Source organism: Luteolibacter arcticus, from assembly GCF_025950235.1.
Taxonomy (GTDB): domain Bacteria; phylum Verrucomicrobiota; class Verrucomicrobiia; order Verrucomicrobiales; family Akkermansiaceae; genus Haloferula; species Haloferula arctica.
This window is the reverse complement of record NZ_JAPDDT010000015.1, coordinates 115,343-164,689: the sequence shown is the minus strand read 5'-3', so window position 1 is coordinate 164,689 and position 49,347 is coordinate 115,343. Positions and strand designations below refer to the sequence as shown.

Below are 49,347 nucleotides of genomic sequence, written 5' to 3'. Positions count from 1 at the left end.
GAAATGGTCGAAATCCATCATCGGACGAGGTATGTGAAACAGCCCAAATCCGCCTTAAGTTAGCGCCATTCGGGACTGACCCCATTCCTGACCTTTCAGCATTCTGGAAGGAGCTGCAGCGCGGGCTTGGCGACCAACAAACTTCTTGGCATACACAAAGATCCGTCGATCTTCTCCGGGGCGGATTCGTTCGCTAGGCAAAGCCAGTGAAATACACCTTCACAACCGACGATCAAAGTACAGCGTTCTTCGATGAGATTTCAGGAGAAATGATTGCTTTGTTCAATATTAGCCAAGACGACGCCGTTGGCAGGATCAACAGGCAGTGGAAGGGGCAGTCTTTTGTCGGCCCAGACGATCTGATCTACCACGAAACCGCTGTTTTTTGGGCAAAAACCCTATATTACGGAGTAAGAGTTAAGTGGTGGCTTAATCCGCCGGGACTAGCGCCACGACCTTATCCGTGAATGGGGTCAGCGAATTAGGTCAGTTCTCGCACTGTAACATTTCTCTGTTTCGTTGCGACTTTCAGCGCTGTTGCCTTGCTACAATACAATCGGCCTTCCCCTCTCTGCCGCCAACCGCTCGATCTCGCGGACGATGTGTGGCGCAAGATGATGCTTCTCATCCTCGGGCAACGCCTCGACGTGTTCCGGAAAGACCAGCAGCACCTCGTTGCGGTCGGAGTCGAAGCCGATGCCGGGCTTGGAGACGTCGTTGGCGATGACGAGGTCGCAGCCCTTGCGTTCGAGCTTGATTCGGGCGTTGGCTAACAGGTTCTCCGTCTCCGCGGCAAAGCCGACAAGCGTGCCGGTGAAACCGAACTCCCCTCTAACAGACCCGAGGATGTCCGGCGTGCGGACGAGCTCGAGCGTCAGCGTCTCGCCGGTCTTCTTGATCTTCTGCTCCGAAACCGCGGCCGGGCGGTAGTCGGCGACCGCCGCGGCGAAGACGGCGGCATCCATGCGGCCGATGTGTCGCTTCACCGCCTCGAACATCTCCGCCGCCGACTCCACCGGCAGGAAATCGACGCCCTCCGGCACCACCAGCACCGTGGGGCCGGAAACCAGAAGCACCTGATGCCCCGCGCGGGCAAAGGCATCCGCCATGGCGTAGCCCATCTTGCCCGACGAGCGATTGGTCAGGTACCGCACCGGATCCAACGCCTCGCGGGTCGGACCGGCAGTGACGAGGACGCGCATGAGATCAGTTGAGAGTAAGTAGTTGAGGGTTGAGAGGAAGAAAGAGACGTCGAGACCGGGACTTTGCCTTTCACTCTCAACCAAGACTCTCAACTATTCCCCCTTCTTCTCTTCCTTCGGCGCGTCAGGAGCGGGCACCTCGATCGCGGGCGTGACAGCCGTCGCCTTCTCGCCAGCAGGCTTCTTCTCTCCGGCAGGCTTGTCGCCGGCGGGCTTTTCCTCCGCCGGCTTCTCCTCCGCCGGCTTCTTGAGCAATTCCAGCTCCTTCTTCGCCTCGTTGAGCTGGTCGCCCTGCAACTTGCTGGTCAGGTCGCCGAGCAAGGTCTTGGCCTCGTTGTCACCGCGCTCGATCGCGAGCGAGGCAAGCGCCCAGGCTTTCGGCAGATTCTTCTCGGTGCCGAGACCCCCGGCGTGCAGGCGGGCGAGACCGGTGGTCGCCGCCGCGTGGCCTTGGTTGGCAGCCAGCGAGTAAAGCTGGCCCGCATTATTATAGTCCACGGCGGTGCCCATGCCGCGTTCGTAGAGGGTGCCTAGATTGTTCTGCGCCGCAGCGTGGCCCGACTTGGCGGCAGCGGTGAACCACGCGATGGCAGCGGTAGGGTCGCTCAGGCCGAGATTCCCCGAGACGTAAAGCAGGCCGATCTCGTTCTGCGCGACCGGCAGGCCGGTGTTCGCCGCGGAAAGCAGATACTTGTAGACGGAGAGCATTTCCGGCTTCTCCACCTTGGAAAGACGCGACGCCATTTCGAGCGCGGCGAGCGCATTGCCGGCCTCGGCGGCCTTCACCAGCCACTCGCGGCCCTTTTCCTCGCTCTTTTCCAGACCGCCCTTGCCCTCGAGGTGGAAGCCCGCCACGCGAAGCATGCAATCGCCCTGCTCCTTGTCAGCGCCCTTCTGGTAGTTGGCCAGCGCTTCCTTCTCGTTCTTTTTAACGTTTTCCTCGAAGTCGCCGAGCGCCAGGTAGGCCGCCCACTGCTCCTTCTCGATCGCCTTGGCGAGCCACTCGCGGCCCTCCTTTTCGTTCCGCAGCGACTCCTCGCCATTCAGCAGGCGCGAACCGAGAGGGATGAAGGCACTGGCGTCGCCGAGTCCGGCGGCCTTGCGGTAGAGATCGAGCGAGCGCTTGGCATCGACCTTCTCCTTGAAGCCGAAAGCTCCTTCGTAAAGCCGGGCAAGCAGCAGGATCGACGGCGTGTCACCGGCCTCGGACGCCTTGTTCCACCACTCGGCGGCCTTGGCGGAGTCCGGCTTTTCACTGAGCAGGCCGCGCAACCAAGCCTCGCCGAGGATCCGGCCGGCATTGGCCGGGTCGGTCTTGGCGGCGGACTCGAGCGCCTCGCGGCCGTCCTGGCGATCCTTCTCCTCCTTCGAGTTCAGCAAAATCAACGCGCGGCGGTAGGTCGCATCCTTGTGGCCGGCGGCGGCGGCCTTCTTGTAATTCTCCAGCGCGGCATCCCGCGAGGCAGGCGTGCCCTGGCCGGTCTCCGCGGCGAAGCCCAGCAGGAACAAGGCATCGGCGTCCCCCTTCTCCGCCAATGGCTTGGCAAGATCCACGCCGATGGTGTGGCGGCCTTCGCGGAAGGCATCGAGCGCGGCTTTGGCCGGGCCCTCGACACTTGGTAGGGCGGCAGGAGCATCGGTGCCGAGGCTGACCGCCGCAGGGGCGGAGGTGGAAACGACAGTCGCGAGGGCGAGGGCGAGCAGGAGGGCTTTAGCGGTCACGCCCAGCATTTAATGACGGGATCGCCCGGAGCAAAGGGGAAAGACGAAGAAATCGCACTCTCGCCCGCTTGCTGCGGCAGCCTGATTTTGGTGTTTCCGGCCGGAGATCCATTCCCTACACAAGCGTCCCCGCGCGGGCGGGCCGGATTTCCATGCGACTTTTGTTCATCATGCTCCGCAAGGAGCTGAAGGGGTACTTCCTCAATCCCTTCGGCTGGGTGGTGCTCGTCTTCGTGACGGCCATGCAAGGCGCGGCACTCTCGACGGCGATGAAGGGCTTCCGCGACTCGCCCAGCCAAAACAGTCTCGTCTACTCGGCCTACAATACGACCCTGTTCTGGTTCTGGTTCCTGTTCATCTTCCCGCTGATCACCATGCGCTCCTTCGCCGAGGAGGAACGCAGCGGCACCTTGGAAGGCCTGCTGACCGCCCCGGTCCGCACCTGGCAGGTGGTGCTTTCGAAATACGGCGCGGCGATGGTCTTCTACACCCTGCTGTGGATCCCCAGCTACCTGCAGTTCCGGATGTACGAGTGGGTGACCGATGTCCCGCCGGCCTACTCACCGGGCTCGATGCTCGGGGCCTACTCGATCCTGCTGCTGATGGGCGCGGCCTTCACCGCGATCGGCTGCCTGGCCTCGGCCCTGACCTCCAGCCAGATCATCGCCGGTCTGCTCACCATCGGCATGCTGGTGATCCACTATTTCCTCGGCTACGTGACCGCGATCTGGGGCGAGAATTTCAGGGCCGCGCCGATGTTCCACTACATCTCCAGCCAGGAGCACCTGCACTACTTCACCAAGGGCCTGCTGGATACCCGGCCGGTGGTCTATTACCTGAGCCTCGCGGCCTTCGTCCTCTTCCTCACCTATCAGGTGATCGATTACCGCCGCTGGCGCCGCTAATTCCCCATGAGCAACGAATCCGATCCCACGACGCAAAAGCCGGCGAAACCCGTGCGGCGCTTCGGCACCGGCGTGCTCTCGCTGCTCCAGGTCGCCTGTGTGACGGTGCTGTTCGCCGCGGTGAATTACCTGGGCTCGCAGCACTACGTGCCAAAGGACCTTAGCGCCGACTCGGCCTACACGCTCTCGCCCGCCACCCAGCGCTACCTCCAATCGGCCGCGGTGAAGGACCGCGCCGAGCCGGTGCGCCTGCTGCTCGCCTTCCGCCGCAGCAGCCCGATTTACGACCGGGTCCGCGCCCTCGGTGAGGAATATTACCGCCTCTCCGGCGGCAAGGTGAAGCTGGAGCTGCTCGATCCCGTCCGCTCGCCCGACCGCACCCAGCAGGTGGCCAAGGAGTACGGCGAGGTCTTCTCCACCTCCTTCGGCAAGTCGATGTTCACCACCGACCTCGCCATCATCGATGCGCGGACAACGGACCAGAAGCAGACCAGCCTGACCGCGGAGGCGGCCGGCAATGCCAGCTCGCACGTCCATTTCATCGAGGCCGAGCGGATGATCCGCTACGAGACCGAGTTCAAGGGCGACAACAGCCAGCGCAAGATCACCGGCTTCCTCGGCGAGGACGCCATCACCACCGGCATCCTCTCCGCGATCGAAGGCAAGCCGCGCAAGATCTACCTGCTCGCCGACAAGAGCGGCTTCAGCAACGAGGGCGCGGACTCGCCGCTCACGAACTTCGAAGCCACCCTTCTCAGCCAGAATGCCCTTACCCTGCGCGCCCGCATCTCCGGCATCGAGCGCATCCCGGACGACGTGTCCGCCGTCGCGATCGTCAATCCCACCTACGACTTCACCCCGCAGGAACTGGAGGTCCTCACGGAATACTGGGAGCGGCCGAAGTCATCCTTGCTCATCACGCTCGGCGGCGTCGATACCCCGCCGCGCTTGCGGGCCTTCCTGCGGAACGTGGGCATCACCCCGCGCAAGGACCGCATCATCTCCAAGAATGGCGATCAGGTCGTGACGAATGTCCGCGCCGGCTTCACGGCGGGCATGGAGTTCACCCGCGACTTTGCCAACAAGACCACCATCTTCGAAGGTGCCACCTCCAGCCTCGAAGTCCGCGAAAAGGACAACGAAGACCTCACCTCAAAGGGCATCCGCCCCTACGTGCTGATCGAGACCGGCAATGACTTCTGGGGAGAAACGAAATTCTCCACCGCCAAGCCGAGCTTCGACCCGCGCGAGGACAATCCCGGCCCGATCAGCCTCGCTGGCGCGGTGATCCGCGGCGCGGCGACCCGCGACGATCTCGGCGAACGCATTTCCCGCATGGTCGTGGTGTCCAACTCCGACTTCCTCGCGCCAAAGTACTTCTCGGACATCAACAAGGACTTCCTCGCCAGCAGCGTGAACTGGCTGATCGGCCGCGAGGAACTCACCGGCAGCGGCCCCCGCACGCTGGGCAGCTACAAGCTCCCGCTGCTCGATAGCCAGGTCTCGTTCATCAACCGCGTGAACCTGTTCTTCCTTCCCGCCTTCGGAGCCCTGATCGCAGGCCTCGTCTGGTCCTCGCGCCGCGCCTGACATCCATGCGTTCGATTTCCTTCACGCTGTTGCTGATCGTGGTGACCGTCGCGGCCGCCCTGACCGCCTCGCTGCGTTTTTCCGAAGGAAGCCTCGATCGCCTGCTCGGGCCGAAGACCACCGTCACCGGCGACCGCCTCTACGACTTCGACCCGCAGAAGATCCACCGTATCCTGCTCTCCGGCAACGGGGTGAAGGCCGAGTGCATCTTCGAGAAAGGCATCTGGCGCGTGGCCAAGCCGTGGGCCGATCGCATGGACCCGTCCGCCGCGGATGGCATCCTCAATTTCACCCTCGGCACCCGCGTCGAGGACATCATCCCGGAAGGCAAGATCGACACCGTCAAGGCCGGCCTCATCGAGGGCACCATCGGCGTGCGCATCGAGGACAAGGACGGCAACTCGCTCGCCACCTACCTGCTCGGCCGCAAGACCGAGTGGCTGCACCGCGACCCGAAGACCAAGGAAGAGATCCCCACCGTCTTTCTCCAGCCGCAGGACGGCGAGCACGGCGGCTACATCTACGCCACCACCGGCGACATCCACTTCCTCTTCCGCGACGGTCTCCGTCACCTGCGCGACCATCACCCGCTCTTCTTCAATCCCGTCGCCCTGCAATCCGTCCGCATTCAGAGCGCGGAGTCGGAGGTCGTGCTCTCCCGCACCGGCGCCAAGGCCCCATGGCTCATCACCAAGCCGCTCGAGCTGCTGACCGACGAGACCGCGGTGAACAAGCTCCTCGCCGACCTCTACCTGCTGCGCGCCGTGAAGATCGCCGAGCGCTCCGAGGTCACCTTGCCCGCCGACGACGTGAACGGCCGCCAGCGCATCGCTATCAAGCATTTCGGCCAGCCCGAGGAGGTCGTGATGGAAATCATGCCGCCGGCGACACCCGAGGCCGACACCGTCTTCGCCACCGTCAGTGACCGGCCCGGTACCGTCTTCGAGCTGCGGCTCAAGCCGCTCGCCCCCACCCTCGCCACCGATGGCACCCCGGCGACCAAGATCCCCGTCGAAGACCTCGTCTCCATCGCCGGCCTGCCGGACACGGTCAACGAGTTGCGCGACCCACGCCTGACCGATCTCAAGGTCGTGGACATCCAGGGGATTCTCATTTCCCCCGCCACCTCCGAGGAAATCGCGCTCGCCTGCCCGAAGGGCGGCCGCTGGCAGGTCCAGAATCCCGCCGGCCGCATGGAGCCGCTCAATGAGATGTCGCTCTATCGGCTGCTGAAGGCCGTGACCGAAACCAAGGTCATCGGCTTCCCCAGCGACGCCGCGGTCGATCTTACCCCCTACGGTCTCGACCGCCCCGCCCTCAAGCTGCGCATCGTGACCAACGCCGAAAAGGTCGTCGACCTGCACTTCGGCCAGGGCCGCGATGGCACATGGCACGCGATGCATGCCGGTGTGCCCCGGGTGATGAAGCTGGACGACGCCTTCATCAACGAGATCTCCACCAAGATCTGGCAATGGCGGCAGCCGGATGTCCTGAACATCGCCTCCTTCGACCTCGCTTTCATCGAGCGGCAGATGGAAGGTAGCCCCGACCTCAAGCTCGGCTACCGCTGGAATGACGAGTCATGGACCGCCCACGAGGGCGACACCGACCGCTCCGCCGAGCTGATCACCGAGCGCGCCAACCGGCTGCTCGACCCGCTGCTCAAGCTCCGTGGCGATAGCTGGCTCGCAGCCGACGACGCCAACGCCCGCGCCGCCCTGGCCAAGCCGGCCATGCGCTTCACCCTCGGCATCAAGCTCCGCGATGCGGACAACGAGGAGGCCGGCATCCAGCGCCGCGAGATCCTGCTCGCTCCCGCCAGCGATAGCCGGCAGAACCGCTTCTTCTTCGGCCGCATCAGCAGCGAGCCACAGCCCTTCATCATCAGCTCCGACACCGTCGCCCGCCTCGCCGTCGATCTTTTCGGCGACGATTGAATGGGCATTGTAAATCCGGGGCTACACGTCGTTAGACGACCGGAAATCCGGCTTTCCCCCTTATTTCCAATTTCCCATTCCCAAGCCCGCGATTCTTGTGTTTTCTGCGGGCCGCAACCGATTCCCTATGGAACTCGACCTCATCGACGTCCACTTCGACCTGAAGTCCATCAAGCCCCGCGAACTCGAGGAGGCCCTTGAGGACCCGTTCGGTTTGCGCCTGCTTCCCGACCAGGAGTCGGGCGAAAGCCGCTTTTACGCCCTCGGCCGCACCGTCGCGGACCGCCTCCTCTTCGTGTGCTTCTGGACCGACGGCAAACGCACCCGCGTCATCGCCGCACGGCCGATGAGCGACGGGGAACAACGATTCTACGAGCGCAAATACGCCGAGTTCAAATAATGAGCCAGCCCATGCAGCCCATCGCCCGCTGGTCGGACATCCCGATCTTTGACGACGAAGAAGCCGAAGCCCGCTTCTGGGAAACCCATGAACTGGAGGCCCGGCTCATGTCCGGCTCCATCCATGAGCCCGACTCGCGTGAATCCACGACCATCACGCTGCGCTTCGACCCGCGCATGCTGTCCCGCATCAAGCGCATCGCCCGCTCACGCTTCCTCAATTACCAGTCGATGATGAAGCAGTGGCTGGCCGAGCGGCTCGAGGACGAGCTGCGCAAGCAGTAAGCAAGGGAGCGGATCTTCAGGGGAGAAAACAGAGACCGCGGAGAAATCCATGATCCCTCTCTGTTCCCTCCCTTTCCTCCTGCTCCATCTCCATCGGACCCTCTGATTCGATGCGCCGCCTGACTCGCCAGCCTTGGTTCTGGCTCGCCGCGTTCGCGATCTGGTTCGGCACGCTGTGGTGGCTCTCCTCACGGGTGCAGCACTTCCCGCCGGGCCTCGATTTCCGGGCCAGCGACAAGCTCCTCCACTTCGGCTACTTCTTCGGCGGCGCGGGCCTGTTCTCCGCCTTCCTGTTTCGGCGTCGTCCGGAGAATCCGAACTGGGGCCTCATCTTTGCCCTCACCTTCCTCGTCTGCTTCATGACTGGCGTGTCGGACGAGTGGCACCAGACGAAAGTCCCCGGCCGCAGCGGCAACGATCCCGCCGATCTTGCGGCCGATATGTTAGGCGCCATGTGCGGCGCGCTGGTCTTCCGCAAGGTCCACCGGGTCCTGAAGTGACGATCGGGCACAGAAGAATCCCGCTTCCCCCATCGACCTTGCTCAGGCCAGAGGAGAAGCGGGTGATCTTAAATGATTTCGGAATCAGGAAAAAATCGGGGCGCACCGATCAGCGCGTCGCGTCCTTCACGTCGTCCTTGAGGTCCTTCGCGGCGTCCTTCACCTCGCCACCAGCATCCTTGGCCGCGTCCTTGACGTCTTCCGCGGCATCCTTGATTCCCTCGTTCGGACGGCGGTCCAGAGCGTCATCGATCTTTTCCTTCACTTCCGGCGTCTCTTTCTTTTCGCAAGCGCTGAAGCAAGCAAGGGACGCGGCGGCAATCAAGTAGGTAAGCTTCATATTCAATTCGGGTTCCGTCGGATTTGATCGCCGACTTCTAACAAGTGCCACCGTTCCGCCAGCGGTCAAACGACTTTATTCCCCGAATCTTGAAAAGAGGGCATCCACTGTCACCTTAATCGCTCCCGCATCATCCGCAACTCGCGTTCTGCGGATTCCAAGCGGTCATGCCGCTTTCCTCGCAAAGGCGAACTTGGCAGCGAGAATCAATGCCATCACTGCCAGCGAAAGCGCGATCCACACCGAAAGGTTCGATGAGCCGGGCGAGACACTGGCAGAGTCGGGTCCCGGTTGAGGAGAGCCGGGCCGAGCTTCGCTTGGATCAAGCGCCGTGGAAACCGGTCCGGCGAGCGAATAAATCGTCTTGTCGCCCTTGAAGGAGAAAGTCCGTGTCCCGGCCCGTACCTGCTCGAACCATAGCTGCCAGGAGCGAACGTCGTTGCGGTGGTCGGGATTCTTCGACTTCACGGGCGGGTTCTCCAAGCCGAGGTTGTGAAGGGAAATCACGGCGAAACAGGAACTTGGCATCCACTCCGCTTCGTTGATGGGCCCCTCAAACGGAGAGCGTTCGTCGAAGAGTTGCGCGCCAAGCACCTTGACGGTTTCGGGACTTTGCAAGTGGGACAATGTTTGGAAATACCAGCCTCTTCCGCCTTCGAATTGGAGTCCGGTGCGGTTGATTTCGTTGTCCGTCATCGCCTTGATTTCCTTACCGAACCATTCGGCATGGCCGGGAATTGAAAGAAGCAAATCGCGAGCACTGCTGTAGACCACCCGGTCTCCTTTCTCGACATGAGTGTTGAGCGAATACTTGCGAACCCACTTTCCTAGATTCGGGATAGCCTGCTCCGGCGGAAGGGCTTTCCGCTCCTCGATTGCCGCAAGTTGCCGCGCCTCCCATTCCGCGTAGTCAGCAGGATCTTCAGGCAACGCGATGCAGGCCCCTTGGAGCAGGTACGCAAATATCACCAGGATCAAGATCGGTTTCATTCCTATTAGTCGACGTTTCCTTCTAACCAATCTTCCGCTTCATCCCACTCCGCCTTGACGATGAGCTTCGGGGGAGCGCCGCCGCCTTGGTAGGTATACATGAGTCGAAGGGTCAGGTCAGTGCCGGGCAGGGCTGTCATGCCGGGATTGCTTTTGTCGTTCGGATGGCCTCTCCCCCAGAAAACGTGACCGGTTTCGTGGGCCAAGCGGTCACGCCGGTTTCTTTGCAAAAGCGAACTTGGCAGCGAGAATCAATGCCACCACTGCAAACGAAAGCGCGATCCACACCGAAAGGTTCGACGAGCCGGGCGAAGCACCCGCTAGGTCCGGTACCGGTTGAGGAGATTCAGACTGGCCGTTGGCGGGATCGAGCGCCGCGGCAACGGGACCGGCGAGAGAATAGATCGTCTTGTCACCCTTGAAGGAGAAGGTGCGTGTCCCAGCCCGGACCTGCTCGAACCACAATTGCCAAGTTCGGAGATCGTTGCGGTAGTCGGCGTAACTCGTCTTCACCGGCGGATTTTCCAGCCCGAGGTTATGGAGCGCAGCGGCGGCGAAATAACAGCTCGGCTTCCACTCCGCTTCGTTGAGAGGGCCCTCGAAGGGAGAGCGCTCGTCGAAGAGCTGTTCGCCAAGCACTTTGACGGTTTCGGGAGAAGGTAGCTGGGACAATGTTTGGAAATACCAGCCCCTCCCGCCTTCAAATTGGAGGCCGGTACGGTTGATTTTGTTGTCCGTCATCGCCTTGATTTCCTTCCCGAACCATTCTGCGTGGCCGGGAATTTCAGTTATGTAAATTCGAAGTTTTTTCATAACTTCTTCTTTCTCTTCGCAGTCTCGATAATCAAGCACCCCTAGTTGCCGGATCATTTCTCCCAATTTTGGCAATGCTTCATGATTTGGTTTGGTCGAGATTTGCTCAATTTCTAAGATCCGTCGATTTAGCCACCGTTGCGCGCCCTGCTGATCATCGGGAACATCCGGCAACGCGGCCGACAACCGAACCATGAACCAGAGAAAGAAAATTCCTATCGGACAGAGAGCTTTCATTAGTCTTCCTCGTCCCTCACGTTCCTCTCCAACCAACCCTCCGCCTCATCCCATTCCGCTTTGACAATCAGCTTCGGTGGAGCGCCGCTGCCTTGGTAGGTGTACATCAGTCGAAGGGTCAGATCGGTGCCGGGCAGGGCTGCCATGCCGGGATTGCTTTTATCGTTCGGGTGACCTTCCCCCCAGAACACATGCCCGGTTTCATGGGCCAAGCTATTCAGCCATCGTTCCTTACCGGCGGCATCTCCGCCGACCAGAGCCCTCACGGGGAGCCAGATTTTGGTTCCTCCGCCGTCGCCGCCGTCGGGAGTCCAGCCCCCCAAGGACGGGTTGGTTTGGGAGGGAGTTCCCAAGCTGGCATAGCCTCCGGTGACGAAGATCTGTATGTGGCCCTCCGTTTTCCCTGCGACGATAGCGTCTAACGTGGTTTGGGGAACGGTTACTGGATCGAGAGACTGCCCGGGGTCAGCAGCCATTTCGCTCTCGTCCTTCGGGATGACATTGAAAGTCACCCCGACCTGAGACTGGAAGACGCCATTCAAATAGGTTTCCATCTCCAGTTCGGTCGGAAGCGGCGGCAGGTTGCTCGGCGGATTCGTCTCCGTGAAATTGGGTCGCTTCAAGGGCCTGACGGAAACATTTACCACGCGGGGCTTCATCACCTTGACGCGGATGGGAACGGAGGCGGAGGGGACCGCACCGATCTTCAAGGAGAGGGCGAACTCCTGCCCATGCGCCGAGGCCGGGGCCGAGAGCGCGATCGTTTGATCGGCGCTCGTGAGCGAGGCGGGATCGGTGGTCACAGCACCGGTCTGGTCGATCACAATGGGAACGGCGGCGCTGGCAGTACTTTTGACGCGTACGGTGGTGGAGCCGCCGGCGGGCACCATGATCCAGAACTCATCCTTGTTCCCGGCACGGAGCACGGCGGAATATGGGCTCCCGTCGCTGGCAGCGGCCGACTGGCTGTCCAGGCCGCTGGCAGGAGTGTCGGTGGAGAGGCGGAGCGGCACGCCAAGCATGGCCTCGAGAGGCGCGTTTTCGTCGCTCTTCAGGGTCAAGGTCCACCCGTGGCGGGTGGTATCGGCAAACCGGACCCCCATTCCCCGCCAAGCCCCGGGCAAACCGGGAGCCATCTCATGTCCCGGGCGGATATCGAAGTCGCTGAGCCAGACATTCCAGGAAGGCTGGAGGGCAAACCGCCCTTCCGACGAGAAGTCCACAGCCGACTTGAGGGTGCCGTTTTCTTTCCAAGTGGAGTCGGACGAATCGAGGAAAAAGGGCTTTAGAGCACTATCGGCGAACGCGCCAAGCCCCCCGCCCGGAAGCTTGGCGACGCGGCTGTAAGGACCGTTGAAAACATGATCGCCCGCTTTGAATCTCCCCAGATCGTCCGTCCCGCATTCAAGCCCGTTGGAAGCGATCCAGACGGTTTGCTCCCCGGCGGCCGCGACTTGGGTCACGGTGGGGCTGCCGGCGGTTCCCTGCCAGATCTGGCGGGGAGCTTCGGCCTCGCGATCCACCTGCACTGTGAAGTAAGTGCCGCCGGATCCAGGACCGGAGACCAGCGCCCCCAGATTAGCGACAAACTTCCCGTCGGGGTTGACGTTCATGTCGGAGGGAGCCGGGAAACCGACATGCGCCTCTCCGCCGGGCAACGCATGCGCCACCGGGACCAGATAGTTTTCTCCGATTTTCAGGGGCATCGGGTCACCTCCCGCCACCGGCCAAGTCACCATGCAATGGGTTTTCGACACGCCGGCATCCCCCGGAGGATCGATATCGCCGATGCCCAGAATGAAACCGTTGTCGCCAATGCCGATGGCGTAGCAATCCGAAAGCAGGGCTCCACTCGCGGGATTGAGAGCGAGCGGAGCGCCATTGTGCCAAACCGATTCCCGATAGAGCACGTCGCCCTGGTCATTCACATGGGCGATGGCACCGGTGCCGGTGACCGGAAAGAGCGCGAAGAGGAGATGATCACCTTTCTGCCATTGGACAGCATTGTCGCCAGGAGCGGCATCGACAGTATCAACGATCCCGTCCTCGTCGGCATCCTTCTCCTGACCGTCCGGTGTGCCGTTGCCATCGGCGTCGGCATTGAAGGGATCGCCGAAAGCAGCATCCTCCCCACCCGCAGCGGCCACGGCAAGCTCCAGCCAGTCCGGCGTGCCGTCCCCATCGGCATCGCCCCCAGCATCTCCTTTGACCCGGAAGAAGCGTCTGCTTCCGGGGGCAGACGGAGGCGGAGGCGGCTGATTTCGAGATCTCGCAACGCTCTGCTGAACCTCCAGATCCATGTCCGCGAAGTGAGCTTCAAAGATCTCAAGCGCGGTCTGATCCTTCGGGCCAAGTGCCGGAAGCGGCGTGGCCGGTGGAGGGAGTGCTGCACCAGGACGCCAAATGGCGAAGGTGTGGCCGGAAAAGTAAGAGGAGACGAAAAGGGGCACTTGCTGCCATTCCTGCGATAGCTCGAGTTCCGGAAAATGACGGACTACCGTCCCCTCAGAGTCCAGTGAATGGAAGGAAGCAATCAAGCCGCCGGTAGTTGCCGGGCGCAGGAGGAGGGAGACGAACCGCTCAGGAGGTCCGGAGGGCGATGGATCCGGATCCGGTTCTTCCGGAGGAGTCACCACGACGCGCTCAATTATTGGTGTCACAATCTCATGCCCGAGGCCGAAATGGGGATCCCCGAGTCTTTCCCACTGGAGCAGGTCATCAGAAGCTTCGATCGCATACGAGACACCCGGAATGGTTTCCACCACCAGACAGTCGAAGGGACGTCCGGGCTCCAGTTCGATCCGTTCCAGTCGAGTTTTCGGAGTCGGATCAGGTGGAACGAAAACCCCTACCTCGGCACGAAGAACTGGAAAGAGCAAAAGAAGCGCAACGAGGCTAAGACGCAAGATGATCATCATCACAAGGGGATTCGGAAAAGTCTTTGATATAGAATCCTGATGCAATCTTGGAGTCAAAATATGGCGATTTTAAAGTGCGGGAGAACACCAACTCACAGACAGATCAGTCAAGCCCTCTAAAGTGAAAGAACCTCTCCACTGCGGGCGCTCCAAGACATCATTATCGGGGTGCGCCGCGCCGACTCTCTCTTTCCCATTCAGTTGAACAAATATCGCTTTCATCGCAAGCGCTCGCGCATCATCCGCAACTCCCGCTCTGCAGATTCCAAGCGGTCGAGCAGATCCATGACGAAGTGGATCGACTTCGGGGTCATGCTCAAATCGTGATGCAGAGCTTCAATTTTCCGCAGCCGATGAAGACAGACAGAGTCGAAGGCGAGACTTTCCGGCTCACCGCCACGGACCACGGAAATGACCTTGGTCCGGGTGAATTCGACGATCATTTCAGAAGGAAGGCCACAAAGACGGGAGGCCGCTTCAAGGTCTAGCAATTCGCCATCAGCTGGTTCGGAGTCGGAATTCATGGCCTAGCGCGGGTTGAATTTCGAGGCAGCGGCAAGCGCCTGCCAGTGGCGCTTTTCGTCTTCGGTCACGGTCGCGGGCATCACCACCTGGGCAACCGCAAAGAGATGGCCGAACTCCCCGGTCTTGCCCTTGGGCAATCCCTTGCCGGAAAGGCGGAATTCGGTGCCCTGCTCGGTTCCCGCCGGCACCTTGATGCGCGTCTCGCCGTGCGGCGTGCGCACCGGCACGGTGGCACCGAGCACCGCTTCCCACGGCGCAAGGCGAAGGTCCAGATAGAGGTCGTGCTCCACCGCCCGGTAGTCGGGGTGTCGTTCCAAGCGGACGTGGAGGAAGAGGTCACCCGGCTCACCACCGGAGCTTCCCGGCTCGCCCAAGCCGGCGGCACGGATCAACTGGCCTTCGGTCACGCCCTTCGGGATGCGGATCGTGACCGTCCGCCGCCCCTCCGGATGGCCGTGATGTTGCGGTTGGATCACCAGCGTCCGCTCGGCCCCGGACATCACCTCCTCCAGCGTGACCAGGATCTCCGACTCGATGTCGCGACCGCGCCGCGGCCGCGAGCTGCCAGCGGTGGAACCGCCTCGCGTAAATCCACCACGACCCGCGCGGCTGCCGAAGAAGTTCTCGAAGAAGTCGCTGAAGCCCGTGCCTTCGAAGTGATAGCTGTCCCCCGCGTCGCCGCCCTCCCAGCCACCATAGCCGCCGCTGTCCGGTGGCGGCGTGAAGCCTTCCCCGTGCTTCCATTGTTGACCGAAGGCGTCGTACTTCTTGCGCTTCTCCTCATCGCCGAGCACCTCGTAGGCCTCGTTGATCTCCTTGAAGCGTTCTTCCGCGCCCTCCTTTGAAGTCGCCACGTCGGGATGGTGCGTCCGCGCCAACTTGCGGAAGGCCTTGCGAATGTCGTCCTTGCTCGCATCGCGCGGGACTCCCAGCACCTCGTAATAGTCTCGGAATTTCACGGCCATCTTCGGTGATCTTTCCTCGCATCCGATCCACTCGAACGCAACTCCTCCCGTGATAGAGGGGATCGAAAAGGAGCGATCAAACTCAAGCGGACTCCAGCGACCGCGTAGCGGTCAGGGACGGTAGCCGCGGGCTTCAGCCCGCGGATTGGATGGCACCCGCATGGTGTCGCAGAGCGACACAGGAATCGCACGGGAGCGGACTGCATTGCCGAAAGCCGGATCCGCCGCTGCCGCGCTTCTAGCAACTCTCAAGCCGAGCCAAAAAAGCCCCGCACAGCCAAGGGCCGGGCGGGGCGATGATGCGCGAGGAAATCCTAGAACTCCTTGCCGGCGGTCAGACCGCCGTAGTGGGCTTCGGTCTCGCTTCCGAAGCGGCCTTCATACTCGACACCGAGGTGCCAACCGCTGTCCCACCAGTAGCCGATGCCGGCACCGACCACGCCGATGTCTTCATCAGCAGCGGCGTAGGGGATGCCAAAGGCGGTGGCATTGCCATCTTCAAACTCATGCTCCCAAGCCACGCGCAGTTGCGGCACCCAGTAACCGCTGCCACCGCGCATCTTCCAGGACACCTGGTAGCCGAGGATGGAAACCAGCGAGTCCACATCCTGCTCGCCGAAGAACGTCGCGCCGGGACCGACCTCGGTGTAGGAGTCCACCGATCCGGTGATGTAGCGCATGCCCGCGTACGGGCCGTGGACGAAGTCGTCCTCGCCGAAGTTCAAGCCGACATTGAACTCGATCGTGTGGGTATCCGCGTCCGGTTCGCCGGTCGCGATACCCGCGCCGGTGTAGCGGCGGGTCTCGTAGGAATGCATGCCGTAGGCATACATCAGGCCGGCCCACAGGTCGGCGGAGCCGACCGTGTCGGGGCGGTAGTAGGAAACGTAAGGAATGAGCGAAACTGAGTCGATGTCGGCGCTGCCGGCAGATCCCATGTCGAGATCGCCCTGTGCAGCGGAGAGACCGAGGCCGATGCTCCAGTTGCGGTTGATATGGTATTCGACGCCGATGCTGCCGCCGAAGACATCCAGCGAGCTATCCGTGGCAGAGGCAAAGCCGGGAACCCCGCCGATTCCACCAACGCCGCCGACACCACCACCATTACCGCCGACCTGATAGACACCGTATCTGTCGTACTTGTCGTCCTTCTTCTTTTTCTTCCCGCCGTAGCCGTAGCTGTCGCCGTCGCTGTCGTTGGTTTGGTAAAAGACCGAACCGAAAATCTCCCAACGGTTGGGAACGGGCACGGAAATCGCGGCCATCTTCGCGCCACCCTTGGCGGACATCCCGCCCTTCGCGCTTGGCGAAACGGGTACCGCCTCCTCGACCAAGCGGCTGCCCGGACGGATCCCGGCGCGATTCCGATAGAGGTGGCTGCCAACATCGCGAGTGGATGCCCAAGCCATGCCGAGCGTCCCTCTGCCAAGCGCCGTTGAAGTGGCGTTGCGATTGTCGGGATAGCAGGGATCAGGAACTTCTTCGCCTGCGCGAACGTGGGAAGTCGTGACTGCCGAAATGGCGAGCACAGCGACACCAAGGAGCCTTCCGGCTTGCGTCTTCATGGGGGGAATAGGGGGTGAGCGGGGGTGAACCGCTCCGAGGGTTGCGGAGCGTAGGGGTGATACGTTTAGCAGCATTCTCCCGCGATCCGCAAGGAAAGAATGGATAGCTAACTCTTTGAGAAATCTAAGTTTACTTTACTTTTAGGCCTATTTAACAATAGAACTGCGGCCTTCCTTGACCCTGCTCGCATCGCTTCTAGCCTGCACGCGTGAGTTCGACCCCGGAGACTCCCCTGCAATTCGACTGCCCCGCTTGTGGCGCTGTGCTCACGGTCCCCGCTTCCATTGCCGGAATGCAGGGGCCCTGCCCGAAGTGCTGGCAGGAAATCGTCAGCCCTGACCCCGCTCACGGCTTGCCCGCACGGCTGCCCACCCCGCCGACGCCGACGCCTGCAGCGCCCCTTCCAGAGCCCGCACCAACTCCGGCTCCGGTGGCAGCTTCAGTCCCGGAGCTTCCTGAAGCGCCAGCACCCGCTCCGATCCCGGAGCCTCCTGCCGCTCCAGCGCCCGTTGCCGCGGCAGCCCCGGAGGTCCCACCGCTGCCAGCACCCGTTCCTCCCGACGCGACCATCCTCGACGAGATCGAAAATGCGAACGAACTCGCGGAAACCGCACCCGCCCGGCGTCCGCGTTCGAAGGCACGGCTCGCGCTTGCCATCGGCTTGCCGGCCTTGGCGCTCGCCGCCGTGGGCTATCATTTCGGCAAAGGTCGCCAACTCCAGATCCTCGAGTCCCCGGCGCTCGGCTCGCCTTCCACTCCGACGCAACCTGCCGAACCGGCACCTGCCCCGGCCCCGGCTCCGAACGAAACAGCGCAGGGCTCGCAGCCTCCACCACCGCCTGAACGCTCCGAGGTGAACGATGCCCAGGAGACGCTGATCGCCTTCCTCGGGGCGCCGGATTGGCAGGCCCGCAGTGCCTTCGTGCTTTCACCGGAAGAAGTCCGCCCGGAGATGGAAAAGCACGCCAAGGCAAACGGCGACGGCCCGATCCCGGCGAGCGCTGTCGAGCTGAACAAAGAGCAGTCCGCTCCACCGGTCTTCGTTTTCAAGGTTTGCACCAAGGCGATGCCCGATGGTTTTCCCGTGCCGGTGATCTTCACCGACGAGGGCCCCAAGATCGACTGGGAATCCTTCACCGCCTTCAACGACGATCATTTCAACAAGCTCCTCCAAGGCCCCCCCGGCCAGATCGGCATCTTCAACCTTTTGGTGAAGCCGGAACTCGGCGAGGAGCCGAGCCCCCACTTCACCCGCTTCCGCCTCAGCGTGCCGATGCCCGGCCGCGAGGCGACCTCGTGGGTCCGCAGGGATTCGGTCGCCCTCGCCCGCCTGAAGGCGGTCTTCGACGGCTCCGACATCTACGACAAGGAAACCGTGGACAAGCTGGTCTCGGAGATCGGCCTGCCGCTCCGGCTCGCCGTCGCCAAGCGCCGCACGAACGACGGCCGCGAATTCATCGAGGTCGTGGAAATGGTCGCCGGCTCCTGGGGCATGGCGAAGCCGTGACGCCTCACTTCAGCGACTTGATGAAGAGCACGATACTCTGCATTTCCGATTCGCTCAGCACGCCGGCATAGCTGCCCATCCCGAGCGAGAAGCCCTCCACAATGGCCTTGCCCGGGTCCAGCATCGACTCGATCAGATAGGCATCGTCGGCCTTGCGTGGCGTGCCTTTAGTGAAGCGGCGCTCAGAACCGTAGAGCGCCTTCCAAGTCGGCCCGCTGTGGCCTTCCTTCGCGCCATCAAGCGAGTGGCAGGCGATGCAGCCGTAGCGGGTGGACAGCTCCTTGCCGAGCTCCACGGTCGGCGTGGCATTCGCGGTCGCGCTGCCATGGACGCTCGCGGCGGCGGGATCCAGCTTCGGCACCTCGAAGCCCAGCGTTGCCCATGCGGCGGGCGGTGGTGAGGCCACGGTGAAAAACAACGAACGCGGCTCGTCCTTGCCCCCCTTCACGTAAAAGCGGTGGGAGATCTCGAGCTGCATCGTCGGCCTGAGGTCCGGGATGTGGATGAAGACGCTCTTGCCATCCTTCGAAAGGAAGGTGCCGCCGGTCGCCACGGGATCGACCCCTTGCTTGCCATCGCGCTTGAGACGGGGCGAGCCGTAGCCACCGCTACGCCGGTACTGCCACTCCTTCGCCTGAACCCCATCGGCCTTCACTGAGGACGGCTCCACCGGCGTGGCGAAGGATATGACCACCCCTTCCTTCACCACCCGCGCATCCACCGGTGCGGCGAGCGGCTCCTTCGCCGGCCGCAACCGTGCCAACGCCTGCAGGTCCGGCGCGCCGGAGTCGTAGATGCGGAAACCGGCGAGCCAGATGGAGCCATCCGCCGGATGCGTTCGGGCATGGAGCACGGGAATCCCGGTGTCGATGCCGAGCGGGATCACCGCCCCTTCCTTCGCCGGCCAGCCATCACCGTGACGCACGAGGAAGAGCCGGCCCGTGCCGTAGGAGAGCTGCAGGATTCCACCCTCCCAGGGCTTGAATGCGGTGCCGCGCAGCCACATCGGCGACGAGGACGAGGTGTCCTGATCATGCGGAATCCACACTGCCGGCGGCGTGATATTCGAAGCATCCGCATAGCCGAAACCGAACGAGGCTCCCTCCGGTACCGGAAAGCTCCCGGACGACGGCTCCCAGTGGCCCTGCTGCTCGGACATCACGAGATGCCCGTTCTGCGGGTCGCGGCCGAAAAACGGCTCGCGGGCATGCTTGCCGACCACCGTCACGCTTTTGCCATCGGCGGAGACCTTGACGATCGCCCCGGTGTGCGGGTTCGGCGATGGCTTGTTGGTCAGCGCGCGGTCGTCGGTGACAATCCCGCCGGTGGATGCCCACGTGTTGCCCTCGTCATCGACTTCCATGTCCAGCGGGTAGCCGCGCAGACCGGCGGTCTGGAGGAGCAAGCTACTATGGTTCTCGTAGAAGTCGGTCTCGCCGTCGTTGTTGAGATCGCGCAGGCGAACCAAGCCATTGCGGGTGTGGATCTGCACCACCCCCTTCACCTGCTCGATCGACAAAGGCTCGGACAAGCCGGCGGCGATGCGCGTCCAGCGAACCCGCCCCCCGGCGAGATCGACGCGCCAGACGTCACCCTCGAAGGTGACCACCGCGGCTTCCTCGGGCGTCAGGAAGACGATATCGGCCGGGCGCACGCGGCGCTTCCACGGGTTGCCCTCCGGCAGGCCGACCTTGTCGAGCACCCAGCCGGGGCCCGAGCGCGCGGACTCGCTGATGCGCGTGTCGATTCCCTGCTTCCAGCGCGGCGGATAGGCAACCGGTGCCGCCGGGGTTTTGCCTGCCGCGCCGGTACGATCCGAGCCGTAGCTCAGGGAGACCCGGCGTTCCTGTTTCGAAGCGGCCAAGCGGGCGACTAGATGACCATCGCGCGCTTCCAGTTTCACGCCGGGGTGGTTCGCGGAAACCTGCAGGGCAGGTGAGGTGGCGGTGCTGCCCTTGACCTCGAAATCACCGGCAGTCACCAGGAAAAGCATTTCTCCTCCCGCGGCCGCGGCAAGATGGCGGCTGAGATTGCTACGATCCCCCTCGTACCACTCGCGGACCACCGTTTCACCACATTGGTAGGAGAGCACGCCGGCGTCGCCCGCGAGATGGTAGCCCAGAAAACGGCGGCCGCTGCTTTCCAGCCCCCCGCGACCCGGGTCATTGCCAAAGGTGGGCCGGGGATCCTTGAGCAGGGCATCGGGAGTCGCTCCGACGCCTGGCAGGGCCGGCGACAGTGCCAACCCCGGAGCCGTCGGCACCGGCGGCTTCACGCCACCCTTTTGCGTCGCCTTTTCCCACGAGGCCTGGGACATCATCACCAGCGAGACCGGCGGCTTTCCCGCCGGAGCCTGGAACCACAGCGCCGGGCGGAGCAGATCCTGGTCGAATACCACCCAGCCGTCGCCGCCCGTGCGGATCAAAAGGCCGCGCGCGATGATTCCCGAAACCCCCGCATCCACCGGCGTGGCATGGACTGGCACCCCCGGATCGAAAAACGGCGACGCTCCCGCCAGCGGCCCGGCAAGGGCAAGCAGGATGGCGGCAAGCCGCGGGCAAACGGGTTTCATCCGGGTCAGCATGACAACGCACTGGGATACGGCAAGTCATCGCCGGGTTTTTGCATGCAAAATTTCACTCGGCGGTGCGGTGCGCCAAACCGTAACCGATTTCGCCTCGCGGCCTCCCCCCACCCGCGCTAACGGAAGGTCCATGCGCTTCTCCCTCCTCGCCTGCTTGCTCCCGACCCTCGCCATGGCCGGACCGCGGCTGAACGAGATCCAGGCACTGGGCAGCCACAATTCCTACCACCTAGCCCCGCCCGAGGCACTGCTCGGCACGCTGAAGGCCTTCAACAAGAACGCCAACGCATGGAATTACTCGCACCCGCCGCTCTCCGCCCAACTCGACGCCGGCCTGCGCCAGTTCGAACTCGATATCTTCTCGGACGAAAAAGGCGGGCTCTTTGCCGAGCCGCTCGGCCTGAAACTCGCCGGTCTCCGCGACACCAAGCTGCCCCCTCACGACCCCACCGGCCTCCTCAAGAAGCCCGGTACGAAAGTCCTGCACGTGCCCGATGTCGATTGCTGGAGCAACACCCCCCTCCTGACCGGCGGTCTCGCAGAAATGCTCGCATGGTCCGACCAACACCCGCGCCACCTGTCGGTGATGATCCTCATCGAGTGCAAGGACCAGCCGCAACCACCGCTGCCGACCAAGCCGGAAACCTTCACCCGCGAACGGCTGTTAGCCTTGGAAAAAGAGATCCTTTCCGTGATCCCCGCCGGCCGACTGCTACGGCCCGATGACGTCCGCGGCAGCTCCCCCACCCTTCGCGAGGCCGTGCTCAAAAACGGCTGGCCAGACGTGGACACCCTGCGCGGCAAGTTCCTCTTCTGCCTGGACAATACCGACGCGATCCGCAGCCGCTACCTGGAAGGCAATCCTTCCCTCGAAGGCCGCCTCATGTTCGCCAGCGCGCCCGACAAAACCCACCCCGCCGCGGCATGGTTCAAGTGCAATGACCCCATCCGCCAGTTCGACGAGATCCAAGGTCTCGTGAAAGACGGCTTCCTCGTCCGCACCCGCGCCAACGTCAACAAGCCGTCCGCCACGATGCGCGACAAGGCCTTCGCCAGCGGGGCCCAATGGGTCAGCACCGACTACTTCGCCGGACCCGACAAGATCGCCTTTCCTGAAGACCGCACCGTTCGCGGAAATCCCGTGCTGGGTAAGGCCGAGGCGAAAATCGATCCCTGACCCGCTCCGTCACGCAGGATACGTCCCTTGGATATAGTCCATCAGCGAGTGAATCAGGCCTTCCTTCTCGGCCACCGTCCAGCGCGTCAGGTCGCCGCTGGAAATGATGCCAAGCAGGCGGCCGTCCTCGACCACGGGCAGGTGCCGGACCCGCTTCTCGGTCACGACCTGCATCGCCTCGCCCACCGTGCGGTTCGGCTTCACCACGACCACCTCGGAAGTCATGACGTCCCCGACCCGGGTGGCGGCCGGACTGCGGTCCTCGGCGACCACGCGGCGGAGCAGGTCGCGCTCGGTAAAGATCCCGACAATGATATCGTCGCACATCACGAGCAGGGCGCCGACCCGCTCGCTGTTCATTTGCCGCACCGCCTCCTGAACGGTGCATTCGGGTGCCACATGGCTGACACGGCTCCCCTTGTGCCGCAGCACGTCTGACAGAGGGTTTTCCATCCTGAGACCCTAACGCCACCGCCGCGAAAGGGTCAAGCCAGCGTCTGCCGCCACTCCTCCTCCTTGAATCCGGCGAGCACGACGCCCCCGCCGATAACGAAAGGCCGCTTCACCAGATTGCCGTTCTTCGAGAGCAGCGCGACCGCTTCGGCCTCGCTCATCGTCGGCAGCTTGTCCTTCAAACCCAGCTCGCGGTAATCCCCGCCGGCGGTGTTGAACAGCGGCCGCAACTCGCCACCAAAGGCCTTCGCGGCGGTTTTCAGCTCCGCGACGGACGGCGGCGTCTCGCGGATCGCTCTCACCTCGTGGGAAATCCCCTGCTCCTTCAGCCACTTGAGCGCCTTCCGGCAGGTATCGCAGCCCTGGTAGGCATACACGGTCAACATGCCGCGATCTTGCCTCGCCGCCCCGTCCGCGCAAGGCTGCTCACCCGCCCGATGAAAGACCGACTCCTGGATGCCCTGCGCGCCGAGCTCCGCTCGCGCTTCGACCGCCTGAGCCGCGCCGCCCGCGACACCCACGCCGCCGCCACCGACCCCGGCAGCAAGGCGGAGAGCAAGTACGACACTCGTAGTTTGGAGGAGTCCTACCTCGCCGCCGGGCAGGCCAAGCAGGTCGAGGATCTCGCGCGCGACGTCGCCGCATTCGAGGTGCTGGAGTGGCCGGAATTCGACGCCGAAGATTCGATCGAAGCGGGGGCTTTGGTCGAGGTCGATCTCGATGGCGAAAGCCAGTGGTTCCTCCTCGCCCCCGCCGCCGGAGGCCTCGCGCTCGATTGGGAGGGCCGGGAAATCACTCTCCTCACCCCGGCCAGCGCGCTCTATCAAAAGCTGCTCGGCCTGCGCATGGGCGATTCGCTCGATGACCCGCCGCTGTTCATCAGCGAGGTGATGTAGGCAAGGGTGATGTAGCCTTCGGCCACAGGCCTGTTCTTCATGCCCCAACGGGGCAACATTCCTTAGCCTAGGGCAATCCCGCGAAGTGGGAGCAGCCCTGGGAATTCCGGAGCAGGCAAAGGCCCCCTGAAGGGGGACAATACGGGCGCAGGTCGAACTAGCTTTAAACCGTCCGCTCTTTGTTAGAGCGCGTCCCAAGCCTTCCAGAACGCCTTCGTCTCCTCCGCATCCGGAATCACTTCCACCAACAACGGCACCTCGCCCGGCTCCAGCGCATCGAAGCCATCCTCATTGGTGATCTTCAAGTAGCGCATCCCCCACATCGCGGCCCAGCCATCGAGGCGGACATCGTGCGGGTTCAGCATCAGCTCCTTCGCCCGGTCGCTCATCGCCTCCAGCCGCGGCAGCCGGGAAAAGATCTGGCCCCCGCCGTTGTTGATGACCACGAACACCCGGCCCTTGGTCTCGATCTGCCCGAGCCATGCCGGCGCGGCGAGATCGTAAAGCGCGGTCAGGTCGCCGACGAGGCACCACGAGTCCTCCACGTCGGCCGTCCAGCCGAGCCAGGTGGAAAGCTGTCCATCGATACCATTGGCCCCACGGTTGGCACGGACATCGGTGACCGGCTTGTCGCGCTGGGCAAAAAGATTCCACTCCCGGATCGGCAAGCTGTTGCCGAGGTAGAGCGACGAGCCGGTCGAGGCATAGGCGGAAAGCACGCGCAGCAAGCCGGGCTCGCTCTCCGGATAGGCTTCTAACAAATCATCGATCTCCGCGCCACGACGCGAAGTACGACGGAAGTAGTCGAGCGCATCGCCCGCCCCTTCGACATCGCCCAGCCCCTTGATCACGCGGGCCACCGGCGAGGTGATAGTCTCGCACTTCCGGGCCAGCCCGGGAAAGCCGGTGCGGGAGATGTTCCAGATCTCGGTTTCAGGAAGCTCTTCCAGATCACGCCAGAAGCGACCGCTCGGCACGCCGCCCAGTCGCAGGATTTTCCCCGGCGGGTGCTCCTTCAACATCCGGTCGGGATCCGGCAACGCGAGTGCGCCAAGCGCCTCGCGCAAGCCACTGGTGGCCTCTGCCGCGACCGGCGCACCGAGGTCCAGGCAGAAGTGGAAAACCGCTTCGTGATCCTCTGGCTCGAGATCGCCGATCATCACGACCAGACCGCGGTAGAGATCCTCCCGCAGCCAGCGCGCAAGCACCGCCACCGAGTAGTTCGGAAGCGGCGGGCGGAAGCTTTCGGGGATTTCCGGCGGCGTCCAATCGCCGGGCTGGAAGTCTTCCTCCAGCTCGACATTCCAGTGCCACGGCCCGCGATGATTCCACTCCGCAAGGTCCCCGCTGCCAGCATGCTCACCGAAGATCCCGGGCTGGGAAATCGCCTGCGGCGCCCCCGTCCCACGAAAACGCTCAGGCCGATCCGCCGTCAGCGCAAGCAACGGGCGACCCTGGTAAAAAGCCTCAATCACCGCAGGCAACAGTTCCGCGACCGCGGTGCCACTTGTGGTGACCACCGCGCAAGCCTCCCCGGTCGCCATAGTGCGCCCAAGCGCGAAAAAGCCGGCGCTCCTCTCCTCAAAGTGCCTCCACACACGAGCCAAGCCAGCCGCTTCGGCACGGGCCAGCAAATCCACCAGCGCCGCATTCCGCGCCCCGGCGCAGACGACGAACTCGCGGACGCCGCGGGCGAGGCAGCTTTCAATGATGGAACAGGCGGTTTCCCAAGTGGTCACGGGCGGAGCGTGGGAGAAGAACCGGGAACCGCCAAGACACCATGTGCGCCAAGTTTTCCGGGGCGGGAACCTACAGCCTTCGAGCGAGATTGTAATTCGGAAGAGCGCCGTCCCGTGTTAGAAGTGCCTCGAAAGCCCACACTGCACTCGCATGCCCATTGACCCGGAAATCCTCTGGCTGATCGCCGGTGTTATTTTGATCCTCGCGGAATTCTTCGCGCCGGGCGTGATCATCGTCTTCTTCGGCGTGGGTGCGATCTTCACCGCGATCACCACCTTCTTCGGCTGGACGCCTGACCTCGGCTCGCAGGCCGCAATGTTCGCCGTCACCTCGGTGGTGCTGCTGTTTGGCCTTCGCCGCTTCGTGAAGAAGTGGTTCGTCGGTCACTCGGCGAATGCCGGGGGCTCGGTTGATGACGACTACACCGGTCGCGAGGCCCGTGTGATCACCGCCCTGCCCGGCCGCGGCGAAGACGGACTCGTCGAGATCAAGGGCACCAATTGGAATGCGCGCTCCGACACCCCGGTCGCCGCTGGCGAAACCGTCATCATCGAACGCCGCCAAGGCCTCACCTTCCACGTCCGTCCCCGGCACTGAGCCTGATTTCATTTCCCCACCCACTCATGATTACTCCGCTCGCATTCAACCTGCTCGCCGTCAGCGGCAGCGATTTCGGCAAGCTGCTCATCGTCGGCCTGGTCGTGCTGATCGTGGTCGCGCTTCTGAAGACTGCGCGTGTGGTGCCCCAACGGCAAGCCTACGTGGTCGAGCGCCTCGGCAAGTATCACAAGACCCTTGAGGCTGGCTTTCACATCACCATCCCGATCCTCGACCGGGTCGCCTACAAGCACTCGCTGAAGGAAGTGGCGATGGACGTGCCGCCGCAGTTCTGCATCACCAAGGACAACATCGCCATCGAGATCGATGGCCTGCTCTACATGCAGGTGCTCGACCCGAAGCTCGCGTCGTATGGCATCGAGAATTACTACTACGCCGCCAGCCAGCTCGCGCAGACCACGCTGCGCTCGGAGATCGGCAAGCTGGAACTCGACAAGACCTTCGAGGAGCGGGACACGATCAATGCCGCGGTGATCCAGGCCCTCGACAAGGCCTCCGAGCCATGGGGACTCAAGATCACTCGCTACGAGATCGCCAACATCAAGCCGCCGCAATCGGTGCAGGACGCGCTCGAAAAGCAGATGCGCGCCGAACGCGAGCGTCGCGCCCAGATTGCCCTTTCCGAAGGCCAGCGGGAATCCCAGATCAACGTGGCCGAAGGCCAGAAGCAGGAGGTCATCAAACAGTCCGAGGCGAAGAAGCTCAGCCAGATCAACGAAGCCGAGGGCAAGGCCCGCGAGATCGAGTTGCTCGCCAACGCCACCGCCGAAGGGATCATCCGCATCGCCAAAGCCATCCAGGAGCCCGGCGGTAAGGACGCCGTGAACCTGCGGATCGCGGAGCAGTACGTGATCCAGTTCGGCAACCTCGCCAAGGAAACCAACACCTTGATCCTGCCGCAGAACCTGAGCGACATCGGCGGCACCGTCGCCGCGCTGGCGAAGATCCTGGATACCAGCCGCGGTAGTGGAGGCCAAGGCTCCGTGATGGCTCCGCCGCCGCTGCGGTAAGTCGCCGGTCCCCGGAGGGGACGCAGCAAGTAGCCGGGGGTAAGCGCAGCGCCACCCCCGGTTGCGCGTCGATGGAAAGGCACCCCGGATGGGGTGCTAGCAGGGCAGGAATGACGGACGTGGATCGATGCCAATCAGAAACCGCGGTGTGCTCCTTGCCCGGCTGGAATCCCCTCCGGGATTCCTTTCGTGTTTCACTAGTCCGGTGGTTTTTGCCGCAGCGCGGCGTCGACCACAGGCTACTCGCTATGATCCCTCCGGGATCGACGAGTCACGCCGCCGGCGTGAAACCCATCACGATATCAAACCGCGCCGCCAGCTCACCCGTCTTCACCCCGGGCAAGGGCAGGAAATCCACAATCACCGACGCGCGCTGCTTCTCATCCTTGATGCCACGCAGCACCCCGTCCGTATCGTTCTGTTTCTCGCCCTTGATGTAACACTGGGTCGTCCACTTCTCGCGGCCCTTCATTTTCACCGCGACATGGATGTGCGGCGTGCGCCCCGGATACTTCACGGGCTTGATCGTACGGAAATAATACTCCCCAGTGGAGCCGGTCAGGAAGCGACCGAAGCCTTGGAAATTCTTGTCGCGCTTGTCGGAGCTATCGCTGCCTTTGTGGAGATAGACGCCGTGATGATCGACCTGCCAGATCTCGACCATCGCGTTGCGGATCGGCTCGCCCTTGGCATCGGTGACCTTACCCGTGAGGTGGGTGATCTCGCCGAGCGCCGGGGTAAGGCCGTCGTTTAGGACGATCAAGTCATTGTCCGTGTCCAGCGGCAGATCGACAGGGTAAAACGGACCCTCGGTCTGCTTCGGCGTGAGCAGCAGCGCCTCGGCAAGGGCACCGGGCACCCACAGGCCGGCGGCCCCGAGGGTGAAGTTCTTCAGAAGGCGGCGGCGGTTGAGGAGGTGCATGGCGTGGCGGGGCGGTGTAGTGAATCTGGGAGAAGCGACGCCGCGAGTCGATTCCCGTCTATCCGCTTGCACCAGGCAGAAACCTCCGCGCTATTTCCCTCATGGCCGATATTTGGTCCGCGGAAAAGCGCTCCGAGGTGATGTCGCGGATCCGCGGCAGCAATACCAAACCGGAGCTGCTGGTGCGCTCGCTCGTCCACCGGCTAGGCTACCGTTTCACCGTGGCCGGACCGCACAACAAGCGCCTCCCGGGCAGGCCTGACCTCGTGCTGCCCAAACACCGCGTGGTCATCTTCGTCCACGGCTGCTTCTGGCACGGCCACGAACACTGCTCCGACTTCAAGATGCCGAATACCCGGCGCGACTGGTGGATCGCCAAGATCGCCGGCAACCAGGCCCGCGACACCCGCGTCGAAAACGAACTGCACCAGCTCGGCTGGCACGTCGTCACCCTGTGGGCATGTGCCGTGAAAACCAAGGGCGCGCGGGCATGGCTGGAGGAGCGCCTGCCCGTGCTGATCGAGGGTAAGTCGCGGGTCGCGTCGCTGAAGGTAGCGGAGGAGTGATTTCGTCCGTTCATGGCGCACCGCCACATGACCGCGGCGCAGCCGCCCTCGGACTGCTGCGGTCATCCGCAGCTCTCGAATGCACGCCTCGGCCGGTTGCTCCTGTGAAATTCAGCGATCCCACAAGCCCGCCTCATCCCGATCAAACGGCCGTCCATTCCCGCCCGCTGCAGCGATCCCGGAAGGCAGCTTCGTTCCTACAAAAAAGCGCCCCTCACCCTTCACTCGAAAGCTGCGGAGGACCGCAGCAGTCCAAGGGCCTTCGGCTTTCATGAAAAGCGACCACTCTCACCAATACCGCCGCACCTTCGAGTCCTCCTGATAGATTCGCCGGAATACCGACTCCGGCTCGGTCTTCATCGTCACCCGCGAGATCAATCCCATCACCACGCCCGCGATGAAGCCCCCGATGTGCGCCGCGTAAGCCACGCCACCGGTGTTCTGGGCAGCGGCGGAGAATGAACCGGCCCCTTGGATGAATTGCATCACTCCCCACATGCCGAGCACGACGATGGCGGGCACGGAGATGATGCTGAAGAAGAAAACCGCATTCACCCGGTTGCGGGGAAACAGCACCAGATAGGCTCCGAGCACGCCGGAGATCGCGCCAGAAGCCCCAAGGTTCGGGATCAATCCATCCGGATTCATCGCGATCTGGGCGAAGGTCGCGACGATCCCGCTGACCAGATAGAAGGCGAGGAACTTCAGCGCCCCGAAGCGGTGCTCCACGTTGTCGCCGAAGATCCACAGGTAGAGCAGATTCCCGCCGAGATGCATCAAGCCGCCATGCATGAACATGGAGGAAAAGATCGTCAGGAAGATCGGCGAGGGCCCGGGAGCTTGAGGAAACCTGACATACTCGTGTCCGATCTGGACGATCACCTGCTGGTCGAAGTCCATGCCTCGGGTGATCTCCGCAGGAATCACGCTCCAGCCGAGATCGAAGCCAGGATGAGTGATCTGCCAGAGATACATTACCACATTCGCCACCACGAGCCCGATGGTCACCCACGCCGGATGCATCAGGTGGCGGTCGTCGTCGCTGATCGGGAAAAGCACCGCCGCATTCTCACCGCGGGGCGTTAGGGCGTCGATGGGAAAGTGGCTGACAAAGTGGTCCGCACGCTCCGCGTGCGGGACGAAGCACTTGATGGACTCTATGCACCTCGTGTTGGGGTTACCGCACGCGGAGCGTGCGGACCACGTTCAATCCGGAAACACGATCGCCCGGTGACCATCGATGATGGTGCGGTCGTGGACGTGGTAGCGGATTCCCTTGGCCAGCGCGATCCGCTCGCAGTTGCGGCCCAGGCGGACGAGGTCGTTCGGCGCGTGAAAATGCTGCACACGCTCGACCTCCTGCTCGATGATCGGTCCGGCATCGAGATCAGCCGTGACGTAGTGGCAGGTCGCGCCGATCAGCTTCACCCCGCGCTCATAGGCCTGCTTGTACGGGTTCGCGCCAATGAAGGCGGGCAGGAAGCTGTGGTGAATGTTGATCAGCCGGCCCTCGAAGTCCCGGCAGAAGTCATCCGGCAGGATCTGCATGAAGCGCGCGAGCACGGCCAACTCCACCTTCTCCTCCGCGAGGATCTCGCGGATGCGGGTGAAGCCGGCGCTTCTCTTGTCGCCATCCATGTCGATCAGGTGAAACGGGATGCCAGCCCGCCCGGCGATGCCGCGGCAGGTGTCGCGGTTGCCGATGATGCTGGTGATCTCCACCGGTAGCTCGCCGATCTCGGCACGCCACAGGATCTCGTTCAGGCAGTGGTCGGTCTTGGTGACCAGCACCGCCGTCCGCATCTTGTAGGGCAGGCGGCGGAAGTGCCACTGCGCCTTCATCGACCGGCCGAGCGTGCCGAAGCCCTCGATGAAATCCTCCGGGTCCACGTCCAACTCGCCGGTCTCGATTTCCAGCCGCGCGAAGAAGCGCAGCGACAGCTTGTCGGTGAACTGGGCGAACTCGATCAGGTTGCCGCGGTGACCGGCCACGTAGCTGGCGATCTTCGCCACGATTCCCGGTTGGTCGGGGCAACTGAGCTTGAGGATCAATCCGGGGCGGGCCATGCGCCGCGGATTGAGACGCGCCGGACCGCCGCTGGCAAGACAGCGGCGTGTCGCACGGCGGCGATCTCCAAAAACAAAACCGGCCGGGGCAGCTCGCCCAGGCCGGTTTTTTCAAAAGGCTATCCGATCAGGCGCGGCTCAAGCCAGAGCGAGCAGCTTCTGCTTGAGCATGTCTTTGGTCACATTGGCGCCGACGATCTGGTCCTTGACCTCGCCGTCCTTGAAGAAGAGCAGCAGCGGGATACTCTTCACTCCGTACTTCACGGAAAGGTTGCGGGCTTCGTCGACATTGACCTTGCCCACCTTGGCCTGGCCTTCCACTTCGCTGGAAAGCTGGTCGATGACCGGGCCGATCATCTTGCAAGGTCCGCACCATTCGGCCCAAAAGTCCACGAGGACCGGTTGGGCGGAGTCGATGACTTCGGATTGGAAATTCCTTTCGTTGAATTGCTGAGCCATGGGCGGAAGGTGGAGGGGACCCCGGAAAAGTCAAGGACCGCACCGCCACGGGGGCGATGCGGTCCTTGCAGGAAACGGACTTGCCGGGTTCCTCAGACCGGCGTGCCGCCGGTCAGGAACGCGATCGCCAGAACGGCGGCGGCGAGAAGGAACGTGATGATTGGATAGATCATGATCTTGGGATGGCTTTATTCGAAGAGTTGTCCAAGACCGCCGTCGGCGACCTTCCAGACATTGAAGGTCATGAACTGGATCACCAGCACGGCAGCGGCGGCGAGGAAGCCGACGATGGAAAGAACGGTCGCAATGCTTTCGCCCTTTTCGTTCTCGTCATCTTCGGTCCGGATGGTCGGAGAAGTCGAGAAGGTCGGGGTGGAGGTGCCGAGCGGCTGGGTCGGCGGCTGGAGCTGCACGGTGGCCTTCGGCAGGGAAACGGTCGCACCGCCGGGAGCCGGGCCGCCGAGCGGAACGGTGCGGGCCGGAGCACCGGGAGCCGTCGGGGCACCCGGGGTATTGAGGCGGATCGTCGGGGCCGGAGCAGGAGCGGTCGGCGCACCAGCGGGGCGGAGAGCAATGGTCGGGGCCGGTGCCGGGGCCTTTGGCGCGCCCACGGACGGAGCCGGAGCGGTCGGGGCTGGAGGAGCACCCAAGCCGCTCGGCATCGGCGGCTTGGTGGCGGCCACCGGGGCTCCCGGAGCGGCTGGCGGCGCGTCGGACGCCTTGAGAGTCACCCGCACGGTCTCCTTTTTCAGCGGGATGGAGGACGTCTGCTTCGAAGCCGGGATCGAAGAGGTGCCACGCGGGGCGGGGATCGACGAGGTGGCCTTCGGTGGTGGGATTTCGTTTTCGCTCATTGGCGGGGCGTTTTTTGGAATTGCTAGGTTGCAGGAAACAACCAGCCGCCCGCGGACGTGTCAAACCTCCATCTCGCGGACGGGATGGGATTTTTTTGCGCTTTTCGGGAACGAAAACGCCACATGGCACCCGTGTGCTTGACCCTATTGGGATCGACCGTTGAGTGGCATACATGATCAGCCGCCGCTCCTTCCTGGGGACCACCGGTCTCGCCTTCCTCGGGCTCCAGCGCTACGCCATGGCGGATCCCTCGGCACGTGTGATCGAGCCCTTCGGCCCGCTGATCAAGGACCCACAGGGCATCCTCGACCTGCCCGAGGGCTTCTCCTACCGCGTGCTCGCCCGCAAGGGCGAGACCATGAGCGATGGCTTCCAAGTCCCCGGCATGGCTGACGGGATGGCCGCTTTCCCCGGCCCGGACGGGAAAGTGGTGCTGGTCTGCAATCACGAGCTCGGCCTTGAAATGACCGCGATGGGCCCCTTTCCCAATGGCACCAAGCTGCCGGACGGCTTCGACGCGGCGCTGTCATTCGATCCCGGCGACGACCGCCTGAATCCGGCGCTCGGCGGCACCTCGAACCTCGTTTTCGACCCCGCGACCGGGGATAAGACCGCGCATTTCCTCTCGCTGACCGGCACCGAGCGCAACTGCGCCGGCGGGCCGATGCCATGGGGCACTTGGATCACCTGCGAGGAGCCCGGCGATATCACGACCGGGCGCGGCAAGCGCCACGGCTGGTGCTTCGAGGTGAAAGCGACCACCGAGCCCGGCCTGCAGAAGCCGATCCCGCTCAAGGCGCTCGGCCGCTTCCGCCACGAAGCCGTCGCGCTCGATCCCGCCACCGGCATCCTCTACCTGACCGAAGACCGCGGCGATGGCCTGCTCTACCGCTTCCTGCCGGAGAAAAAGAACGACCTCACCAAGGGCAAGCTCCAGGCGCTGGTCATCGCCGGCAAGCCCTCCGCCAGCCTGCAAAACTACGATCCCACCTCGAAATGGCCGGCCGTCGGCGAGCCGATGAAGGCCACGTGGATCGACATGGAGGACACCGATTCCCCGCTGGACGACCTGCGCGCCCGCGGCTTCAAGGCCGGCGCCGCCCGCTTCGCCCGCGGCGAGGGCATCCACCTCGTGGAGAAATCGTTTTTCATCTGCTGCACCGATGGCGGCCCCTCCCGCCGCGGCCAGATCTTCCGCCTCGATCCCTCCGGCGATCCCGCGAAGGAGGATACGCTCGAGCTTTTCCTCCAGCCGGAGGAAAGCGACCTGCTCACCAATGGCGACAACCTCTGCCCCGCCCCATGGGGCGGCATCGTCATCTGCGAGGACCTCATCGACCCCAGCTTCTCGCCCGCCGCCCACGTCCGCTGCGTCACGCCAGAGGGGAAAATCTTCACCCTCGCCCGGAATTCCAGCGCCCAGGGCGAGTTCGCCGGCGGCTGCTTCTCGCCGGACGGAAAGTGGTTCTTCGTGAACCTCCAGAGCCGCGGGATCACCGTGGCGGTGACGGGTCCGTGGGAGAAAGCCTAGCGACAGCGAGGATAAGCAGATGGCGGAGAGAATGCGCGCGTGCGTGAAGAAAGTGGCGGGCGACGCGTGGTCGAGGCCACCGGATCAGACGAGAGCGTCCCCGCCTCGCCCGCGAATCTCCCGCCAGTATTCTTCCCTCACGTCATCATCGATCTGCGGAGCGACATGCGTCGCATAGAGCGCGTCGCCGCCATTGCGTTTCGGGCCGGTGATCCAAAAGTGATTCCCGCTCTCTACCTCGTAGTAATTCGCCTTGTAGCCTCCTTTTAAACTCCGGAACTCCTTGCCTCCGTAGTAAATCGTCCGGCCTGTCTTCGAGAAGGTCACCCGACCGATCCGCGCGGGTCCGACCAACCCCGTACTCTTGTCCTCGATGTACATGACCCGGCTTCTCACTTATCCAACATTGCAAACCCGCTCCCTCCAAATCCAGCCGGGATTTCTTACTTTTCCAGGGGCAGACGCCCGCAGGAGAGTTCTTGGCACTTGGCACTTCTCACTTGGCACTTCTTTCTAGGGCATGCCCTCGCGTGTCACCGACCTCCACGTCGCCCGCAATGTCCCGCTGCCCTCGCCGGCCCGCCTCCAGGCGGAGATCCCGCGCGGCGATGGCCGGGCGGACTTCGTCGCGCAGTCCCGCGTCCACCTGCGCACGCTGTTGTCGGGAAATGACCCGCGCTTTCTGGTGATCGTCGGCCCCTGCTCGATCCACGACACCGACTCCGGTCTCGAGTATGCCCACCGCCTCGCCGCCCTCGCCGAGCGCCTGCGCGACAAGCTCTACCTCGTCATGCGGGTCTATTTTGAGAAGCCCCGCACCACCGTCGGCTGGAAGGGGCTCATCATGGACCCGCACCTCGATGGCACCGATGACATTCCGGAAGGCCTCCGCCGCGCCCGGCACTTCCTGCGCAGCGTGATCGACCTCGGCCTGCCGACCGCCACCGAGCTGCTCGACCCGATCACCCCTCAGTACATCGCGGACCTCATTTCATGGTCGGCCATCGGCGCGCGCACCGCGGAAAGCCAGACGCACCGGCAAATGGCGTCCGGCCTCTCGATGCCCGTCGGCTTCAAGAACACCACCTCCGGCGACCTCACCGCCGCCATCAATGCGGTGAAAGCCGCCGCCATGCCGCAGACCTTCCTCGGCGTGTCCGAGGAAGGCATCGCCTCCTCCGTCACCACCACGGGCAATCCCTCCTGCCACGTCATCCTGCGCGGCGGCGACCATGGCCCGAACTACGACGAAGCCAGTATTTCCGCCGCCCGCGAGGCGCTGCTGGCCGCCAAACTAGCGCCGGGCCTGGTCATCGATGCGTCCCACGCCAACTGCGGCAAGGACTGCGCGAAAATGCCCGGCGTCTTCCGCGAAATCGTCCGCCAACGTGCCGCCGGCGACCGCTCTATCACCGGCGCGATGCTCGAAAGCAATCTCGTCGCCGGCAGCCAGTCCTTCCCCAAGCCGCTCAACCAGCTCATCCGCGGCCAATCGATCACCGACTCGTGCATCGATTGGGAGACGACGGAGGCACTGTTGCACGAGGCGGCGGAGAAGCTGTGACCATCTAACCGTCGGCTTCCAACGTCTTTTCCCGATCGCGAATTCAGGCGCCAACATTCTCCCTATCGGCCCATCCGCGCCATCCAATACTCCGGCCGCCGCTTTTGATGCATCACGCAGACGATGCGAACGTGGCCTTTGGCTTCCTGAAACTCGTAGTAGAGCTTGTAAGGCCAACGATTCAGCCGGAAGACCCGGAGCCCGTCTCCCAGACATTGAAATCTCCCTGGTTCTTTGAGAATGGTCCCGATCGCTTCGGAAATTGCGGCTGCAAAGCGGCTGCCCAAGCCCTCGACTTGGTTTTCGTACCAGAGCGCGGCATCGGCGTATTCCTGTTCCGCCGCGGGGTGGAACTCGTAGGTCATGAATTCCGGCGGGCGTCCAAGGAAGCCTGCACACGGGCGAGAACGAGATCTCCCGGCACGCCCGCGACTTCGCCCGAACGCATTTCGGAAAGACGTTGCCGTGCGATTTCAACCTGCTCTTCCTCGATATCCCGATAGCCTGGCATGCTGATGATAAGCCGCTCCACCAAGTCCATGCGGACTTCCTCCGGGAGTTGCAAGGCTTCCTGAAACACCGCGTCTGCCTGTGAGACCATGCCTCACTCTGCCCTCTTCCCGGTGATCTGACAACTGCGAGATTCGGTTCCTCTTGCCGGAAAATTCGCGTGCAAACCCCGGCGTCCCCGGACTCAAATCCGCCCGCCGCAACCCAAGCCGCCTTTCATTCGACATTCCTCGGAAGGCACTGGATATTCGCCGTTCGCATCTACTCTCATGTCCTCCGACAAGACCGCCATCACCCCGACCCGTGCCCAGGATTTCCCCGAGTGGTACCAGCAGGTCATCAAGGCCGCCGACATGGCGGAGAATTCCGAGACCCGCGGGTGCATGGTGATCAAGCCGTGGGGCTACGGCATCTGGGAACTCATCCAGCAGCAGCTCGACCGCAAGTTCAAGGCGACCGGCCACCAGAATGCCTACTTCCCACTGCTCATCCCGCTTTCGTATCTGGAGAAGGAAGCCGAGCACGCCGAGGGCTTCGCCACCGAGTGCGCCGTGGTCACCCACCACCGCCTCGAGGCGGTGAAGGACGAGGTGACCGGCAAGACCAAGATGATCCCGACCGGCGAACTCGCCGAGCCTTACGTCATCCGCCCGACTTCCGAGACCATCATCGGCGCGGCATTCTCGCGCTGGGTGCAGAGCTACCGCGACCTGCCGCTGCTGATCAACCAGTGGGCGAACGTGATGCGCTGGGAAATGCGCCCGCGCCTGTTCCTGCGCACCGCCGAATTCCTCTGGCAGGAAGGCCACACCGCGCACGAGACCAAGGAAGAGGCGATCGACGAGACCCGCCAGATGCACCGCGTCTATGAGGACTTCCTCCGCAACCACCTCGCCATCCCCGTCATCCCCGGCGAGAAGACGGAGAACGAGCGCTTCCCCGGTGCCGACATGACGCTGACGGTCGAGGCGATGGTGCAGGACCGCAAGGCCATCCAAGCCGGCACGTCCCACTACCTCGGCCAGAATTTCTCGAAGGCGCAGGACATCTCCTTCACCGGCCGCGATGGCGCGAAGCAATTCGTCCACACCACCTCGTGGGGCGTTTCCACGCGCATGATCGGCACGCTGATCATGGCGCACTCGGATGACGATGGCCTGGTGCTGCCACCGCGCGTTGCCACCCAGCAGATCGTCATCATTCCCGTCACCCCGAAGGAAGACTCCAAGCAAGCGGTGCTGGATGCCTGCAAGGCACTCGCCGAAACGCTGCGTCTGGAAAAGAACTTCCACGGCGATCCCCTGCGCGTGCACGTCGATGTCCGCGACATCCAGGGCGGCATCAAGAAGTGGGAGTGGGTCAAGAAGGGCGTGCCGCTCCGGATTGAAATCGGACCGCGCGACATCGAGACCCGCAAGGTCTGCGTCCAGCGCCGCGACCGCGCGTCGAATGAGAAGGAGTTCATGGACAAGGAGGACTTCCTCCGCGTCGCCAGCGACCTCCTGCAAGACATCCACGAAACGCTGCTCACCCGCGCGATCGAGTTCCGCGAAGCGAACATCGTCCCCTGCGAGTCGATCGATGAATTCCACGCCCACTGGTCGAAGGACAATCCCGGCTGGCTGATCACCCCCTGGGCCGGCACGCCGGACGAGGAAGACGAAATCTCGAAGCAGCACAAGATCACCATCCGCTGCCTGCCGCTCGACAAACAGGATGAGCCGGAAGCCAACTGCCTGCTCACCGGCAAGCCGACCAAGTCCCGCGCGATCTGGGGCCGGAGCTATTGATCCGACCAAGACATCTGTGAGCCTGCTTGCCATGGCGGGCGGAACGGTGGAGCTTTGGCAGCATGAGTTCCTCCATCCCGCCCGGCGGTGCACTCGGCTCCGCCGATGCTCCTGAGCATTCGGGGGAGCCTCGTCCGCAAGCACGCCCTTCAGCCTACCACAGGCTGGGGCTGGTGTTCGCCGCCGTCCTGATCTTGCTGCCAGTGATCCTCCGTCGGCCCCACGACGACGGGGGAACGAAAGCGATCAACAACCTCAAGCAGCGCTATCTCGCCCTGACAGATTTCGGCGACGACTACGGCCGATTTCCAGATGCCGCCACCATCGAGCCGGTCAGGTCCGCGACCGGCACCCGCCTCCCGCTGGGCAGCCCTCCTCAAACGAGCTGTTCCGCCAGTTGATCGCCGCGGACAACAGGAGCGAGAAGATCTTCTGGTGCCGCTCCACGCTCACGCCGCGCAAGCCGGACGACGGCATCACCGGGACCAAGGCACTGGATAAGCGCGAGTGCTCGTTCACCTACATCGCCGGGCTTTCCGACGAGGGCGATCCCGAAACGCCCGTGGCGATGGCTTCGGTCATTCCCGGCACGTGGAAATTTGATCCCAAGTCCGACAAGAAACGGGCGACGGTGCTCTTCCGCGATGGCGCGGCGAAAGTCATGCCCCTCGACGATTCCGGACACGTCATTCTCAATGGCATGAATCTCTTCGACCCTCGCCAGCCCTATTGGGGTGGCAAGGCACCCGACATCAAGTGGCCGGAGTGACGCTTCGATCCCTTCACTCTTCCCTATGGACTTGCATCTGCCACCGCCGCCACCACCTGAAGTTTCCGCCTTGCGAGACGAGCCGGAAAGTCGCCGGCCTCGCATGTCGAAGCTGGAGCTCGCGGTGGTTTTGATTGTGGTGGCCGTGTGCGTGGCTGTCATTGCGCCGGTTTTCATGAAGCAAAGGACCGCGGCCGACCGCACCTCCGCGATCAGCAGCCTCAAGGTCACCAACCTCGAGCTCATCAATTTCGATAACGACTACGGCCGCTTTCCCGATGCCTCGACCATCGCCGATGTGAAAGAGGCCACCAAGACGACGCTGGCCCTCGGCACCACCACCTCCAACGACTTCTTCCGCCAGCTCCTCGCGACGAGAAACACGAGCGAGAGGATCTTCTGGGCCCCGGCACCGGGAAAGCGTCGCAAGCCCAACGACATCCTCGGCGACAACGCGCTGGCAAAGGGCGAGTGCATCCACAGCTATATCGCCGGTCTTTCCAAGAATGATCGCGGACTTCCCCTTGTCATGGCTCCGATGATTCCCGGCACGACACGCTTCGATCCGATACCCTACGGCGACAAAGCCGTCGTGCTTCGCATCGACGGATCCGCCAGTCCTGAATCCCTCGACAAGGAAGGGCGTATGAATGTCCGCGGTAAGGACCCTTTGGATCCTAGCAACTATTGGAACGGGAAGGCACCCGACCTCAAGTGGCCCGAATAACCACGCGTCCACATGGAAACCCATCTTCCACCCCAACCCGCACCCGATGTCCCCGCTCCACCGCCGGGACCAGAGGCGATTCGGTCGCATACCAAGATGAAGAGGATCTATGCGCTCGGGGGACTTTCCATCTGCATTTTGGTCCTGTTTTTCCTCGCGTCGCTCGTGACCAAGCGCACCTGCATCGGATCCGATCGCACAGAAGCCATCAACAATCTGAAGCAGCTCAACCTCGCACTAATCGACTTCGACCACGATTACGGTTGCTTTCCCGATGCTATCACCGCTGCCGACGTAAAGGTGGCGACAGGCACGGGGTTCAGATTGGGATCTTCCAGTTCCAACGAGCTGTTCCGCCAATTGATCGCTAGCGGCAACAAGAGTGAGAAGATCTTCTGGGCTAGCTCCGCCATTTCCCGACGAAAGCCCGACGACGTGATCGACACCGACGCGAAAGCCCTCGCCCCCGGTGAATGCGCCTTCACCTACATCGCCGGCCTCCACTCCGAGGGCGATCCCGATACGCCGGTCTTAATGGTGCCGGTGATTCGCGGAACCTGGAAGTTTGATCCCAAGCCTTTCGAGGGAAAGGCACTCGTGCTCAGACTCGATGGTACCGTCCGCGTGGAATCGATCAACAAGCACGGCCATGTGATGATTGGCGGACGGAATCTCTTCGATCCGCGCCAGCCATACTGGCATGGCAAGGCACCCGACATCAAGTGGCCCGAGTGATGACCAACACGCATTCACATGGAATCCCATCTACCACCCCAACCCGCCCCCGATGCCCCCGCCCCGCCACCGGGACCGGAGGCAATCCGGTCACGACGCAAGATGAGCGCCATCCTCTGGGTCGGGAGCGTCTGCATGGTCATCGCGCTGCTGGTCTTGGTTGCTTGGCCTGTAATCCTCACGCAGCGCACCGCAGCCGATCGGACCCAGGCACTCGGCAACCTCAAGTCGCTGTATTTCGCCCTGCTCGACTTTGACAACGACTACGGCCGCTTCCCCGATGACTCAACCATCGCCGAGGTGAAGTCGGCCACCTCCACCACGATTCCCCTCGGCACCACGAGCAGCAACGATTACTTCCGCCAACTCATCGCCGCGGGAAACAGAAGTGAGAGGATCTTCTTTGCGAAAACTGCGGCCACCCCCCATAAGCCCGACGACAATATCTCGGGGGCCCGTGCGTTGGAAAAGGGAGAGTGCTCTTACGCCTATGTCGCCGGACTTTCCACGAACGCCCCCTCCGGCGCTCCGGTCATGATGGCTCCCATGATTTCCGGCACATGGAGCTTCGATCCCAAGCCATATGGCAAGAAGGCGGTGACGGGACGGATCGATGGCTCGTTCCGTGCCGAAACCCTCCGTCCAACCGGCGAGATCATCATCCGAGGAATGAACCTTTTCGATCCGAGACAACCCATTTGGAGCGGGAAGCCCAATCTGAAGTGGCCGGAGTAACTTCTTCCTTTCCTGAATCAGCCCGCGATCGCCCACAGCCCCAAGGACTTCATGGAAGACTCCAGCAAGGTCACAGCCACTCCAATAACCCGCCGCAAACGGGGGCGACGAAAGCCCATTGGCGTCTTCATTCTGGCTCTCCTGGTGTGGCGAACTTGGCCGATTGCAGCGGTATTGACCGGATGGCATCTGCGGGGTGCGGTGGTCGCCACACCCTTGTCCGAATACTTCCTACCTCCTGACCGAAGGCCGGATGAAATTCGTTCGGGAATGGCGCATCCCGGCTTCGACTTCCTGACCTTCGCGACTCAGGTGGTTTTCTGCCCTCGATCCGCAAGGCATGCGCACGCGTTCTGGTGCAACGATCCCGCTCTCCCCGAGGCGAAAGCGACACAACTGGCAAAGATCCTCGCATCACCCCAGACCTACGAGCCCTGGTTGGGCGAAAAGGGTTGCGGCGGATTCCACGCCGACTGGTATCTGCGCTGGGGCGAGGGCCACGAGCGGCACGAGGTCATCCTATGCGAAGGCTGCCACGAGGCATTGGTCTACTACGCGGGCGGCTTCGTCCGCTGCGACCTTTCCAAAGAAGGCTACGAGCAGATCTCGGCAATCACGGGTGAGCCGCCCGCTCCCTAACATCCGCCGGAGGCTGCGGCCTTCGACATCCCGTGTCGGACGACGCGGACTCTTGCGGAATCTCCGGGGACCTCACATGTTATCGGTATGGAACTGCCGCCCCAGCCTCTTCCCGATGCCGCCGCTCCACCACCCGGACCGGAAGCGATCCGGTCCAGGAACGTTATGTCCTGGATCTATTGGGCCGGCGGCATATCAATCATCATCCTCGCGCTCTTGGGCCTCTCGGCACCGTTGATTCTTCGCTCGAAGAAGGATACTAACCGAACGGAGACCATCAACAACATGAGGCAGATCAACCTCGCGTTGATCGACTTCGACGCGGACTACGGCAAGTTTCCGGATGCCACCACGATTGCCGACGTGCAGACCCGGACCCACACCACGCTGGCCCTCGGCACCGCCACTTCCAACGACTACTTCCGCCAATTGATCGCTGCCGGGACGATGAGCGAGAAGATCTTCTGGGCCAAAATACCGGCCACCCCGCACAAACCGAACGACCGTCTCGGTCCCGATGCCTTGAAAAAAGGCGAGTGCTCCTTCGCCTACGTCGCCGGCCTCTCCACCTCGAGCGATCCCGGGACTCCCGTCGTCATGACCCCAATGATCCCGGGCACTTTCCGTTTTGATTCCAATGTCTTCGCCGACAAAGCGATCATCATGCGCGTCGATGGATCGGTGAAGATGGAGACCATCAGGTCGGACACCCACGAGGTCAGCGTCGGAGGTGGCATGACCCTCTTCGATCCGCGCCTACCTTACTGGCATGGCAAGGTAGCGGACCTCAAGTGGCCGGAGTAGCCGCCCTCACCGGCCGCGTTAACGGTCAAGGATCGTGGCCGCGGCCTCCTGCGGCGTCGAAAACTCCACCGCCACGTTCATGCTGAGGAATGCCCCGGTGTTCCCGAAGTAACGCCCGCTCACCGGCATCACCCCGCGCGGATGATGGCTCGCGCCGGTGACGATGTGCCGGTGGTCGCAGTGCCTGCCGGTCGTGGGATCAAAGCCATACCAGCCGAGCTGCGGGAAATATGCCTCTGTCCACGCATGGGTGGAGCCACGCGCGGCACGGGTCGCCGGGCAATCGAGGTAGCCACTGGCAAAGCGCGCCGCGATCCCGAGCTGGCGCAGCGTCTCCATCATCAGCGTGGCCACGTCCCGGCAGGAGCCGCTGCCGAGCGAGAGCGTGGTCGCCGGCGTTTGCACCCCCTTCTGCTCGCGGCGCTCGTAGCGGATCTTTTGATGGATGATTTCGGCCAACCGCAGCACGAACGCCTCCGCACTGGGAAAGTCGCCGGGATTCGGCAGCGTGCCGATGAAGTCCTTCACCGCCCCGGCTTCCTCCAGATAGACCGGTGTCAGGTAGCCCACCACGATGCCGTGCTCCATCGTGTCGTATTCGAGTGGATAGGGACTCGGGCTATGCTCGATCAGCGGCGGCGCATCGGGATCGAAGAAGCGCCGCACCACCACCTCCACATCGAATTTCAGCTCGTTGCCCTGCTCGCGGAAGTGGGCATGCGCCACCGAGTTGCCGAAGATGTCGCGCGTCCACACCACATCCGCCATCGGGGTAATCCCCAGCAGCAGGCTCTCCACCCGCAGGTCGTGGCCCTCGCGCGGGCGGATGACCAGCCGGTGCGTCTGGAAGGTCACCGGCTCCGCATAGAGGTAGTGCGTGCGGTGGACGATTCTCAGCAGGTGGCTGTCGCTCATGAGTCGAGGACGATGGCTTGCCCCGCCAAATCGTCAGGGCCCAGCGGCTGGAAATCCGGCGACGTGCACGAAACCGCGATACCGGTAAGCTCGATCTGGCCGAAGATGGTCGCGACCGACGCATCCGCCGCATCCCGGCCGGTGGCGATGCGGACCAGTCCATTGAGCGAGGCGAGCCGGGTGGGATCGAAGATGATCCAGCGGTTGCCGATGCATGCCTCGAAGCAGGCGTGGAAGTCCGGCGGCTGCATGTTGCAGGCGTAGCCGGTGAAGTAGCGGGCCGGAATCGAGAGCGCACGGCACAAAGCGATGCCGAGGTGCGCGAAGTCACGGCAGACCCCGGCGCGCTGCGTCACCGTATCGAATGCCGAGGTGCCGGCATCGGTGCTGCCGGAAAGGTAGTCGATGTTGTTGAAGATCCAGTCGGCGATCGCCACCGCCTGATCATACGGGTGGAGAATGCCGCCGAATTCCTTCCACGCGAGCTTTCCCAAGCGGTCCGACTGGCAGTAGCGGCTGGGAAACAGGAAAGTTAGCGCGGAGCGCGGGATCTGGGAGACGGGCAAGTCGTGCAGAGCCTCGTGGCTGATCATCACGGGACTCGTCTCCGCAGTCACCGAGTAGGTGATGTCGAGTTGCTGGGCGTCACCGGTATCCAGCCGGATGTAGCGGTTCTCGCCTGCGGTGCCGATCGGCAGCTCTTCCCAAATGACGCCCGGAGTGATCTGGAAGGACTCATGAGAAAGCGTTTGGTTTGCCGTGGTGAGCGCGTGGACATTGAGCAGCACGGTGCTGCGTTGGAGAACTTGATAGTGAAGCTCTGCTTGGATCTGGAAGGGCATGGTTCGCCATTTTCAACCCAAAGTACGAATACGCAACCGCCATTGAGCGGACTTGTGCACAGGCGACATTTCAGAAAAGTTTCAGAAGGCCATGGAAAACGCCCTCCTGCCGCAGCCCCCGCCCGATGCCCCCGCCCCGCCGCCGGGGCCAGAGGCGCAGCGATCACGGGACAAGATGCTCCTGATCTTGTTGGCAGGACTGATGGCCGTCCTCTTTGTTTTCAGCGCACCCCTGTTCCTCAAATCACGAAAGGCGTCCGACCGCACCGAGGCCATCAACAACATCAAGCAGGTCAATTTGGCATTGATCGATTTTGGCAACGACTACGGAGCCTTTCCCGATGCCTCGACCATCACCGCGGTCAAGGCGACGACAAGCACCACACTCGCGCTCGGCAGCAGTAGTTCCAACGAACTGTTCCGCCAGTTGATCGCGACCGGCAACAGGAGCGAGAAGATCTTCTGGGCCAAAACCGCAGGGACTCCGCGCAAGGGCAATGACCTGTTGGGCGCGGATACCCTGAAGAAGGGCGAGTGTGCATTCACCTACATTGCCGGCCTCACTTCTTCCTCCGATCCCTATGCTCCCGTGCTGATGGTACCGGTTATCCCTGGCACATGGAAGTTCGACCCCAAGCCCTTCAAAGGGACAGCCGTGGTGCTTCGAATCGACGGCTCGGCAAAGGCTGAGCCCATCGACAAGCACGGCCACGTGATCATCGGCGGCATGAACCTCTTCGACCCGCGCCAGCCTTACTGGCACGGCAAGGCACCGGACATCAAGTGGCCGGAGTAACGCTCCGTTCAACGCCCGCGTCACCTTACGACCGCTCCCTTCAACGACCGCGCAGCGGTCGAGGATGGTAGCCGTGGGTTTCAACCCACGGACCAACACGAGCACCAATATGGTGTCGCGTCGCGACACAGGAATCCAGCCCTTGTGGATCGATTCCCATGACGGCCCGCCCCGCATCAGTCCCGGTATCGCTCCGCATCACCTGACCACAATCCTCAAAAATGCCTTCTCCGCAGACATCGGATAGCGTGCGGTCTTGATGCCGCTGCTGGTCGTGATCGTCACGCCCGTGGTGCTCCACGACAGCAGGTCGCTACTCGCTTCCACGCTGTAGGTCACAAAGGATGTGGAGCGTGGCGCGGGAAAGCTCAGGGTCGCGTTCGTCCCGCTCTTGCCGATCTTCGGCAGCAACGCCGACGAGTTTTTCTCCGGGTCGAAGCCGAAGGCATATTCCAGCAGGTTCACGATGCCGTCCTTATCGGGATCGGACAGATCACCGGCGATCTCGCGCTTGGCGCGTTCATTTGAGTCGAAGTAGTCATCGAGCCACGACGTCGGCACCACCTTCATCTCCAGCATGGCGGCAGAGGAGACGGCCTCCGCGCCGGTGCAGGTGACGACGCAGCGGTAGAGGTCGCCGGAGCGCTCCTTGCCGGGACTTTCCACGTGCAGCGAGGCGGTGCCGGTGCCACTGCACACGGAGTCTTCCGAGAGATTCTGCCATGTGTTGCTACCGGAAGCCAGGCGCTGCCAGCGATAGGACGGAGCCGGGCTGCTGGTGGCAACCACGGTGAAGTCGGCATCCGACCCGACGGAGATCCATTTGTCCACCGGTTGGGTGGTGAGGACTGGCGGAGCCACGATCCCGAGGCTGCGGATCACGCCATCGCTCTTGCTGGTCACGTAGAGTTCACCGGCCGCATCGACAGCCAGGCGAATGTCGGCACGGCCAGTGCCGGAGATGGTGGCACCACCGGGCAGGTCGGCGTCCACGCCGCCGCGGAAATCATAGCCGGCCTCCACGATCTCGAAAAAGCGGTCGTAGGCCTTCAGGCCCGCATCGGGACTGTCGTTCGGATTGTCCCACACCAGCGTGACCGGCTGCATGCCGGCAAGGGTCGCAGGATCGCCGTCATCGGCCTCGACCATATCGGTCCACTCGCTGCACCACAACCGGCCGGTGGTGATGTCGGCGAAAACGAATTTCCCCTGAAGCCCCGGTATGGCGGTGCCGCGGTAGAAGAAGCCACTCGAGATCGCATCGCCAAAGGCCGCGGTGTGCGGGTAGGCGATCACGGGATACTCCGGCACCACATCGCCCGGCGCGAAGCTGTTCGCAGTGAGCTGGATTGGCAGCGTATCCGGCGACGGCAGCGCGCCGGTCGTTTGGTGGATGCCGCTGTTGGTGGAGATGATCAGTCGCTGGGGGCCTTCGCGCTCGGCGTAGCCGTAGTTCCCCCCGCGCTTCAGCAGGTTGACTTCCTCCCACGCCTTGAGGCCGATCTCGGTGACGAGCAGCTTTCGCGCGGCAGGATTTGCCTGCGGGACGTACCAGAGAAAGCGATGTGGATTGCGATGGCCGAGCGTCCAGACCTCCTTGCGGGCACCGGGATAGGAAGTGCTGTCGGCAAAGGGATTGTCGTTCGGAATGCGGTAGCGCTCGTTGTCGGAAACGCTGCTGCTATCCGTGTGCTGCGTGAGATCGGGAACGATGCGGAGAATCTTCCCGACCAAGCTGTCCAGCCGCTGCGGACTGTAGTGACGATCGCCGGGAGACAGCGCCGGAATGCCGTCGTCGTTCGCAATATTTGACTCCCCCGCCCCACCGTCACCGCACGCCAGGTACATCACACCCCACTCCGGATCGCCGGGCTCCGCCGTGGGATCGAAGGCGATGTCGCCCAAGGGATGGATGTGCGAATTGAACCCGATCCGCAGCAGCTCCCGGGCCGTGCCTTCGAAGGTGAGGTTGCCCCGGTCCGTGTCGGTCCATTCGATCAGCACCCCTTGGCGGGTAGGGCTGCCGGCCGGGTTGATGACGTCCGTATAGGTATAGCCAGTGGTATTGAAGCCGGGAAACTTCGTCTTCACCGGCAACCGCGCGTCATCGTCATCCGCGCTGATGGTTTCAATGTGGATCGTGTAGAACTTGCCGTTGGTCGCGTAGCCGGGGTCGAACTCGAAGGTGACCAGGCCATTGGCGTAACCCTGCTTCTTCGTGAAGAGCGGGAACAATCCGTTCGGCGCGGCCTGACTGGTCGAGGTGCCGGTTGAGTTCGGGATGTTGACTTTTTCCGCGGTGTCGGTGGTGGCCGAGCGACCGTTGAAGTCGAGATAGGCGCTGCGGTTCCTCGCCTGCGTCAGCAGCTCCGCCGTGCGGTTCGCGGGGGTGCCGCCTCGCGAGAAGATGTGGAGGTTGCCATTCAAGTCGCAGGTCCACATCCGGCCCGTGCCGCCAGGTTCTTCCTTGGTGAAATTGATCCGCGCCATGTACCCCGGATTGCCGGAGCCTGTGGTCACGTTTCCAGAAAACGGCATCGAAGCCCAATCGGTGACGCGGACGGTCACCGGGCCGGTCGCCGCAGTCGCCAAGGCGACCGAGGAAACCGCGCTCAGGGCTCGGATCAAGGGGAGTGAGGGAATGGGGGAGGAATTCCGTAGAGGGCGAAATAAAGACATCGACGGTGTTCGAACCCAAAAACTACGGACTTCCGAAAAAACTTCAAGGGCTTGGCGCTCAAGCGCATCTAACCGTTTGAAATACGGGCTAACAGCACCGCCGCGGGCCTCCAATCCTCCCTTTCGGCCCATACCCCCATTCGATTTCGAGTCCGTGTGTCCTTCGACTCGGCTCGCGTGCAGCGCCATGGCTGGGGGTGCGGCTCATTTCACGAGCCGTCTAAAACCTAGAACTGCTTGCACACCATGAAGACCATTCCATTGCGTTCCCTATGGCGCATCACGCCTGTTTTCTGCACGGCCCTTGCCTGCCCGATCGTCGCCCACGCCTCCAGCCACAGCGACGCCCCGCTCATCAAACAGGACCCCCAGGCCAACCTGACCGACCTGTACGCCTTCATCGGCACGAAGTATGACAACCCGGCAGTGAAAGTGCTCAACGTCCTCGTTTCCGTCCGCCCCTTCTCGGAGCCCGGTGACGGCGTGATCTATGAGCGCTTCGCCGATAACGCCCGCTACAGCATTCACCTCACCAATCCCGTCACCGGGCAGGAGACGCGGCGCTTCGACTTCGTCTTCTCGAAGATCACCGACGTCAAAAACCCGGATACGATCCTGTCCTACGGCCGCGGCACCGAAGTCGGCCCCATCACCACGATCGGCGACGGAAAGCAGAACTTCACGCAGACCTACGTCTTCACCGAAAGCGCGATGAAGGGGAAATCGAAGGTCCTGAAAGAGCAGTTCGAGTCCGCCGACCTGCCCGTGTCGCCACCCAATGTCGGCGCGCGCACCACGCCGGCCTACAACGGTCCCGACGGGAAGGCCGTCTCCGGAGCCGTCGATTTCGCCGGGCTCGATTCATTGACCAAGCAGGCCGTCACCCAGCTGGGCAATGGCATTGTCGCCTGGGCCGGCCCTCGCGAAGACGGCTTCTACGCCGACACCCCCGGCATCTTCGACTTCCTCGACCCGCGCATCATCGGGAACGACAGCGGTAACGGCCTCGGCCAGGATGGCGGCGGCGTTGACGGCTTCAAGGGCTTCAACGTCCTCAGCTACGCGATCCAGATCCCGCTGACGCAGTTGGAGGCCGTGGCCTTCACCAATCCTTTCCTCGGCGCGCAGTCTGGAGTGGGGGTTTATGCCTCGGTCAGTCGCCAGGCGATGACCATGCTCAGCGCGAAAAAGGACCCCAAGCACTCCGGCAAGTGGGTGCAGGTGAATCGCCTTGGCAATCCGCTCTTCAATGAAGTGCTCGTCGCCCTGCGCGGCAAGGACGTCTACAACCGCACCTCGCCCGTGAACGATGCCACCGCCTTCAAGACCTACGCGGAGAACCCCGAGGTCGCCTTCCTGATCAATGCCGTGCTCTTCGCCGACCCTGAAGGTGATGGACCGCTCGCCACCACCGGTCGCACCGACCTCGCGGCGGTCTTCATTCCGGATGTGCTGCGCGTCGATACCACCACAGATCCAGTGAAGCTGCCCGGACAAGCCGGCTTCAATCGCCTCAGCGTCATCGGCGGCGATACCGGTGGTTGGCCGAATGGTCGCCGCGTCGGCGACGACGTGGTGGACATCGCGCTCTCCGCCGTCGCCAGCGGACCGGCCTACACCTCGATCACCGTGGTCGGCGACAATGTCTCGGCGAATGACCAGATCTACAATCAGGTCTTCCCTTACCTCGCCACGCCTCACGCCGGCCCGGCAGTGGATCAGCGCCAAGCTCCATCCGACGACTGAGTCGCCCTCATGAAGCCGGCGGCCGACACGGGCCGCCGGCTTTCCCTTCCACTCACTTCGCCATGAAACCTCACTTCCTTCTCGCCGCCATGGTTTGCGCATCGGCGGCCCTCGCTCACGAGCATCATGATAAACAACCCACGGTGGCCGTCTCCCCGGAGATCGAGCGACTGACGAAGCTCGCGAATCTCAAGGGCGCCGGTGCGCAGGCTTGGGTGAAACTCGGTGACGCGCTGATGCAAGAGGCGCGCAATTCCGTGGCGCACGACTTTGCCGCCGCCGAAGCCGCCTACCAAAAAGCTCTCGGCATGCAGCCGGAATCTATCGACGCGATGGCCGGCATGGCCTGGGTGGAGAACTCCGAGCACGATTTCACCGCCGGCAAGAAGTGGGCGGAGAAGGTGCTCGCCAAGGATCCACAGCACGTCGATGCCCATGCCTTGATCGGCGATGGCGCGGTGGAACTCGGCAACTACGACGAAGCCTTCGAGCACTATGAAGCGGCACTCGCAACGCGGGCCGACCTTTCCACTCTCAGCCGCGCCTCGCATCTCTTGTGGGTGACAGGCAAGGGCACTCAGGCGATGGCGATGATGCAGCGGGCAATTGATTCCGGCGGGCCCTACCCTGAAAACGCCGCATGGTGCCGGGCGGAACTCGCGCTGATGAACTTCCACTCCGGCGCGTTGCCGTCGGCGGAGCAGCTTTCGACAAAGGCGCTGGAGGCCGCGCCGGAGAATCCACGAGTGCTGGTGATCGCCGCGCGCATCTCAGCGGCCAAGCAGGATTACCCGAAGGCCATCGGGCACTACGAGAA

At 63.0% G+C, this 49,347-nt stretch carries 51 protein-coding genes (1 of these 51 running past the window's edge); 26 read left to right on the top strand and 25 right to left on the bottom strand.

Features of this window, described 5'->3' with window-relative positions:
- Window positions 1-206: 206 nt before the first annotated feature.
- Window positions 207-467: a hypothetical protein gene (locus OKA05_RS24130; RefSeq protein ID WP_264489772.1), complete on the top strand. Its 261-nt coding sequence runs from the start codon at window positions 207-209 to the stop codon at window positions 465-467.
- A gap of 78 nt (window positions 468-545) precedes the next feature.
- Here the strand turns inward: OKA05_RS24130 and OKA05_RS24125 are convergent, their stop codons facing one another.
- Window positions 546-1,202: a phosphopantothenoylcysteine decarboxylase domain-containing protein gene (locus OKA05_RS24125; RefSeq protein WP_264489771.1), complete on the bottom strand. Its 657-nt coding sequence runs from the start codon at window positions 1,200-1,202 to the stop codon at window positions 546-548.
- Between the two features lie 93 nt (window positions 1,203-1,295).
- A complete protein-coding gene (locus OKA05_RS24120) occupies window positions 1,296-2,924 on the bottom strand; it encodes a tetratricopeptide repeat protein (protein ID WP_264489770.1) in 1,629 nt (542 codons plus the stop codon).
- 152 nt (window positions 2,925-3,076) lie between these two features.
- Between OKA05_RS24120 and OKA05_RS24115 the strand changes: the two genes are divergently transcribed.
- The 6 genes from OKA05_RS24115 (at window position 3,077) to OKA05_RS24090 (ending at window position 8,540) form a co-directional block, all read left to right on the top strand.
- Window positions 3,077-3,829 (top strand): ABC transporter permease, encoded by a 753-nt coding sequence (locus tag OKA05_RS24115; protein ID WP_264489769.1) that lies wholly within the window; start codon window positions 3,077-3,079, stop codon window positions 3,827-3,829.
- Window positions 3,830-3,835: 6 nt separating this feature from the next.
- Window positions 3,836-5,419 (top strand): DUF7088 domain-containing protein, encoded by a 1,584-nt coding sequence (locus OKA05_RS24110; RefSeq protein ID WP_264489768.1) that lies wholly within the window; start codon window positions 3,836-3,838, stop codon window positions 5,417-5,419.
- Between the two features lie 5 nt (window positions 5,420-5,424).
- On the top strand, window positions 5,425-7,356 hold the full coding sequence (locus OKA05_RS24105; protein WP_264489767.1) for a DUF4340 domain-containing protein: 1,932 nt from the start codon (window positions 5,425-5,427) through the stop codon (window positions 7,354-7,356).
- A gap of 127 nt (window positions 7,357-7,483) precedes the next feature.
- Window positions 7,484-7,756, top strand: a complete 273-nt coding sequence (locus OKA05_RS24100; protein ID WP_264489766.1) for a BrnT family toxin — start codon at window positions 7,484-7,486, stop codon at window positions 7,754-7,756.
- 11 nt (window positions 7,757-7,767) lie between these two features.
- Window positions 7,768-8,040 carry a CopG family antitoxin gene (locus OKA05_RS24095; RefSeq protein ID WP_264489765.1) on the top strand — a complete coding sequence of 91 codons (273 nt, stop codon included), beginning with the start codon at window positions 7,768-7,770 and terminating at the stop codon, window positions 8,038-8,040.
- A 110-nt stretch (window positions 8,041-8,150) separates the two neighbouring features.
- Complete coding sequence (locus OKA05_RS24090; protein ID WP_264489764.1) at window positions 8,151-8,540, top strand: VanZ family protein; 390 nt, start codon at window positions 8,151-8,153, stop codon at window positions 8,538-8,540.
- A 109-nt stretch (window positions 8,541-8,649) separates the two neighbouring features.
- On the opposite strand, the gene OKA05_RS24085 is transcribed toward OKA05_RS24090, so the two are convergent.
- The 8 genes from OKA05_RS24085 to OKA05_RS24050 all read right to left on the bottom strand — a co-directional run bounded on the left by OKA05_RS24085 (window position 8,650) and on the right by OKA05_RS24050 (window position 16,893).
- A complete protein-coding gene (locus tag OKA05_RS24085) occupies window positions 8,650-8,880 on the bottom strand; it encodes a hypothetical protein (RefSeq protein ID WP_264489763.1) in 231 nt (76 codons plus the stop codon).
- A 165-nt stretch (window positions 8,881-9,045) separates the two neighbouring features.
- The gene (locus OKA05_RS24080) at window positions 9,046-9,870 is read right to left on the bottom strand and encodes a hypothetical protein (RefSeq protein WP_264489762.1); all 825 of its coding nucleotides are present in this window, start codon (window positions 9,868-9,870) and stop codon (window positions 9,046-9,048) included.
- Between the two features lie 5 nt (window positions 9,871-9,875).
- Window positions 9,876-10,010 (bottom strand): hypothetical protein, encoded by a 135-nt coding sequence (locus tag OKA05_RS24075; protein WP_264489761.1) that lies wholly within the window; start codon window positions 10,008-10,010, stop codon window positions 9,876-9,878.
- A 70-nt stretch (window positions 10,011-10,080) separates the two neighbouring features.
- On the bottom strand, window positions 10,081-10,920 hold the full coding sequence (locus tag OKA05_RS24070; protein WP_264489760.1) for a hypothetical protein: 840 nt from the start codon (window positions 10,918-10,920) through the stop codon (window positions 10,081-10,083).
- Window positions 10,920-13,895: a thrombospondin type 3 repeat-containing protein gene (locus OKA05_RS24065; RefSeq protein ID WP_264489759.1), complete on the bottom strand. Its 2,976-nt coding sequence runs from the start codon at window positions 13,893-13,895 to the stop codon at window positions 10,920-10,922. Before OKA05_RS24065 ends, OKA05_RS24070 begins: the two co-directional genes overlap by 1 nt.
- A gap of 161 nt (window positions 13,896-14,056) precedes the next feature.
- Complete coding sequence (locus OKA05_RS24060) at window positions 14,057-14,362, bottom strand: chaperone modulator CbpM (protein ID WP_264489758.1); 306 nt, start codon at window positions 14,360-14,362, stop codon at window positions 14,057-14,059.
- 3 nt (window positions 14,363-14,365) lie between these two features.
- Window positions 14,366-15,328 carry a DnaJ C-terminal domain-containing protein gene (locus OKA05_RS24055; RefSeq protein ID WP_264489757.1) on the bottom strand — a complete coding sequence of 321 codons (963 nt, stop codon included), beginning with the start codon at window positions 15,326-15,328 and terminating at the stop codon, window positions 14,366-14,368.
- Between the two features lie 314 nt (window positions 15,329-15,642).
- The gene (locus OKA05_RS24050) at window positions 15,643-16,893 is read right to left on the bottom strand and encodes an autotransporter outer membrane beta-barrel domain-containing protein (RefSeq protein WP_264489756.1); all 1,251 of its coding nucleotides are present in this window, start codon (window positions 16,891-16,893) and stop codon (window positions 15,643-15,645) included.
- A gap of 209 nt (window positions 16,894-17,102) precedes the next feature.
- Here OKA05_RS24050 and OKA05_RS24045 point away from each other — a divergent pair, with 209 nt between their 5' ends.
- Window positions 17,103-18,401, top strand: coding sequence for a hypothetical protein (locus OKA05_RS24045; protein ID WP_264489755.1), 1,299 nt, complete (start codon window positions 17,103-17,105; stop codon window positions 18,399-18,401).
- 4 nt (window positions 18,402-18,405) lie between these two features.
- Here the strand turns inward: OKA05_RS24045 and OKA05_RS24040 are convergent, their stop codons facing one another.
- Window positions 18,406-20,973, bottom strand: a complete 2,568-nt coding sequence (locus OKA05_RS24040) for a c-type cytochrome (RefSeq protein ID WP_264489754.1) — start codon at window positions 20,971-20,973, stop codon at window positions 18,406-18,408.
- A gap of 142 nt (window positions 20,974-21,115) precedes the next feature.
- Between OKA05_RS24040 and OKA05_RS24035 the strand changes: the two genes are divergently transcribed.
- Complete coding sequence (locus tag OKA05_RS24035; protein ID WP_264489753.1) at window positions 21,116-22,162, top strand: Ca2+-dependent phosphoinositide-specific phospholipase C; 1,047 nt, start codon at window positions 21,116-21,118, stop codon at window positions 22,160-22,162.
- A 9-nt stretch (window positions 22,163-22,171) separates the two neighbouring features.
- On the opposite strand, the gene OKA05_RS24030 is transcribed toward OKA05_RS24035, so the two are convergent.
- Window positions 22,172-22,615 (bottom strand): CBS domain-containing protein, encoded by a 444-nt coding sequence (locus OKA05_RS24030; RefSeq protein ID WP_264489752.1) that lies wholly within the window; start codon window positions 22,613-22,615, stop codon window positions 22,172-22,174.
- 32 nt (window positions 22,616-22,647) lie between these two features.
- Window positions 22,648-23,001 carry an arsenate reductase family protein gene (locus tag OKA05_RS24025; RefSeq protein ID WP_264489751.1) on the bottom strand — a complete coding sequence of 118 codons (354 nt, stop codon included), beginning with the start codon at window positions 22,999-23,001 and terminating at the stop codon, window positions 22,648-22,650.
- A 51-nt stretch (window positions 23,002-23,052) separates the two neighbouring features.
- On the opposite strand from OKA05_RS24025, the gene OKA05_RS24020 reads away from it, so the two are divergent.
- Window positions 23,053-23,511 (top strand): hypothetical protein, encoded by a 459-nt coding sequence (locus OKA05_RS24020; RefSeq protein ID WP_264489750.1) that lies wholly within the window; start codon window positions 23,053-23,055, stop codon window positions 23,509-23,511.
- A 182-nt stretch (window positions 23,512-23,693) separates the two neighbouring features.
- On the opposite strand, the gene OKA05_RS24015 is transcribed toward OKA05_RS24020, so the two are convergent.
- Entirely contained in the window at window positions 23,694-25,250 is a 1,557-nt protein-coding gene (locus tag OKA05_RS24015; RefSeq protein ID WP_264489749.1) for a thiamine pyrophosphate-binding protein, read from the bottom strand.
- A gap of 151 nt (window positions 25,251-25,401) precedes the next feature.
- On the opposite strand from OKA05_RS24015, the gene OKA05_RS24010 reads away from it, so the two are divergent.
- Together OKA05_RS24010 and OKA05_RS24005 are read left to right on the top strand one after the other, a co-directional pair.
- Complete coding sequence (locus OKA05_RS24010; RefSeq protein ID WP_264489748.1) at window positions 25,402-25,848, top strand: NfeD family protein; 447 nt, start codon at window positions 25,402-25,404, stop codon at window positions 25,846-25,848.
- A gap of 26 nt (window positions 25,849-25,874) precedes the next feature.
- Window positions 25,875-26,879 (top strand): SPFH domain-containing protein, encoded by a 1,005-nt coding sequence (locus OKA05_RS24005; RefSeq protein ID WP_264489747.1) that lies wholly within the window; start codon window positions 25,875-25,877, stop codon window positions 26,877-26,879.
- 271 nt (window positions 26,880-27,150) lie between these two features.
- On the opposite strand, the gene OKA05_RS24000 is transcribed toward OKA05_RS24005, so the two are convergent.
- Window positions 27,151-27,801, bottom strand: coding sequence for a dioxygenase family protein (locus OKA05_RS24000; RefSeq protein WP_264489746.1), 651 nt, complete (start codon window positions 27,799-27,801; stop codon window positions 27,151-27,153).
- Between the two features lie 101 nt (window positions 27,802-27,902).
- Here OKA05_RS24000 and OKA05_RS23995 point away from each other — a divergent pair, with 101 nt between their 5' ends.
- Window positions 27,903-28,367 (top strand): very short patch repair endonuclease, encoded by a 465-nt coding sequence (locus OKA05_RS23995; RefSeq protein WP_264489745.1) that lies wholly within the window; start codon window positions 27,903-27,905, stop codon window positions 28,365-28,367.
- A gap of 288 nt (window positions 28,368-28,655) precedes the next feature.
- Here OKA05_RS23995 and OKA05_RS23990 read toward each other — a convergent pair whose 3' ends face one another.
- The 4 genes from OKA05_RS23990 to OKA05_RS23975 form a co-directional block, all read right to left on the bottom strand.
- On the bottom strand, window positions 28,656-29,426 hold the full coding sequence (locus tag OKA05_RS23990; RefSeq protein ID WP_264489744.1) for a rhomboid family intramembrane serine protease: 771 nt from the start codon (window positions 29,424-29,426) through the stop codon (window positions 28,656-28,658).
- 147 nt (window positions 29,427-29,573) lie between these two features.
- A complete protein-coding gene (gene purU / locus OKA05_RS23985) occupies window positions 29,574-30,434 on the bottom strand; it encodes a formyltetrahydrofolate deformylase (RefSeq protein WP_264489743.1) in 861 nt (286 codons plus the stop codon).
- A gap of 138 nt (window positions 30,435-30,572) precedes the next feature.
- The gene (trxA, locus tag OKA05_RS23980; RefSeq protein ID WP_264489742.1) at window positions 30,573-30,893 is read right to left on the bottom strand and encodes a thioredoxin; all 321 of its coding nucleotides are present in this window, start codon (window positions 30,891-30,893) and stop codon (window positions 30,573-30,575) included.
- A gap of 188 nt (window positions 30,894-31,081) precedes the next feature.
- The gene (locus OKA05_RS23975) at window positions 31,082-31,747 is read right to left on the bottom strand and encodes a hypothetical protein (protein ID WP_264489741.1); all 666 of its coding nucleotides are present in this window, start codon (window positions 31,745-31,747) and stop codon (window positions 31,082-31,084) included.
- A 173-nt stretch (window positions 31,748-31,920) separates the two neighbouring features.
- Between OKA05_RS23975 and OKA05_RS23970 the strand changes: the two genes are divergently transcribed.
- Window positions 31,921-33,279, top strand: a complete 1,359-nt coding sequence (locus OKA05_RS23970; protein WP_264489740.1) for an alkaline phosphatase PhoX — start codon at window positions 31,921-31,923, stop codon at window positions 33,277-33,279.
- Window positions 33,280-33,363: 84 nt separating this feature from the next.
- Here OKA05_RS23970 and OKA05_RS23965 read toward each other — a convergent pair whose 3' ends face one another.
- Complete coding sequence (locus OKA05_RS23965; RefSeq protein WP_264489739.1) at window positions 33,364-33,660, bottom strand: hypothetical protein; 297 nt, start codon at window positions 33,658-33,660, stop codon at window positions 33,364-33,366.
- 139 nt (window positions 33,661-33,799) lie between these two features.
- On the opposite strand from OKA05_RS23965, the gene OKA05_RS23960 reads away from it, so the two are divergent.
- Window positions 33,800-34,843 carry a 3-deoxy-7-phosphoheptulonate synthase gene (locus OKA05_RS23960; RefSeq protein WP_264489738.1) on the top strand — a complete coding sequence of 348 codons (1,044 nt, stop codon included), beginning with the start codon at window positions 33,800-33,802 and terminating at the stop codon, window positions 34,841-34,843.
- Window positions 34,844-34,905: 62 nt separating this feature from the next.
- Here the strand turns inward: OKA05_RS23960 and OKA05_RS23955 are convergent, their stop codons facing one another.
- Together OKA05_RS23955 and OKA05_RS23950 are read right to left on the bottom strand one after the other, a co-directional pair.
- On the bottom strand, window positions 34,906-35,208 hold the full coding sequence (locus tag OKA05_RS23955) for a type II toxin-antitoxin system RelE/ParE family toxin (RefSeq protein WP_264489737.1): 303 nt from the start codon (window positions 35,206-35,208) through the stop codon (window positions 34,906-34,908).
- Entirely contained in the window at window positions 35,205-35,444 is a 240-nt protein-coding gene (locus OKA05_RS23950; RefSeq protein ID WP_264489736.1) for an addiction module protein, read from the bottom strand. Before OKA05_RS23950 ends, OKA05_RS23955 begins: the two co-directional genes overlap by 4 nt.
- A 178-nt stretch (window positions 35,445-35,622) precedes the next feature.
- On the opposite strand from OKA05_RS23950, the gene proS reads away from it, so the two are divergent.
- From proS to OKA05_RS23910, 8 genes are all read left to right on the top strand, one after another.
- Window positions 35,623-37,143 (top strand): proline--tRNA ligase, encoded by a 1,521-nt coding sequence (proS, locus tag OKA05_RS23945; protein WP_264489735.1) that lies wholly within the window; start codon window positions 35,623-35,625, stop codon window positions 37,141-37,143.
- Between the two features lie 62 nt (window positions 37,144-37,205).
- Window positions 37,206-37,544 (top strand): hypothetical protein, encoded by a 339-nt coding sequence (locus OKA05_RS23940; protein WP_264489734.1) that lies wholly within the window; start codon window positions 37,206-37,208, stop codon window positions 37,542-37,544.
- Window positions 37,541-37,912 carry a hypothetical protein gene (locus tag OKA05_RS23935; RefSeq protein WP_264489733.1) on the top strand — a complete coding sequence of 124 codons (372 nt, stop codon included), beginning with the start codon at window positions 37,541-37,543 and terminating at the stop codon, window positions 37,910-37,912. Before OKA05_RS23940 ends, OKA05_RS23935 begins: the two co-directional genes overlap by 4 nt.
- A 103-nt stretch (window positions 37,913-38,015) precedes the next feature.
- The gene (locus OKA05_RS23930; RefSeq protein WP_264489732.1) at window positions 38,016-38,639 is read left to right on the top strand and encodes a hypothetical protein; all 624 of its coding nucleotides are present in this window, start codon (window positions 38,016-38,018) and stop codon (window positions 38,637-38,639) included.
- A gap of 96 nt (window positions 38,640-38,735) precedes the next feature.
- Entirely contained in the window at window positions 38,736-39,374 is a 639-nt protein-coding gene (locus OKA05_RS23925) for a hypothetical protein (protein ID WP_264489731.1), read from the top strand.
- 102 nt (window positions 39,375-39,476) lie between these two features.
- Window positions 39,477-40,109: a hypothetical protein gene (locus OKA05_RS23920; protein WP_264489730.1), complete on the top strand. Its 633-nt coding sequence runs from the start codon at window positions 39,477-39,479 to the stop codon at window positions 40,107-40,109.
- A gap of 270 nt (window positions 40,110-40,379) precedes the next feature.
- Entirely contained in the window at window positions 40,380-40,748 is a 369-nt protein-coding gene (locus OKA05_RS23915; RefSeq protein WP_264489729.1) for a hypothetical protein, read from the top strand.
- Between the two features lie 165 nt (window positions 40,749-40,913).
- Window positions 40,914-41,552, top strand: a complete 639-nt coding sequence (locus OKA05_RS23910; protein WP_264489728.1) for a hypothetical protein — start codon at window positions 40,914-40,916, stop codon at window positions 41,550-41,552.
- An 18-nt stretch (window positions 41,553-41,570) separates the two neighbouring features.
- Here OKA05_RS23910 and OKA05_RS23905 read toward each other — a convergent pair whose 3' ends face one another.
- Both OKA05_RS23905 and OKA05_RS23900 read right to left on the bottom strand, forming a co-directional pair.
- Complete coding sequence (locus OKA05_RS23905; RefSeq protein WP_264489727.1) at window positions 41,571-42,467, bottom strand: transglutaminase family protein; 897 nt, start codon at window positions 42,465-42,467, stop codon at window positions 41,571-41,573.
- On the bottom strand, window positions 42,464-43,309 hold the full coding sequence (locus tag OKA05_RS23900) for a transglutaminase-like domain-containing protein (RefSeq protein WP_264489726.1): 846 nt from the start codon (window positions 43,307-43,309) through the stop codon (window positions 42,464-42,466). The genes OKA05_RS23905 and OKA05_RS23900 overlap by 4 nt, the downstream gene beginning before the upstream one ends.
- A 91-nt stretch (window positions 43,310-43,400) precedes the next feature.
- Here OKA05_RS23900 and OKA05_RS23895 point away from each other — a divergent pair, with 91 nt between their 5' ends.
- Complete coding sequence (locus tag OKA05_RS23895; protein WP_264489725.1) at window positions 43,401-44,105, top strand: hypothetical protein; 705 nt, start codon at window positions 43,401-43,403, stop codon at window positions 44,103-44,105.
- 198 nt (window positions 44,106-44,303) lie between these two features.
- Here the strand turns inward: OKA05_RS23895 and OKA05_RS23890 are convergent, their stop codons facing one another.
- Entirely contained in the window at window positions 44,304-46,733 is a 2,430-nt protein-coding gene (locus OKA05_RS23890; protein WP_264489724.1) for a PQQ-dependent sugar dehydrogenase, read from the bottom strand.
- 297 nt (window positions 46,734-47,030) lie between these two features.
- Between OKA05_RS23890 and OKA05_RS23885 the strand changes: the two genes are divergently transcribed.
- Both OKA05_RS23885 and OKA05_RS23880 read left to right on the top strand, forming a co-directional pair.
- Window positions 47,031-48,530, top strand: coding sequence for a DUF4331 domain-containing protein (locus OKA05_RS23885; RefSeq protein WP_264489723.1), 1,500 nt, complete (start codon window positions 47,031-47,033; stop codon window positions 48,528-48,530).
- A gap of 62 nt (window positions 48,531-48,592) precedes the next feature.
- Window positions 48,593-49,347, top strand: the 5' portion of a protein-coding gene (locus OKA05_RS23880; RefSeq protein ID WP_264489722.1) for a tetratricopeptide repeat protein. The gene runs 514 nt beyond the window's last position; the window shows 755 of its 1,269 coding nt (coding positions 1-755); its start codon is at window positions 48,593-48,595; its stop codon lies beyond the right edge, outside the window.

Excerpts from the sequence above, each read along its gene's own strand:
- OKA05_RS24020 (WP_264489750.1), top strand. The coding sequence starts at position 23,053 with ATGAAAGACCGACTCCTGGATGCCCTGCGCGCCGAGCTCCGCTCGCGC.
- OKA05_RS24055 (WP_264489757.1), bottom strand. The coding sequence starts at position 15,328 with ATGGCCGTGAAATTCCGAGACTATTACGAGGTGCTGGGAGTCCCGCGC.
- OKA05_RS24060 (WP_264489758.1), bottom strand. The coding sequence starts at position 14,362 with ATGAATTCCGACTCCGAACCAGCTGATGGCGAATTGCTAGACCTTGAA.
- OKA05_RS24110 (WP_264489768.1), top strand. The coding sequence starts at position 3,836 with ATGAGCAACGAATCCGATCCCACGACGCAAAAGCCGGCGAAACCCGTG.
- OKA05_RS24095 (WP_264489765.1), top strand. The coding sequence starts at position 7,768 with ATGCAGCCCATCGCCCGCTGGTCGGACATCCCGATCTTTGACGACGAA.
- OKA05_RS24125 (WP_264489771.1), bottom strand. The coding sequence starts at position 1,202 with ATGCGCGTCCTCGTCACTGCCGGTCCGACCCGCGAGGCGTTGGATCCG.
- OKA05_RS24040 (WP_264489754.1), bottom strand. The coding sequence starts at position 20,973 with ATGAAACCCGTTTGCCCGCGGCTTGCCGCCATCCTGCTTGCCCTTGCC.
- OKA05_RS23900 (WP_264489726.1), bottom strand. The coding sequence starts at position 43,309 with ATGCCCTTCCAGATCCAAGCAGAGCTTCACTATCAAGTTCTCCAACGC.
- OKA05_RS24115 (WP_264489769.1), top strand. The coding sequence starts at position 3,077 with ATGCGACTTTTGTTCATCATGCTCCGCAAGGAGCTGAAGGGGTACTTC.
- OKA05_RS23940 (WP_264489734.1), top strand. The coding sequence starts at position 37,206 with ATGAGTTCCTCCATCCCGCCCGGCGGTGCACTCGGCTCCGCCGATGCT.
- OKA05_RS23930 (WP_264489732.1), top strand. The coding sequence starts at position 38,016 with ATGTCGAAGCTGGAGCTCGCGGTGGTTTTGATTGTGGTGGCCGTGTGC.
- OKA05_RS23995 (WP_264489745.1), top strand. The coding sequence starts at position 27,903 with ATGGCCGATATTTGGTCCGCGGAAAAGCGCTCCGAGGTGATGTCGCGG.
- OKA05_RS23960 (WP_264489738.1), top strand. The coding sequence starts at position 33,800 with ATGCCCTCGCGTGTCACCGACCTCCACGTCGCCCGCAATGTCCCGCTG.
- OKA05_RS24000 (WP_264489746.1), bottom strand. The coding sequence starts at position 27,801 with ATGCACCTCCTCAACCGCCGCCGCCTTCTGAAGAACTTCACCCTCGGG.
- OKA05_RS23885 (WP_264489723.1), top strand. The coding sequence starts at position 47,031 with ATGAAGACCATTCCATTGCGTTCCCTATGGCGCATCACGCCTGTTTTC.
- OKA05_RS24080 (WP_264489762.1), bottom strand. The coding sequence starts at position 9,870 with ATGAAACCGATCTTGATCCTGGTGATATTTGCGTACCTGCTCCAAGGG.
- OKA05_RS23925 (WP_264489731.1), top strand. The coding sequence starts at position 38,736 with ATGAAGAGGATCTATGCGCTCGGGGGACTTTCCATCTGCATTTTGGTC.
- proS (WP_264489735.1), top strand. The coding sequence starts at position 35,623 with ATGTCCTCCGACAAGACCGCCATCACCCCGACCCGTGCCCAGGATTTC.
- OKA05_RS23905 (WP_264489727.1), bottom strand. The coding sequence starts at position 42,467 with ATGAGCGACAGCCACCTGCTGAGAATCGTCCACCGCACGCACTACCTC.
- OKA05_RS24005 (WP_264489747.1), top strand. The coding sequence starts at position 25,875 with ATGATTACTCCGCTCGCATTCAACCTGCTCGCCGTCAGCGGCAGCGAT.
- OKA05_RS23910 (WP_264489728.1), top strand. The coding sequence starts at position 40,914 with ATGTCCTGGATCTATTGGGCCGGCGGCATATCAATCATCATCCTCGCG.
- OKA05_RS23950 (WP_264489736.1), bottom strand. The coding sequence starts at position 35,444 with ATGGTCTCACAGGCAGACGCGGTGTTTCAGGAAGCCTTGCAACTCCCG.
- OKA05_RS24070 (WP_264489760.1), bottom strand. The coding sequence starts at position 10,920 with ATGAAAGCTCTCTGTCCGATAGGAATTTTCTTTCTCTGGTTCATGGTT.
- OKA05_RS24100 (WP_264489766.1), top strand. The coding sequence starts at position 7,484 with ATGGAACTCGACCTCATCGACGTCCACTTCGACCTGAAGTCCATCAAG.
- OKA05_RS23955 (WP_264489737.1), bottom strand. The coding sequence starts at position 35,208 with ATGACCTACGAGTTCCACCCCGCGGCGGAACAGGAATACGCCGATGCC.
- OKA05_RS23920 (WP_264489730.1), top strand. The coding sequence starts at position 39,477 with ATGAGCGCCATCCTCTGGGTCGGGAGCGTCTGCATGGTCATCGCGCTG.
- OKA05_RS23970 (WP_264489740.1), top strand. The coding sequence starts at position 31,921 with ATGATCAGCCGCCGCTCCTTCCTGGGGACCACCGGTCTCGCCTTCCTC.
- OKA05_RS23965 (WP_264489739.1), bottom strand. The coding sequence starts at position 33,660 with ATGTACATCGAGGACAAGAGTACGGGGTTGGTCGGACCCGCGCGGATC.
- OKA05_RS23975 (WP_264489741.1), bottom strand. The coding sequence starts at position 31,747 with ATGAGCGAAAACGAAATCCCACCACCGAAGGCCACCTCGTCGATCCCC.
- OKA05_RS24085 (WP_264489763.1), bottom strand. The coding sequence starts at position 8,880 with ATGAAGCTTACCTACTTGATTGCCGCCGCGTCCCTTGCTTGCTTCAGC.
- OKA05_RS23895 (WP_264489725.1), top strand. The coding sequence starts at position 43,401 with ATGGAAAACGCCCTCCTGCCGCAGCCCCCGCCCGATGCCCCCGCCCCG.
- OKA05_RS24050 (WP_264489756.1), bottom strand. The coding sequence starts at position 16,893 with ATGAAGACGCAAGCCGGAAGGCTCCTTGGTGTCGCTGTGCTCGCCATT.
- OKA05_RS24105 (WP_264489767.1), top strand. The coding sequence starts at position 5,425 with ATGCGTTCGATTTCCTTCACGCTGTTGCTGATCGTGGTGACCGTCGCG.
- OKA05_RS24030 (WP_264489752.1), bottom strand. The coding sequence starts at position 22,615 with ATGGAAAACCCTCTGTCAGACGTGCTGCGGCACAAGGGGAGCCGTGTC.
- OKA05_RS23915 (WP_264489729.1), top strand. The coding sequence starts at position 40,380 with ATGGCGCATCCCGGCTTCGACTTCCTGACCTTCGCGACTCAGGTGGTT.
- OKA05_RS24075 (WP_264489761.1), bottom strand. The coding sequence starts at position 10,010 with ATGACAGCCCTGCCCGGCACTGACCTGACCCTTCGACTCATGTATACC.
- trxA (WP_264489742.1), bottom strand. The coding sequence starts at position 30,893 with ATGGCTCAGCAATTCAACGAAAGGAATTTCCAATCCGAAGTCATCGAC.
- OKA05_RS24035 (WP_264489753.1), top strand. The coding sequence starts at position 21,116 with ATGCGCTTCTCCCTCCTCGCCTGCTTGCTCCCGACCCTCGCCATGGCC.
- OKA05_RS24090 (WP_264489764.1), top strand. The coding sequence starts at position 8,151 with ATGCGCCGCCTGACTCGCCAGCCTTGGTTCTGGCTCGCCGCGTTCGCG.
- OKA05_RS24025 (WP_264489751.1), bottom strand. The coding sequence starts at position 23,001 with ATGTTGACCGTGTATGCCTACCAGGGCTGCGATACCTGCCGGAAGGCG.
- OKA05_RS24010 (WP_264489748.1), top strand. The coding sequence starts at position 25,402 with ATGCCCATTGACCCGGAAATCCTCTGGCTGATCGCCGGTGTTATTTTG.
- purU (WP_264489743.1), bottom strand. The coding sequence starts at position 30,434 with ATGGCCCGCCCCGGATTGATCCTCAAGCTCAGTTGCCCCGACCAACCG.